Here is a 57,671-nt window from a genome sequence, read left to right as displayed (position 1 = left end):
CTGATATTAAAAAAGTAAAATCATCATATTAATTATAATTTAAACTGTGAGCCAGATGGCTCACCAAATCGTTCTTACACATGTTAAACAGAAGGCACCTAAGGGTAAAAGTATTACAGGCACTGTACGCGTTCCACTCGTCAGATACAAGGGAGATCAATCACCATGAAAAAAACATGTTGCACAGTATCGACCAGGTTTTTGAAATGTATATCTGGATGTTATCATTAATATCCGAAGTGGTTAATTATGCGGCAAACGACAAGGAAGAAAGAGCCAATAAATATTTACCCTCCGCCGAAGACTTGAATGCTGATGTTAAAATACTCAGTAACAGGTTTTTCCTCTCCTTAAATGACAACCGGGACTACCTCATCGCTTTAAAAAAATATAAAGTAGAGTGGCAGTTTGAGCCAGAACTGGCTAAATCGTTATTCACCATTCTTAAAAATTCGCCCGAGTATACTGCTTACCTGGCAAAAACCGACGATACCATCCAAACGGATAAGGACATCATCAAATTCATTTTCAAAAAAGTAATTTTAAAATCATCACTGGCCGAGCAGGTTTTTGAAGATAAATTCATTTTTTGGCCGGTTGATCGTGATGTATTGCAGGCTTTGATTGCCAAAACATTCAAAAACTTTTCAAGCGACGATTACAAACAAAACCACCTGGCCGAAATTACAGGTAACTGGGTAGAAGACCGCGAATTTGTGGTTGATCTGTTTGAAAAAAGCATCCGTTTTGACAGCCCTTACCAGGAACTGATAGCCGCCAAAACTACCAACTGGGAACCAGATCGTATTGCGATGATGGATACCCTGCTGATGAAGATGGCCATTACCGAGTTTATTAACTTTACTTCTATCCCGGTAAAAGTAACTATTAACGAGTACCTTGAAATTTCAAAGGAGTTTAGCACACCTAAGAGTAATTCATTTATAAACGGTATCTTAGACAAGATTTTGATAGACCTTAAGGCCGAAAATAAAGTACGTAAAATAGGCCGGGGATTAATAGAATAACCACATTGCAGAGCATCCAAATGAAGAAATTATTTTTAAGCTTAATAGCCGCAGGTTTGTTATTATCGGCCTGTAATCAATCAAAAGGCAGTGGCCAAACAGCAGCTGCAGACAGCGCGGCAACTACCACCGCCAATGCAGCCAACGCGCCAGTCATGAAATTTGAAAAAGACAGCCATGATTTTGGTAAAATTAAACAGGGGGATAAGGTTAATTACGATTTTAAATTCACCAACACCGGTAAATCGCCATTGATTATTTCAGAAGCGCATGCTACATGTGGATGTACTATACCCCAGTGGCCTAAAACACCCGTTAAACCAGGCGAAAGTGCTTTAATACAAGTAACTTTTAACAGCGCCGGTAAAAGTGGTTTACAAGACAAGCAAATTACAGTTACAGCCAATACAGTGCCGGCCCAAACTATGGTGCACCTTATAGGCGAAGTTTTAACTAAATAATTCAATTAATTTAAACAATGATAGCAACTATTTTATTACAGGCACCGGCAGGTGGTTCAAGTGGTTACGGTATGTTAATACCAATGGTATTAATTATAGTGGTATTTTACTTTTTCATGATCCGCCCACAGGTTAAAAAGCAAAAAGATCAAAAGAAATATGTGGATGAACTAAAAAAAGGCGACAAAGTAGTTACTACAGCCGGCATCCATGGTCGTATCATCGATCTTAATGATACCACATTTTTGGTTGAAGTTGAAAATGGTAAGATCCGTTTTGATAAATCAGCAATATCTTTAGATGCTTCAAAAGCATTAAATACACCTGCAGTAGTAAAAGCTTAAGCTTTTATGAGCAAGGATGTAAGGAGCAAGGAATAAGGACTGAAAGACAAAAGACTAAAAACCTTAAAAGGCGAAAGATGACCGGTAATTTTACCTTAAACTTTCGCCTTTATGCTTTTAAAAAAGTCTTTGACTATTAATCCGTTATCCAAAATCCTTGATCCAAAAATCTTTGATCTTTGATCCAGAAATCCTTGGTCCTTGATCCAAAAATCCTTGATCCAAAAACATGGCTATAGTAAAATTATCCACAACAGAACGGCGACGGCTTTCGGCATTTTTTACCTGCCTGGGGCTGGCTGTTATTGCATGGATATTTACTACGCTATCTAGCCCTTTGCCATATACTGTTGATGAAACTATAGCTTATAAAAACGCTCCTCAAAAACGCGCTTTTCATTCCTTACAGGCCGATACTATTAAAGCTACTATACAGGGTACGGGTTGGCAGATGCTGTTTTCGAGGATGAAACCCGAAAGCAAGCCGATTACGGTGGATCTGGCTTCGCTGGAGACCCGCAATTATGTGGTGTTAAGCACCCAGCTTAAACAGATCAACAACAAGCGGGAGGCCAACCAACAGATCACTATTATTGATCCCGATACCCTATATTTTGATTTCAGCAACCGCTTAACCAGGAAAGTACCTGTACAGGCCATGATGAACATCAAGTACCAAAAACAGTTTGCAGTATCGGGCAATGTAACTATAAAACCGGCTTATATAACCGTAAGCGGCCCGGCAGACCGCCTGCAAAAAATCAGCGCATGGAAAACCGATTCTATACAGGCAGCTGATGTTAATGAAACCATAGCTACCCGTGTAAATTTACAGGCGGTTAATGAAGGCAATTTAAATATCTATCCCAAAACGGTACAGGTAATTATCCCGGTTGATGAGTTCACCGAAAAAACTCTGGATATTCCTGTTAAGCTGATCAATAACCATCATTTTGATAACGTTAAGGTTTTTCCGCAAAAGGTTAAGGTTACTTTTACAACCTCACTGAACCGATATAAGGATATGACCGAAGACCTGTTTGAAGCCACTGCCGATCTGGACCTTTGGCGCGATCATGGCTATTCAACCCTGCCTGTACAGCTAACCCGTTTCCCCCCGTTTTGTAAAATAGTGAAGGTAAACCCGGCTAATATTGATTTTATCATTAAAAAATAATGCTTAAAATAGGTTTAACAGGTAATATAGGCAGCGGTAAAACCACCGTAGCCAAAGTTTTTGAACTTTTAGGGATCCCGGTTTTTTATGCTGATGACGAAGCCAAAAACGTGATGGTTACCGATACCATCCTGGTTGATGCCATCAAACAATCCTTTGGCCCCGAATCTTATTTTGAGGATGGCACACTTAACCGTAAACATATTGCAGACATTGTTTTTAATAACAACATCCAATTGCAAAAATTAAACGCGCTGGTACACCCGGCAGTTTTCAGGGCTTTTGATAACCTGGAAGCAAAGGCCAAAGGCGCACCATATATTATAAGAGAGGCCGCCATACTATTTGAAAGCGGCTCCTATAAAACTTGCCAACGCACCATAGTAGTTACCGCCCCGCTTGATATACGTATTGCGCGTGTAATGCAGCGCGATGGCATTTTACGTACCGAAGTTGAAAGCCGTGAGGCCCGCCAGATCTCGGAAGAAGAAAAGAAAAACATGGCCGATGATATCATTATAAATGATGATCATCAGCTGGTAATTCCGCAGGTGCTTGCGTTGCACAATAAATATTTAGCAATGGCTAAAAGTTTAAACCTGGTACATTAATAATTAAACCAACCGAAAGCTATCCCAATAAACAAATCTTAGCTTTTTGCTTTACGCATTCGGCTTTTAGCCTAAAATATATGATACTTGATGATTTTGTACTGATAGATGAAAAGGGCCTGTACTGCAAATACGGTGATTTTTATCTTGACCCTAAATTACCCGCAAAAACCGCGGTAATAACCCACGCCCATGCAGACCATGCCATAAGCGGCAACAACGAAGTTTTTTGCACAAGGGCTACGGCATCTGTTATGCAGTTACGGTACGACCGCACAGCGGCCAAAGTTTTCAATATTATCCCTTTTAATGAATCGTTTAATGTTGGCAATGTAAAAATAACCTTGATACCTGCCGGCCACATGCTGGGTTCGGCCCAGGTGTTAATGGAATATGATGGGACCCGCTACCTGTACACCGGCGACTATAAACTACAGCCCGATGCCACCTGCGAGCCTATAGAATGGGTAACTACCGATGTACTGATCACCGAAAGCACCTTTGCCGATCCGGCTGTAATTCATCCCGATCCGGTTGAGGAGATCAAAAAAATAAACGCTATTAAAAGCAATATCCTGCTGGGTGCATATGGCCTGGGTAAAAGCCAAAGACTCATCAATTTAATAACCGAGCACGCGCCACAGAAAAAGATCCTGGTGCATCATAAAATTATGCCCATTAATGCCATTTACGAAAAGTTGGGATTTCATCCCGGTAAATATCAGATGTATGGCCGTAAGCTGATGAAGGTACAGGACGAGTTTGTGTACATCGTACCGCCATTTACGTTTGATAGCTACATCAGGGCTACCGGTGTAAAACGCCTGTTTGCCTCGGGCTGGAAAAACCTGCAGGTAAACAACCAGGATACCCTATTCATATCCGACCATGTGGATTGGAATGATATCCTGGAAACCATAGCTCGCACTCAACCCAAACAGGTATGGACCCTGCATGGCGATGGCAAGCATTTAAAAAATCATTTCAATAACCAGATATTTGTAAAAATTCTCAACTAATGTTGCATGAGGGAGTTGATTACTACATAAACGAGGATGGCAACTTTGTTTTCACAAAGCAGTATCACCTTAACCGGGGCTATTGCTGCAAAAACAAATGCCTGCACTGTCCCTGGGATTATGGCAAGCCTAAAATACCTGACAACAAGGTGGATACAAAGAATATAAACTAAGCGAATATCGATAGCTCATTTGAGGTAACAACAATTTAAAAATAAATAAAGATATTTGCACTTTAGTCATTAAAACTATTATGCGGATAGACGACGAAATACAAAGTACAAAGTTTGAGGATAACTATCATAAGGTAGCTATTAATATTGCCTATACTTCGGGTTGGCTAAACAACTTTTTCCGCTGTCATTTTGATAAGCATAACCTTACGCAGCAGCAATTTAATATCCTGCGGATATTAAGGGGTCAATACCCTAAGCCGGCAACAATCAATTTACTGAAGGAGAGGATGATTGATAAAATGTCTGACGCCAGCCGTATTGTTGACAGGTTGATGCAAAAAGAACTGGTTTCGCGCTGCACCAACAATAAAGACCGCCGCGCGGTGGATATCCGTATCAGCGAGCTTGGTTTGGAAACCCTGGCCAAAATGGACGAAGAATTTAAGACCCGTGAAGTACTTAAAGATAATTTGAGCCCCGAAGAAGCAGGCCAACTCAGCGATCTGCTGGATAAGCTGAGGGGATAGAGTGTTGGGCTGAATCTATTTTTTTGTCATCCTTGAGCGTAGCGAAGGATCTGTTATTCGCCATGCTTCTTCGCCCTGTAAAGTTTGTTAATAGATCCTTCGCTACGCTCAAGGATGACAAAAGTTTTTTTTAACTTATTTCGGGAAGGCACACCCCCTCCTAAAAATGCCCCCTTATTTTACCAAAGATCTCTGCATCATACAATTCTCTTAAATGCTGATGCACATCTGCCGACAATGGCGACAAAGCAGATGCCTCTACGTTGCTATTGACCTGCGATACTTTTGATGCACCGGGTATCACCGTGGTCACTTCCGGATGATCCAATATCCAACGGATTGCCCATTGCGGCATGCGGTTATCTGGTAGCAAGCCTTTTATTTTTTGCGATAGCTTCACCCCTTCTTTAAACTCAATGCCCGAGAATGTTTCGCCGGTATTGAAGGCATCGCCATTGGCATTATAATTACGATGGTCATTTGCTGCAAACTGTGTTTGCTCGTTAAACCTGCCCGATAATAAACCGCTGGCTAAAGGCACGCGAACAATAATAGCAACACCTTTTTCTTTTGCCCTGGCAAAAACCTCATCGGCTACGTGCTGCCTAAACAGGTTAAATATGATCTGTAAGGATGCTAATCCCTCCTGCTCCAAGCAAATTAAAGCCTCCTCTGATGTTTCTACACTGGCACCAAAATGGGTTATCAATCCCTCCTGCTGTAAGCCGCGCAAATGATCAAAGACCTTACCAGTCTTCATTTCGTCCGTTGGGATGCAATGCAGTTGTTCTAAAAATAATTGCGGCACATCTAAATGCTTTAGGGAATCTTCTACGTTCCGCTTCATCACATCATAAGTGAAATTTTGTGGCCAGCCATTAGGGGCATCACCTCGACGACCGAGCTTTGTGGCTACAAAAACTTCTTTATCAATAGTTTTTAAAAACTTACCGATAACAGATTCGCTCACGCCCATGCCGTATACGTCGGCAGTATCAATAAAATTACCGCCGGCATCAGTGTAAGCTTTCAATATGTTAAAAGCGTCTTCTTCGTTAACATTCCCCCAATCAGCACTACCTAATTGCCAGGTGCCCAAACCTACTTCGGCTATTGGAGTGTTTTTAAAATTTCTGTAGTTCATTTGAATTTAATTAATCCCGTTATCGCGAAGTAACTTACTGCTACTGTATATTCATCATCTGCACATTTGAAATCTGAAATCTGCACATCTACCCCCTCGTTTCCTCGTGCAGGATATCTAAAATAGACGGGGTTACCCTGCCAAAGAATGAGATCCCGGCAGCACCATTTTTCAACGCATATTGTATGCCGGCCCGCACCTCTTCATCATTTTTAAAATCAGAAATATACAACCCTGCATATAGCGGAAACTTTCCGTCCAGGAAATGAACACCCTCGGCTACCGCGTCGCCTATCCAGCTTACGCCTTCTTTATAAAAACCGTGGTATATCATTGGACACACACCATCCAGGTGAAAGTTTGTCCAATCTTGCCGAACGTTGCGGCGGGCAACCTCAGGGGTTGGGAAAACTGCCGCCGTGATTGTTTTTTTATGTTGTTTGGCTATTGCCGAAATACTGTTAACCACCCTGATGATATTACCATACCTGAACAACCGCCAGGAAAGACTGGCATCAGGGTATTGGATAGCTTTTACATCCTGGCCGTATTGCTCTTTAAATTTAGCCTGGCATACCTCGCAATAGCAATAATCATATTCGGGCAGTTCTTTGGTCTGCTCAATTTTATATTTATCCCAAAGGTTTACCGGTAGCACAACGTCGCAATAACGCACATAATCCAGGTGAATACCATCTACGTAATCCAGCGCCAAGATCTTATCAACCGTACTGGTTAAGTAATCCTGCACCTCGGGGCGCGATGGGCACAGCCAGCGGTAGTATGTTACGTAGGGCGGTTTATCGGCGCATGAATCGCCGTTACGGTTCTTGCTATACCATTCCGGATGCGTGGTAAGCAACTCGGCGCGGTTAAAGGTCCATATCCAACGGTGAGCTTCTATTCCGGCTGCCTTAGCCGCCCGGAAATGCCTTTCACTGTCGTTTTCAAAAAATATCCCGGTTATCCCTTTTGCCTTATAAGTCGCATAGTTGACCTTCAAATCCTCGTCTGCATCTTTCAGGTTCGGGTTTATCCAGATCCAGTTTTTCTTTACTTTTTTCTTTGCAACCGGAGCATTTACCGCAGCTGCATTGCTTAATAAAGGTAATTGGGAAGCAACGCCGGCCAACAAACCGGCTTTTAAAAATTGGCGCTTATTCATGGGTGTATCGGTTTTAATTGTTCTATGAAACCTTCCTGGTTTATGGTATAGGTTATGTTAGTTTTTTTGTCCGTTACAGAAGCATCAAACTGACTTTTGGTAGCTTCTAAACTCAGTTTATTACTAATCCCCGCAATATCATATTTGCCCTTTATACCCAATTTACCAAGCGAGGATGCATATTCATGGTGTTGCTTGTACCATAACTTTTCGCGGTAATACACCAGCCACAGGTATTTCTTCTGTTCCTCGGCATAAGGCATGGTAAATACCACATCATCAGCCTCATGTTTGCTAAACAGCAGGTATCCCCAATGCTCGGGACTATGCATATTAATCTCGCCCTGCGATGACCATACCCAATTATGCTCGGGCTGATCATGGCCGGTAGAATCTTTAAGTTTTACGTTGCGGCCATCAACAATTTTGGTATCATACTCCACCCTCGAAAAATTAACGCGCCATATAGTTCCATGCCCGGGCGGTGTGGATTTAAATCCCATGGTGACAGCACGAAACGGAATAGCCATTTCAACCGTCCAACCCTTATCGGTATCAGTTGTGTTATTTAACGTACCCTGCACCTTTACTGCCGATAGCAGCCCATTTGCATCCCATCCTATAAGTCCGCCTCCGTTGTTACGATAAGGCTTATTTAAAAACAGATCGAAAATAGTGTTCAGCGCATTCACTTCAATTTCATAATAGTTATGAGTGGTAGATGTTGGATCAATAAACAACTCAAAATCATTATCGTGATATACGATATCATCATGATTTTTTAATGTAGCCCAAACCTGCGGATCATTAATACGGGCGGCTATATAAAGATATTGATCGTCCCAAAGCATTTTTACATTGGTTTGCAACGGGGGCCTGGGTTTCAAATCACCCTCAATATCCACAAAGTCGCTGGTCCATTTTGCCTGTTGCCATATTGCATCGTCAATATCCCCGTCAATAACCGGCGGCTTAGCAATGTATTTTACCACATAATTTTGTGGAACGGCAAACAAGTTTTCGAGTCCCGCAAATGGTGATTGAGCCGTTGCCAGCTGCGGTGCAAGCAATACGGCAGTTATTAAAACTGCTTTTATATAACTCTTTATTTTAAATATGGTGGTCATTAACTGCCCAGTTCCAATATACGGTCAAACTCCTCGCGTTTCAGCGCCATCACAGATAGGCGGCCCTGGCGTACCAAGCCAACATCTTTTAGCTGTTCATCAGCTTTTATTACCTCAAGAGTTACCGGTTTTTTAAGCGTTTCAACCGGCGAAAGATCAACTACCACCCAGTTTGGATCTTCGGTAGTAGGATCCTGGTAAAACTCTTTTACTACTTTGGCTATCCCTACCACTTCTTTACCATCATTACTATGGTAAAACAGCACCAGATCGCCTTCCTGCATCAGTTTTAAATTATTGCGGGCCTGGTAGTTACGTACGCCATCCCAAAAGGTACGTCCATCTTTATTAAATTTTTCCCAGCTATATTTTACGGGCTCACTTTTTACTAACCAATGCTGCATCTTACTTTAAATATGTATGCGTAAAGATGTTAAAAAGCTGCGATAAGTTAAGGGGACTTTTGTAAAAAGATGGCGATGTAGAAGATTTGAAGTACAGTCTATTTCCCGAATTTGAGAACCATAATATCCGTTCTGCCTTTTTTAAATTCTACGTAACAAAGAAAGGTTAACAACCATGAATTAGAAATATTACCGCTTGATTTTCGCATGCCAGGGGGCTATTTATATTTACATATATTTCGGCTGTTATATATTTGTATTCATTATTTACGTAATTTTCAGGCAATCTTGTCTTAAGATTAAGGTCGAATTTAAAAAACGAGTAATTAACCCTCTTGATATTAAATATTTAAATCAAACCCCACCTCATATTATGATCTATAAAGTTCTATCAAAAGTCGAACAAATTTGTGCTAAATATCAGGGGAAAGGCTGGGGTGCATCTACAATTACCCAGGAAATTAAAAATGTATCAAAGTTTTTAAACAAGCCAAAACTTGCCATTGATATTGGCGGTAATGTTGGAGAGTATGCGGATCAATTAAGACAAAAGTTCGCCAATCTTGAAATCCATCTGTTTGAACCATCATTAACCAATTACGATAAACTGGCAAACAGGTTTAAAAAGCACGAAAATGTCATCATTAACAGAATGGCCATATCTGATCATAGCGGATCATCAGAGCTTTTCTCAAACGAGGCAGGCTCGGGGTTAGCCAGTTTAACTAAAAGACGGCTTGACCATTTTGGCCTTGATTTTAATATCTCGGAAACGGTTGACACAATTAAATTTGAAGATTACTGGAAATCAAATCTTGCTATGCGGGAAATTGATTTAATTAAAATTGACGTAGAAGGACAGGAACTTAAGGTATTAAATGGTTTAGGAGAATCAATAACTCAAACTAAATTAATTCAGTTTGAGTTTGGAGGCTGCAATATTGACTCCAAAACTTATTTTCAGGATTTTTGGTACTTTTTTAAGGAGCATTCATTCAAAATTTACCGCATCACTCCCATTGGACTCGAGCATATTCGGCAATACAATGAATATGATGAATATTTTATGACCACCAATTTCCTCTGTACAAATAATCAGTAGTGATATAACCCCTTACTGGGGAGAGTACCTGTTTTAGACTATTGCATACTTTGCGTTTTTGAAGCTCCGGGAAACTAAGGATACAGAACTCAAAACTGTTTTTACTACTATTCCAATAACCTATATCGCATATTATGAAAAAGATTATTGCCATACTACTTTTTGTTTTTACCGTAACAACAATAAAAGCTCAACATCATTTTGAAAAGGTGGATGAATGGTTGACAGCTAATGCAGAAAAAATGGGAGGCCGGTGTATCCTGATGGTTTATAAGGATGGGAAACTAATTTACACCGGCGCGAAGGAAGACATGAGCATGAAGCAAAGGTTTGCCACCAAAATGATAGCCCGCAAAATGGGCAAAACACCAAGCCTGGACGGTTTTGTCCCCGCCACCAAAATACCGGTAGCCAGCTGCAGCAAATGGCTTAGCGCCACTTTAGTGATGACCTTTGTAGATGAAGGTAAGTTAAAGCTTACCGACACCGTTGGCAAATACTTGCCCGTACTTTCAAAAAGCGGTAAGGGTAGTATTACTATTAGTGAATGCCTTTCGCACCTCACTGGGATAAAGGCCCCGCCCATAAAGGAAAGTTTGCAGGAAATGAAGAACATCCACAGCATGGATGAGGCCATTCAAAACATAGCCGATATGCCTGTGGAAGGTAAACCCGGAGCCATGTTCAGGTACAGCAATGTAGGTTTGCAGATTGCCGCAGCTGTTATTGAAAAAATAAGCGACAAGAATTTTGAGACTCTGTTTGCCGACCGTATTACCGGCCCATGTGGCATGGTCAATACCGATTTCGGGAAAGGCCCGGTAGCATTTCCGGCAGGAGGAGCATTAAGTACCCCTGCCGATTACCTTAACTTTTTGGTGATGATACTTAATAAAGGATCATTTAATGGAAAACGCATACTGAGTGAAAAAAGCGTAAACGAAATGCAGGTTGACAGGATAACCCCATCGGTAAAAGTCGCCTACACTCCGGAAGAAGCGGGCAATGCCGGATATGGTTTTGGCGAATGGGTTTTAAAAGCATCAGGTCCGCAAAACCCAACCCCCGCTATCAGCAGTCCCGGTTTATTCGGTAGCTTCCCCTGGATAAATAACGACAAGCATTATGCCGCTTTTTTAATGTGTTTTTATATTAAAAATGAGGGCAGGCATGAACGCTATTACGCGTTAAAGCAGCTGGTGGATGAGGCGCTATGAAGATTCAAAATCTTTTTATTCATATATACCACCCGCGAGGTTAGCGAAGCGTAACTCGTGGGTTAAGAAAATATCGTCATTGGGAGGTATAAAATTTTTCCACTCCGAAGGGGAATTAACCTTTTTAAAAGGCTTGTCATCCTGAACGCAGTGAAGGATCTATTCGCAGATTTACAAGGCGAAGAAGCATGGCGAAAAATAGATCCTTCACTCCGTTCAGGATGACAAAAGGTGTTTTTTGTAAACACACCATTGGTAGGTACCTTACAGCAATTGACGCTAATTTATATCTTATTATCTAAGAGCTCTTAATCTCTATCAGGTTTAAAAGCCCCAATACTAATAGTTGTTGGCACTCCCGATATAATCTCCTGGGCTAACAACCCAGTCGCGGCGCCTAAACTCAAACCCATCATTCCATGGCCTGTTGCTATGGTGAGGTTACTGAATTTATTGCTCCTGCCAATGTAAGGCAATCCATCTGCAGATGATGGGCGGAAACCAAACCAGATATCTTTTTCGGCCGGAACCGCGGGTTTTAAATCGGGGAAATATTTGGGTACCGATTCTACAATCCCCTTTACCCGGTTCATGTTGATGCGGCTGTTGATCTTATCCAGCTCCATGGTACCGCCATAGCGCAAACCACCATTCATAGGGGTTATGGCAACACGGGCTTCGGCCAACAGGGCTGGGATCTGCATAGATGGCACAGCCTCGTTTACATTAAACGAGTAGCCTTTGCCCGGCATCATCAGTATTTTTATACCCAACAACTTGCCAATAACCGGCGACCATGAGCCACCTGCAATAATATATTCATCGGCAGTAAACTTTTCATCCAGTGATAAAACTCCGCTTACTTTACCGGCATTAGTTTCAATTTTAGTAACCTCCTTATTGGTAACCAGGTTTACACCCGCGCCTTTAAGGTATTTTACCAAAGCCGCCATTAGCTTATTTGGCGATAGATGCGCATCGCAGCGGTAATGCACCGCGCCCAATACATCAAGCTTAAGATTGGGCTGCAGTTTAACACAATCAGCTGCACTAAGCACGGCCATATCTAAACCTAATTCACGCCCTTTTTGCGCCATGTGGGCTTCTTCTTCTCCTGCTTTTTCTGTTTTATAAAACATCAGGATACCTTTCTCTACCAAATCGAAATTAAAACCTGGCTCTTTGCTTAAATCCTCATAAAGTTTTTTGCTTAACAGGGAAAGCTCTGTTAATGGAACCGCCGACCGCTCCACATGCCCGGCATTGGCTTTCTGTAAAAATTTCAGTCCCCAGGAAATTAATTGAGGATTTAGGGATGGCTTAACATAAAACGGACTCTTGCTGTTAAACATCCAACGGATTCCCTGCGTAACCATACCGGGAGTTGCAAGCGGAATAAAATGACTTGGCACAATCATGCCTGCATTACCGTAAGAGCAGCTATCAGTCATATCGCCTTTATCAAGTACGGTAACCTGGTGGCCTGCCTTATGTAAATAATAAGCCGAACTTAAACCAACTATTCCACCACCAATGATCAGCACTTTTGCCATATTTTTAAGCTTAAAACCCAAAGCACAAAGCTGAAGGGCTTATTTTTTGAATAATTCAATCATTACCGTCATTGCGAGGCACGAAGCAATCCCTAAGCTTTACAGAGCTAATGGGAAAGTGGCGGACCTGCTTATCCGATTTGCTTGTGTAGAGATTGCTTCGTTCCTCGCGATGACGTATTTACTAAAAAAGCTTTTGTCATCCTGAACGATAGTGAAGGATCTATCCTCCGCTATACTTCTTCGACCTGTACAGTCTCCGAATAGATCCTTCGTTCCTCAGGATGACAAACTTTTCAAACGTCATTTTCCTTTCAGTGTCCTCCGGATAGTAAAACTCGCAATGACGATTTAATTGTTTTTTTAACTCATTCTAATTTTACCTATATCACCTGGAAACCATGCGCGTAGGGATCATCATCATCTATCTTGATGGTGTTGTAGCCGTAAACTTTGGCCCAGCCTTCCACACTCGGGATAATGGCATCAATATCATTGATCTTAACCACTTCCTCAACCCTGCCGGTAAATTTACTGCCTATGATACTTTCATGAATGAAAGGCTCACCAACTTTCAGTTTGCCTTTGGCAAACCATTGCGCCATACGTGCAGATGTACCCGTACCGCAAGGCGACCTGTCAATGGCTTTATCGCCATAAAAAACAGCGTTGCGGGCGGTAGCATCGTCGGATAATGTAGCACCGGCCCAAAGGATGTGCGTACAAGTATTGATAGTAGGATCCTGCGGGTGAACAAATTGATATTTCTCGTTGATGCGTTTGCGCAATACCTGGCTCCAGGCGATCAGCTGCCCGGCAGTATAATTTTCAATGCCGGCAAAATTGGGCTGCGGATCAACAATGGCGTAGTAATTGCCGCCGTAGGATACATCAATGGTAAGCGTACCCAGATCCGGGCATTCTACCTCCAAATTTGTGGCGGCAAGGTAAGCAGCCACATTAGTAAGTTTTACTGATGTTACCTTTTTACCTTCCTGCTTATATTCAATTAACACCAGGCCGGCAGGCGCTTCCATACGCACTATACCCGGTACCTTCGGGCTTATCAACCCTTCTTCAATAGCAATGGTGATAGTGCCTATAGTGCCATGCCCGCACATAGGCAGGCAACCGCTTGTTTCTATAAACAATACCGCCACGTCATTTGCAGGGTCATGAGGCGGGTACAATATACTGCCCGACATCATATCATGCCCCCTGGGCTCAAACATTAGCCCGGTGCGTATCCAGTCATACTCTTTTAAAAAGTGCTGGCGCTTTTGACTCATATTATCACCCTTTAGCGTAGGGCCGCCACCAGCCACCAACCTCACCGGGTTGCCGCAGGTATGCGCATCTATACAGAAAAATGTTTTACTACTCATATATAAGCTGAAAGCTTCTATTAATTATTCACAGAAGATTATTAAGCTTCAACTTCAGTTAATTTTCCCCAGCTGCCTTCAGGTAATTCCGGGCGAACAGCTAATGCATCGTTAATGATCTTTAGTACTTTGGCACGCTCATCGCCAATTAGTGGCAAACGCGGGGCACGTACATTCTCGGTACCTATACCGGTAGCCACTTCGGCCAGTTTAATGTATTGTACCAGTTTTGGGTGGATATCCAGCTCAAGCACCGGTAAAAACCAACGGTAAATGGTAAGTGCTTCGGCTATTCTTCCGGCTTTTACCAAACGGTAAATGGCCACTGTTTCTTTGGGGAAGGCATCAACCAAGCCGGCAACCCAGCCATCGGCACCCATCACCAAACTTTCCATAGCCAATGGATCAACACCTGTAAACACCGCAAAACGATTACCAAAACGGTTAAACATGCGGGTGATGTTGGATACATCGCGGGTAGATTCTTTTACCGCCTGGATGTTTTCATAAGCAGCCAGCTGCTCAAACATATTCAGGGTAACTTTAACCTTATAATCAACGGGGTTATTGTAGATCATGATTGGCAGCGTTGTACTTTTGGCAACCGCGCCAATATAGGCAAGTGTTTCACGCTCTTCGCTGTTGTAACGCATTGGCGGTAGCAGCATCAGGCCATCGGCACCGGTATCAAAAGCTCTTTGGGCACAGGCTACAGCGGCTTTGGTAGTTTGCTCGGCAATGTTTAAAATCACCGGCACCTTACCGTCCACATAAGCTATGGTATGTTTTAATAACGCAAACTTTTCATCATCGCTAAGCACACTGGCTTCGCCCAATGATCCGCCTAAAATAAAGCCGTCAACGCCGGCTTCAAGCTGTGCATTTAAGTTGATGTCAAAAGCATCAAAATCAATTTCGTCACTATCGGTAAACTTGGTTGTTACCGCAGGGAATACGCCTTTCCAGTCAAAAGTTATCATTCTTAAATATTTTTATCAAAAGTAATACAGTATCATATGTTATTGAACTAACAATTTAGCAATCATTAGCCATATTTTAGCAAGAATGACCTCTTTTTGCATAAGAAATAATGGAGGAGCGATATTTTGGGTTAAGATATGGCTAAGCCATCCCCAAAAAGGGAAACCATTAAAACCCGTGTCAAAATAAAAACTTCGTCTGCAGGGGATAATTAACGGAGCTTTCTTATCGATGAATTTCTGATCTGCAAATCCGTTTTTAAAATAATAGCCTGTGATTTTTCTGGTATAGATAACGCGCTAAGTTTTTTTAATAAAACGGTTATCACATTATCTGCAATTGCCTCAACAGGCTGGGCTATGGCCGATATGGACGGTGAGTGCAATTCAAACACATCATGATCATCAAAAGATATTAATGCGATATCGCTATGCACTTGTATATTGAGTTCTTTCATAATTTTAAGGCAACAGATACCAAGGTGATTGTTCCCCGAAAGTATAGCATCAATATCCTGATGTGTTTTTAAAAAATCACGCAGTGGCTCCAGGATCAATTCGTCGTTTTGGTTAAAGGCTATCTCTTTTACTACAGCCTCCAAATTTTCGCTCTTTATAGCTTCCTCATACCCTTTTACACGATCAACCATTTGTGTTTGCGATGATAAAAAGGTAACAAAAGCTATCTTCTTAAACCCCTGTTCAATAAAATGTTTTGTTGCATTGTAAGCGCCGAAGTAATTATCCACCTCTACAAAATCTGTATTCACTTTTGGCAAGTGCCTGTCAAATAATACCACAGGCATTCCATCGTTTATCAGGGATTGTATATCCTCCTCTATCCCCTCGGGCGGGGCCATGATATAACCATCCACATGCCTGTCCCTAAACATATCTATCAGCTCCCGGGTTTTGTGGGTATCATTATCGGTACTGCAATAAATAATTTTATACCCATTTTTGTAGGCGCGGTCTTCAATCAGCCTTGCTATACTTGCAAAAAACGGGTTTGATATATCCTCCACCATTAAACCGATGGTATTGGATTTACCTGTACGTAAACTTTTAGCAAGGGAATTGGGCTTGTACCCCACTTCGGCAACATACTTCATTACCCGCTCAATCAATTCGCTACTGATCCGCTTTTCCTGTGCACGCCCGTTCAAAATAAATGAAATGGTAGTTTTTGATACGTTTAGCGCGTTAGCAATATCAACAATTGATAATTTCTTTTTCACCCGTTTATATTAGTTATTTTAAATATAGGTTAATATATCAAATTGAATTTATAACGCGAAACCTTCAACCGATTTATTTTAATTACAATTCGGTTTACTTATTTTAACTAATAATACCTTGCCAAACAGGGACTTTTAGTTCGATAAAATTCAACAAAAAAATGGCCCCTCACAATTTGCAGGAGCCATTTTAAAAATTAAAACTTATAAAACTTTAAGGCTTTGTTTTACTTAAAACCGAGATACCGGCATCAATATACTGCCCTCCTACTGTTTGGTGGCAATAAATAGCGATCACATTTTTACCATTGAGGTTTAACGCGGCCTTGCTTTCTTTACTCATGGGTGCAACGGCATAGCCAGATGTAGCGCCATCAATAGTTGCAGCTTTAACGCCGTTGATATACACCTCGCAATTTTCATCATGGTGAATATATAAAACAAGGTTGTCTCTGTCTATATTTTTCTTTTCGTTTAAGGTGAATTCCTGCCTAATCCAGATATCATTGGTATTCCACACCGTTTTAACGTTAACGCCCGGTGTAAAGCTTGTGCCAAAACCACCTAAGCCGGTTTTCCACGCGGCATTATTAAACTTACCCGCAAACCAGCTTTCACCTGGTTTATCAAAGGTGTATTTCCAGGTGCGGCTATCAGTTTGGGATGATGGCAAAACATCGTTGATGTACAACTTATCATTAATTACTTTGGTGTTTGATGCTTTGATTTTTGCTACGCCGCCTTTATCAATAGCCCTGTCATAAGTAAGCAGGCCATTCAATTCTACTTCCACATCGGTAATCTCGGTGTATACTGCCGCGCTTAAACCTTTATTGGTTTTGTATAGCACCAGGTCGTTGGCATAGGTATCGTACAAGTTGGTATAATCTTTTTGGTTATCAATCATGATATACGTAGGACCCGATTTCCAGATATGGCCCGGTATAATATAGCCAATACCACCATACTCGCCACAGGCCAAAACCTGTGTAGTGCTTGCCGGCGCGGCCGGTGGCGGGTAGCTATGAATATCCATATAATCGCCCACGCCAAAATGGCCGCCGCCACTGGCCTGGTTAATTAAGCGGGAATCATCAAGCTTGCGCACCATATTTACCAATTCCGGTGTATTATGCTGCCCCTGGCCTTCGTTAAATACCACCCAGGTAACAATACTTGGCGAGTTCCAGTGTGTTTTTACCATACGGGTAAGCTCAGATGCATAGGCGACAGTATCAACAGGCGGGGTATGCTCGGTATAGGAGTTTGCTGATGGCATATCCTGCCAAACCATTAAACCCAGCTTATCGGCCCAATAATACCAGCGGTACGGCTCCACCTTGATGTGTTTACGCACCATATTGAAACCGTAGTTTTTAATCATTTGCAGATCGTTTTTTATAGCCGCGTCAGTCGGCGCGGTATAAATTCCATCGGGCCAGAAACCCTGGTCAAGCGGACCGATCTGGAACAGGAACTTATTATTCAGGAACAGTTTTTTGTAGCCGTCCTCTACCCCTACAGAGATTTTGCGCATCCCGAAATAGCTGGAAACAGCATCTACCGTTTTACCATCTTTTTGCAGGCTGATATCCATATTATACAGGAAAGGTGAATCTGGCGACCATAGCTTTGCATTTTTTACGGGCACACTAATTTCTTCATCCGCATTGCCTGTAATGGTTTGCACCACGTTTAGCCCATCTTTTACTTTGATGGCAACGCTATAACCAGCGCCACTGCCCCCGGTATTTACTGTAAGCTTAACCACCGATTTATCGATATCGGGCGTGATCCTGATATCATTGATATTGGTTACCGGCACAGGTTCAAGCCAAACTGTCTGCCAGATGCCCGTAGTGGGCGTATACATAATACCCTGCGGATGCAGACTTTGCTTCCCTCTTGGAAAACCGCCATCATCGGTAGGGTCAAAAACCCTTACGGTTATTTCCTGCGGACCAGCACCTTTGAGGGCCGAAGTAATATCATAGCTAAAAGGATCATATCCGCCGGTATGCACCCCAAAACTTTTACCATTAACAAAAACTTCTGATTCATAATCAACAGCGCCAAAATGCAGCAGGATATGCTCGCCCTTCCAGGTGCTTGGCACAACAAATTTACGGCGGTACCAAAGCCTGTCATGATGCTCCATTACGCCCGAAAGCGCGGACTCAACCGGGAAAGGCACCAGTATTGATTTTGATAATTTACCATCAGGTACAGCATCACCGGCGACACCGGGTTGATATTGCCACAGCCCGTTAAGGTTAAGCCATTTTTCGCGGGTCATTTGTGGCCTTGGGTACTCGGGCAATACACTATCCGGATTTACATCTTTGGCGAAGCGGGTCATCAACACCGCTTTTTTAGGCTGCCATTGCTGGGCAAACAAAAGGGAAGGCATAGCTATAATAGCTATGGATAAAAGTTTTTTAATGTTCATAATTTAAGGTCGATGCAGGTTGTTAGTCCAACTCCTTATTCCTTTAAAAAAAGTCACAGGGGTATGGTTCAGGTTACTTTTCGCTAAAATTATATTAAAAAATGAACCAGCTTTAGTATGGATGAACGATTGATTTGTTTTGAAGAAAAGTTGATACGATTTGTAGGACGCCTGCACTTCCGGCAAAAGATAAATTAAAAAGTCAATTCAAAAACCACAGCATTTCACTATAAAAAACGAAGCCCGGCATTACACCAGGGCTTCTGTTCATAAGGGTATCAATAGTTAATTAAAGTGCGGCATGTTGTGCTGTGAAGTATGTTTATACCCCTGGTACAGGTATTTGATTTGATATTGCCTGTTTGCCCTGTCAAAGGTGATCAGGTCGGCATCCTGGTGAAAGTTACTTTCTATATTGTACCGAAAACCGCGTTCGGCAGCGAAGCTTTTATAAATATTTTCAAGCGTTAAGCTTAAAACAGGTTTTGTTGTACTTACACTGTAAAAATACGTTTCGATCGGTTTTGGACCCTTCCCTTGTTGAATTAACTGATCCTTGCTGTAAAGCAGAAAACCGGCTGTATCCAATACACGGTAAGCCTCGTTCTGGCAAAACCTAAAATCATGGTTATCCTGGCGGTAGCCGAATATTTCATTTTTAGATAGTTTGATTTTTTTGCCCTGAACGGTAAGGCTTACATTTTTGCCCTCTAAAAAACCATTCAAGTGCATTTTATCATTTGCACCTAAAACATAGCTCAGTTTACCGGTATTATAGTCTTGCTCTGTTAAATAAATGCCGGTACTATTTATTTTGCCTTGAGCATATAGCAAGTTGACCTGCACGCTGATCACCATTATGGCGACAAGCATTTTAATTGATTTTTTCATTTCATTCTGAATTTATTGTTATGATATACTATTTGTAGATAGTAGCTTATTAAAAAGCCGGGCGGCAAAACCCGGCCTCCAACCTTTACTAAACTTAGCCAAACAATCAAGCGTAAGTTATTGCCGGTTTTTATAATGTTTTTGGCGAATTAAAATCTTACCAGTAACGCTGCGATGAACCTTGTCTCTGAATTAACCAGGTCTGGGACAAAATTCCCTACCGGGGTAGTATTATAACCATCCGGCGAAGTAACACCACCATGGCCTGCAAAATATGGCACATTAGCATGACGGTGCACAACCTCCATTCTAAAAGTGAGGTAATCGTTTGGCATTAAATCAACTGTGGTTGAATAATCATAAGCCTTAAATTTATCGCCGGGATTGGCAGAGAACGGATGGGTACCTATAGCACCGGTACCAATAGCCGGGATTGGATTTGCATCGCCTGTTGGATATAATACCAGGTAACGGCCGGGGTTATTCATAAAACCACCGCCAACTGTCCAGCCTAAATGGCCTTTTGCCATTACCATTCTGTGATAAAGCATAGCGCTGGCAAAATACTGTGCAGGGCCTTTAACCGGATCGGATGTGAAGCCGTTAACGCCATCGCCTTTTTCATCGCCAAGGTCGCCGGTTACAGAGAAGGCAGCGCTGTTTACAAACGAGTTTTTATTATTGCTTTTGAAATAACGAACCTCGATACTGTTATCTGTGTGGAAACGTTTACGGCCGGGCTTGTCCTGTGTATCGGCACCATAATAGTTGTTTGTTAAAACCTGCAACCACTCTTTTGGGCGCCATAGTATTTGGCCGCCTATACCTGGCCTGCTATTAAACATGCCGTATGACTGCCAACCGTTAATAAGCCAAGGCTCAATCTTTAACTTATCTGATACAAAGATCTGGACACGTACACCGTTAAAGAACCACGGTGTATTATCTGATGTAAATGATGGTTGGTAGGCCCAGTTCTCGGCATTGTAATAGGAGAATAAGCCAACGTATGACATGAATATACCTGCATCAACGTTGATACCGTTCAGCACGTTAAAATGATAACCGGCATTGGCCTCGCTCAAATAACGATAGGCTGTTGAAAGATCAAACTGGCCACGGGTAACGCTAAAATCATTACGGGGCACTACAGTGGACCGTGTACCAAATTGGGTAAGTAAACTTGCGCGTACATTATCGTAATGGAAATCGCCACCAAACGCTACGGTTGAGATTTCAAACTCATGGTCGCGGGCTAAAGCGGTTGAACCAACTACGGTATGGTCAACGGGGTTATTGTTTGATGCGGTGTAATTGAAATCTAACAAAAAACGGCCGGTAAAATATTTGGTATCCAGCAGGGCTTTGTGCCTGCGGTCGTTACCATTTAGCCAGGTAAAATCGCCAAAGGCAAATGGCTCGGCTTTGGTTTTTACAGTATCTTTAACGGAGGTGCTATCCTTTTTGAGGGATACTGCCTGGTCCTGGGAATAGGCAGTAGTTAATAAAGTGCCTAAGAAAATTGATAAGAAAAATTTTTTCATTTTAAATATGGATATTACTTGTGAGCATAAAGGGCAAAGCGCTTTTGCTTTTTAATGCTCTGCCCTTTTTTGCTGTGTTAATTGTGGCATGGCTGCCAATTGCTATTCCAGATTTTGAGACTGGTTTGTTTTAATTTGATTATCAGGGAGATAATTATTCAATTACGATTCTTCGTTTGCGGATACTGCTAAAATCTTCTCATTTTGTGATGGTAGCTTTCTCATCCTGATCAGTTCATGAGTATCTGGTACTCCTCTATTTTGCGGTAAAGGGTGGCAAGCCCTATCCCCAGCACGCGGGCTGCTTCGGTTTTATTGCCTTTAACATACTTCAATATTCTGCGGATATGGTGTTTTTCCACGCTGTTGAGGTCGAGCGCTACCAGGTCATAGTAGCCACCATTATGAAATTCATTGGGTAATAATTTAGGGGTAAGCATTGGCTCATCCATCAGGATAATTACCCGCTCAATCACATTTTTTAGTTCCCTGATGTTACCATTCCACTTATGCTGGTTAAGCAGCTTAAAAAAGCGCTCATCTACACCCGGCTGTTTTTTCTTAACCTTGGCCGAGTATAGTTTTATAAAATGCCGGGCAAGTACCTCTATATCACCTACCCGTTCGCGCAGTGGTGGCAAAACAATAGAAAACCCCGACAGGCGGTAAAACAGATCCAGCCTGAAATGGCCTTCCTCCGATTCCTTTTGCAGATCGCGGTTCGTAGCGGCAATCAGCCTTACATTTACTTTGGTAGTTTTGGTTTCGCCAATTTTTATGAACGTGCCGTTTTCCAATACCCTTAACAGTTTAGCCTGCAGGTCGTGGCTCATTTCGCCCAGTTCATCTAAAAAAATGGTGCCGCCGCTGGCTTCTTCAAACAATCCCTTTTTATCTTTTATGGCCCCGGTAAATGCGCCGGCCTTATAGCCAAACAGCTCACTCTCCAGCAACTCTTTACTAAAAGCGCTGCAGTTTACAGCTACAAAGGGTTTATCTTTTCTTAAACTTTCTGTATGAATGGCTTCAGCAAAAACCTCTTTGCCGGTACCGGTTTCGCCGAGCAGCAACACCGTAGCATCTGTTTGGGCTACCTTTTTGGCCAGGTCCACGGCTTCCAATATCGCGGGCGACTGCCCCAAAACTATCGGGAAGCCATGTTGTACTTCGCTCTGTTTTTGTAATTCACTCACCTGGTATTGCAGGTTGGCTTTATCAATGGCTTTACTTACCAGGGGAATGATCTTATCATTGTCATCACCTTTGGTAAGGTAATCAAAGGCCCCGTTCTTGATGGCCAAAACCCCATCACTTATGGAACCAAAGGCCGTAAGATTGATGACTTCTATATAAGGCTTTATCTTTTTTATTCGCTCTACCAGGTCGACCCCATTAGCATCGGGCAATTTTACATCGCTTAATACTACCCTTATATCTTCACGCTCAACCAGGCGGATCCCTGCTTTGGCGCTGGAGGCCTGCATTACGTTATAACCTTCCAGCACCAGGATCCTGGCCATCAATTCGCTGAGCTTTACCTCATCATCAATTATTAATATGTTTGATTTCATTTTTGTATTTGTTGGGATTATTGATCAGCATCAGCGGCAAAGTATCCAGTAACCTGATGTATAAGCTGATCCCTTTTTTGATCTCTTCGAGGTAAATAAATTCATCCGAAGAGTGCGACCGTGCCGAATCGCCCGGGCCTATCTTAACCGAGGGCACCGATAGCCAGGCCTGATCAGAAGTAGTTGGCGAGTTATAGGTTTTGCATCCTATGGCTATGCCTGTTTTTACGATAGGATGATCCATCGGAACAGAAGACGCGCCCAATGAGCCCGGGCGCACTTTTACCTGGCATGACACATTCTTTCTAATCACATCCAGGATTTGCTGTTGCGTATAGGTATCATCATTGCGGATATCCACCGTAAACTCACAGCGGGCCGGTACAATATTATGCTGCAAGCCCGCTTTTATGGTGGTAACCGTCATTTTAACCGGCACCAATCCTTTTAACTGCTGCGGAAACTGGTAGCTGCGGAACCACTCCAGATCTTTAAGGCATTTATGAATAGCATTATCGCCCTCTTCCCTTGCTGCATGCCCCGAGCGCCCGTTGCTGATACAATCAATAACCAGGTTGCCTTTTTCGGCAACAGCCATTTGTAATAGCGTAGGTTCACCAACTATGGCCAGCTCCAGGTTGCCTAACAGGGGCAGAATACATTTTATACCGTTTTCCCCGGAATTTTCTTCTTCGGCAGTTATAGCCAGGCATAAGTTAAATCCCAGGCCGTGGTAACTGTAAAAATGCAGAAAGGTAGCTACCAGCGATACCAGGCATCCCCCGGCATCATTACTGCCCAGGCCATAAAGTTTCCCTTCGGCTATTTCCGGGCAAAACGGATCTTTGGTATACCCCTCGTTTGGCATAACCGTATCCAAATGAGAGTTAAGCAGTATTGTCGGTTTGGTTTCATCATAAAACTTATTATAACACCATAAATTATTTCCTTTACGCTTTACTTTAACTGAATAGCCATACAAATATTGATGTACAATATCGGCCACATCACTTTCATCCCCGCTAAACGACCGGGTTTTGATCAATTGCTGCAATAAGGCAACAGATTCGCTAAAAAAATGAGGGTTTAAGGGCATGCCTTCTCCAACTCTTGAAAGGCTCCGCTGGTTTAAATCATTTATCATAACCATGTTCAATTAGTTTAATTGAGGATCATACAACATTGCGGTACAAAGGCAGTTGCACCTGTTTTTACTTTGCAGCACATCATAGTTCACACAGCTTTTGCAGCTATCCCAAAAACGGGGCTCTTGTGCAACTTGCGCATAGGTAACCGGCTCAAAACCCAGTTTGGTGTTCATTTTCATGATAGCCAGGCCCGATGTAATGCTGAATACCTTTGCGGCAGGATACCAGGAGCGGGATAATTCAAAAATTTTGGTTTTAATTTGAGAGGCTACACCATTGTTACGGTGCTTGGGGGATACAATAAGGCCACTGTTGGATACAAATTGCTCATTATCCCAGGCTTCAATGTAGGAGAAACCTACCCATTCGCCATTTTCGGTTACGGCAACGATGGCTTTGCCGTTATCGATCTTTTCTATTACAGAGGCTGCAGACCTTTTGGAGATCCCGGAACCCCTCGCTATCGCAGAACTTTCCATTTCACTAATAATCTGATCGGCGAAGATCACATCAGCGGGAATGGCTGACCTTACAATAATTCGTTCATCTTCCATTGCTTTTGTTTTTAGTTTCAGTTACCAACACTATAATGTTTAATAACTGCGGATACCCTAATGCCAAAAGAATGCCTGTTATGCCAGTCTATCCCTAATTATAGGTTTAGCCTGTGTAAATGAATAATTTATATTTTGAGGCCAGTTAAGCGCACAAAAAAAGCCTATCAAAATGAAAGGCTTTTATTTTCAATTTAAGCGGTTTTAATAATTATAGTACCGGGTGATGATTTGCCGGGCTCAAAGAAACAGCCTCCAGGTAGCCTTCTCCGTTAACTGCAAGTTTGCCTATATCCCCCTTGGTGGCGCTCTTCTTTTTTTTAGGACCGGATAGTGGAACAACAATAATGGCGATAAAAGCTATTACTTTAAGCACGATATAAAATGATGTCATGACGCAATTTTTTAATATAATAAATCAATTGCATCCCACTTAACTATATGCATGCCAAAAATAAATCAGCAGATGTTAATTAGGCCTAACCTATTAAAAAGGGGCAAAAATGTTAAAAAACAGGCCATTGCTTTTTTTAACCCTATCATTTTGAGAGGAGTGCATTATCAAAATGAAAACCAAGGAGATGGGTAGAATATCCTTTGAAGATACAATTGCACATCACACCTCAGCAAGCCTGAATGTGCTGTGAGAGACGCAATTATGCGTCTCTACAGTGCCTCATTAAAATTTAACTCATTGATGGGAACGAGATCCCCTTGATCTTCCTGAATAACTCCACAGCATACAGGTCTGTCATACCTGATACAAAATCCAACACGGTTTGGATTTTTGAATAATCATCCTGTTGTTTGGTCAGGAATTGTTTGGGAATCAATTCTACCAGTTTTTGGTGATACTTGGAACTATTTTGCAAATAGGCCGGAATAAACTCCTCCAAAATACCGCCCATTACCTTATAACCGGCAACCTCTATCTGTACTACCGACGAATAATTATAGATCCTTTTTACAGATAGCTTTGTGATATCTTTCATGATAGAGCGAAAAGGCTCCTCTATCATATCAATCAGCGAATGATTAAAATCACCATCCAAAATGGTTTGTTGTTCCTGGTAAAACAACCTGGAGCAGGCTTGTATCAGCGTATTGATAGACCGGGCACGTAAATAAGCAACTTTAGCATCGGTATCATCAATCTCTTCCAGCCTTACCTTCATTTTAGGATCGTTACATAACGGAAGCATGATATCTTCTACTTCCTGGTATGATAATATTTTTAGGCGATGAGCATCTTCCAGGTCGATAATGTTGTAGCAAATATCATCGGCAGCCTCTACCAGGTACACTAAGGGGTGGCGTTTATAGATCAACGGAGACTCCTGCACCTTGCTCAACTGAAGCTCTGCCGCTATCTTTTCAAAACCGGTTTGCTCCGACTGGAAAAAGCCGTACTTTTTGGTATAAATATTTGTTTTATCGTTACCGGCTACAGAAGCACAGGGGTATTTAGCAATAGCCGCAATAGTAGTATAAGTGAGCGCAAAACTTCCGTATCCTTTGCCAGCATAGGGGTGGGTTAAAATACGCAGCGCATTAGCATTACCTTCAAAATTAACAAGATCGCTCCATTGTTCATCGGTAACACTTTTTTGATAACCCATACCATCGCCATCGGTAAAGTAATGAGATATGGCCGATTCGCCCGAATGCCCAAATGCGGGATTACCGAGATCATGGGCTAAACAAGCCGCAGATACGATGTTACCGATCTCGCTGATGAGTGGCAGGCGGGTATCCAGGTCGGGTTCTTCCTCCTTTAATTTATTATAATATATGCGACCCAATGATTTACCAACGCTGGCTACTTCCAGGCTATGTGTAAGGCGGTTATGAACAAAAATACTCCCCGGCAAAGGGAATACCTGGGTTTTATTTTGCAGCCTCCTGAATGGGGAAGAAAATATAATGCGGTCATAATCTCTTTGAAATTCGGACCTCGCATCAGCCTGGCTCGCTATATATTTATCCTCATATCCCCACCTTTTAGCTGATAATAATGTTTCCCAATTCATAATATGCGATGTATAAAAATCTTCCTTTTTATTGACCGGCAATATTATTCTATAAATTTCAATAAACTAAACAGTATTGAACATTTTATAGTCATAAGTAACAAGGAGTTGTCTTTTGACTTTTAGAGCAAGGAACAAGGATTAACCTCGTTGAGGACTTAGGCCATTCTTGGACAAAAGATGAAGGATACATTTTTCCTCTTTTTGTCTTTTATCTAAAAATCTTTGCTCCTTGCTCCAATCTCCCTTACTCCCTATCCAAAACTATCTTCACTTCCGTCCGCCTGTTTAACTGATGATCAGTCTCGGTGCATTTTACCTGGTTAGCGCATTTATTTACCAGGTTGGTTTCACTATATCCCCTGGCCGTCATCCTTACCGGGGTTATGCCTTTTTTTATAAGATAGGCAAGAGCTGATTTTGCCCTCCGTTGCGATAAGGCAAGGTTATATTGATAAGATGCTCTTGAATCGCAATAAGAGGCTAAGGTTATTTTTAATGCCGGGTATTGCTTTAAAACATCTGCAAGCTTGTCCAATTCCGCTGCAGCATCTGGTCTGATGAATGATTTGTCAAGATCATAGTAGATCATTCTTACAGAAAAATCGGGGCTTGTTGCCGTAGGTACTGGCTTTGGCAGCTCGGTTACAGGCGTTGTGATTACCGTATCCTTTAATCGGGTAAACGCGTAAATATCATCACTACCCTGCCCCTTATCCCGGTTTGATGACAGGTAACCGCTTTGGCCGTCCCGGGTTATAAAATTAAAATCATCGCTTGTGCTGTTGATGGGATATTCTAGGTTTTTGGGAGTATCCCAATCAGCCTTTTGGCCACGGGCCGCATAAATTTCATAGCCCCCCATGCCTGGTAAACCCTTAGAGGCATAATATAAAACGCCAGTTTCATCTATATAAGGAAAACTTTCCTCCTCTTTACTGTTGATGTTTTTACCACAATTCACAGGTTTATCCCATGACCCATCTGCGTTTTTTTCACAATACCACAGGTCTGTTTTACCCACACTTCCGGGCATATCTGAGCTGAAATAGATCAGCTTACCATCCCCGGATAATGCCGCATTACCTATAGAATATTGTTGCACATTATTGTACGGGAGGCTACCCGAAATAACCCAACGGTCATTCTTTTTAACGGCCATCACCAATTGTAGGCGGCGCGTGTAAAGCCTTTGCCCGGTTTTACCTTTCCGCTTATCTATGGGTAAACTTTTGGCCGCTACTTCGGTAGTAAGTGTAATGTAAGCCGTATCGCCTGTATGGTTCAACACCATCGGACCAACATGATAAGCATCCTTAAACTCAGCGCTGTTCCCGGCATCTAATGCCATCTGCCTGGTCTCCTTACTGCTTAAATCGTAGGTGTATAATTTAAACCAGCCATTACCTGTACGGTTATCTGTTTTGTCATCGCCAGTCCCCCGGTCGGATGTAAATATGATACCGTTTTTGCCATCATAGCTGGCTCCCCAGTCAGAAAATGGCGTATTTACATTCCCGGCATTGTTCACCTTGTAAATGGATGCTTTTTTCATCCATACCACAGCCGAATCGCAATCCGCCATTTTTAGGGCCAGCGCGCCGGCATCATCCGTAAAATAAAGTTGGTATTGCTGTTTGGCCTTTTCAAACTGCTGGTTCCTGAGTAATACTTCGGCATAAAAATAATGACTGAGTTTTTCGGCTTTTGGATCAGTTAGGGCCTTAGCGTACCATTCTTCGGCTTCCGGATAATGGTTTATGTAGCGATAACAAGTGGCAATGCGTTCTAATAGTTTCACATCGGGGTTCTTTTTGCCGGCCAATTTCAGGTAAAATTTCAGGCTTTTAAAATACTCATAACGATCAAAAAGCCTATCGGCCTGTTGTTTTATAGATAGTTGCTCTTGCCCGCAAGCTACCTTCGCCAGCAAAACCATAAACATCCCGATCAATATAAACTTCTTCATCTGCTTAAAAATATCGTGGACTAACAACCCTTTGACTCTTACCCGGAAAGCTGATACTCAGCGACAACTCATGCGACCCGCTTTGCGAACCGGCCAGTTTACTCGTAGTAAAATCATAAGAATAACCTACCCTGAAATGATCATTTACATAAAACTGCGCTATAGCAGCCACTGCGTCGGTTTTATTAAGTCCACTTTGCAGGTTGCTTTTATTCCATAAGTTAACCCCGGTACGGTAGGATGCACCCAGCCATACCGCTTTGTTCATTACTACGTAATTGCTTACATCAAGATTGGTAGGGCCTTTAAAATCCTCCTTGACCATGATTGAGGGTTTAAGATCGATAAATTCGTTCAGCGGAATCATGGTGCCGCCGGTTAAATAAACTGTACGCGCTTGTTTATACTGCTGTAAATGATCAACCGCATTGCCCAGTCCCGATAATAAATTAAACACCGATGCACCAAAATAAACCTTTGGCGAATAATAGTATATGCCGAACCGAAAATCGGGCGTTATGTTACTTTGAATACCTGCGGGTACATTGGCATCACCTTCGTCGGCTGCATTAAATTTAGTGCCATCTAAACGGTATTGTATGGCGCCAAAGCCAATACCAAAGCTTAATCGTTTGGTGTCGTCTTCATCAAGCCGTAACCTGTAGGCATAATTTAAATATACCGATGATGTGCTTTCGGGGCCCAACCTGTCAAAAGTTGCTATCAGCCCTAATCCTATATTTTGATTAGTACTGTTTGTTAAACCATCAACCGATACTGTACCCGTTTTGGGCGCATCATTAATACCCACCCATTGTATGCGGCTGCTTAAATTAACCGTCCAATCTTCTTTATACCCTGCATAGGCCGGGTTTACCGCCAAACCATTAAATACATACTGGCTAAACTGTATACTTTGCTGGGCCTGCAATTTTACCGTGAGTAAAACCAAACCGGCTATCAGCATATATAATTTACAGCAGCGCATCATTTAGTAAGTTTTAAAAATACCCAGCCTTTAAGAGGGGTAATTTCGCCAGTATGTTCTTTTCTGTTCAGGATATAATAATAGGTTGCTTGTGCCAGGCCGCTTCCGTTCCAGTCGTTCTTATAATTATCGGCCCGGTAAACTTCATTACCCCAGCGGTTAAAGATGAGCAATTGTGAACCGGGATAACTTTCAAGGCCCCCAATTTTAAAAACATCGTTTTTGCCATCGTTATTTGGGGTGATGATGTTAGGTATATCCAGATCTGAGGAGATAACCTTTAGTACCACCGTATCGGCGCAGCCGCTGGCATTGGTATAAATAAAATGGTACAAGCCTAATTTATTTAAGCCTGTTATGGTACTGGTGGCGTTTGCCGGGTTGGTAATACTGGCAACAAGTGCATCACTACCGGCCTGTGTCCAGCTACCTGTTCCTGTTGCGGCCATTGTAGCCTGGGCGTATTGAAATATGGTTTGATCGGGACCGGCATCAGGGCCAACAACAATATTCACCGTATTAGTTTTAATGTTGTTACACCCTGTACCAGATGGCGATGCATCGCACTCCATAGCCGCATCGGCAGGCGGCGAGGCATCGGGATTGGTAGCGTCAGGATCGGTTACATCTGCCGGGCGTAAAATTGCCGCCGAAACGGTAAGATCACCGCTTGCCATTAACGCCACTTTGCCGGTGATGGTAAATGTACGTACTGCCCCATTTGCCAAATTCACGCTGGCATGATACGCGTTTGATGTGATTACACCACCCGATGTTGCAGAACTACCAGTAGTCGCCACGCTGGTAACTGATAGCCCACTAATATCAGCAGGAAAATTGAAGCTGAACTGCGCGGCGCTAACATCAGATGGCCCGTTATTTTTTACGATTACCTTGTATGTAACCGGCTGGCCCGAGCAAGCGGCTACGGCGGTAATATTTTCAACAGAAAGATCGGCCTCCTGCATCACAAAACTAACCGAAGTATTCACCGGGTTACTTTTGATATAACTCCAGGTATCAATGCATTTGTTATTGCCAAAATCGGCATCATTAAGGGGATTACTGGTAGTGCTACCCCATTTATGGCCGTTTATGGCGCTGCTTAAGCCGGTAAGGTTTTTAATAGGATTTGATGACGTACCCACAACCGTTATAGGCGTATCGTCCCAATAAAGCGAATCATCGGGTGCAAAAGTGCCGTTGGTACGGGTAAGCAGCAGCCCGTTCACATTTCGCTCCACATCAAAAAACGGAAAATGCACTTCCCCGGCCGTGGTAGCAATAGTTATGTTAGCATTATAAGTTGTTGCGCCATTACCTGTTACCTTATTGCCCAATCCATCCAAACCATCCCAATGTACCCGGTTAGTGCCTGTATTAGCCTGGCCGGTTAGTTTCCGGTCGATAGCATCAGTATACAGGCCATTACGGTTAACATCAACAGCAATTGTATAGGTGCCATTGCCGGTGATGTTAAAATTAAAATCGGCCCCTAAAGGGTTGGTACCGGCTTTGCCTATTGTCCCTTCGGCCCCGGTAAAAGTTACATTACTAATTGCCGGCACAGCCGCAGTACGTAAAAGCCAGGTTGTGCCCGCTGCCGGGGTATTGGCCGAAGCCGGCATATCAGCTGCCGGGGTGTTAAAAAATATTTTCTGGGTTATATCTGTTTCCGTATCTGCCGCCCGCGGGTCCTGCACGTTAATGCTGGAACTTAGGCCATTGATACTTTTGTAGGATGCCAAACCGCCGGCATTCCTAAAGCCTTTATTGTTTACAAAAAAGGTAAAACCGTTACCCGCCTGCCCGTTATTGTTAAGTACGTATTGGTAGCCATCCTTGGTAAGCACATGAAATATGCCATTGAACCCTACATTGAATGTACCCAATATGCCCGAAAAAACCTGGGTATAAACCCGACCGCTTATAAAGCCGGTGTTAGCAGCGTTACGTACCGATACATCAAAAGCGGTTATGTACTCGGCAGTAGGCTGCGTCCAATTGGCACTGGCGGGTATAGTGGGCGGGTTACCGGCGAGATCAAAACCAGGGTTTTCGGCGATAAAGTCAATTTCCCAGATTCCCTCCTGCCCTGCCAATGCTGTTTTAATAAACGGTGTATAGCCCCCCGCGTTGGGCAGCGGCCCGGCCACTTCCTGGGCTCGATTTTGGATAAGACCATTGTTTCCTGCTGCCTCACTGGTATATGTTGCACCATCCGGCGCCCTAAGATTGATGGAACCTGAATTAATACCCTGTGTACTTGAACCTGCATAAATACTTTCGCCAACCTTTACATATACCTTCATGGTACCCAAAGTTGGAAAAGGAAAAGAAGCATTGTTTGTTGTATTGCTCGAAAACAGGTAAGCCCGGCTGCCCCCGTTTGAATTGAGCTCTTTACTACCCTCGGCCAGCAAGCCAGTGGGTAATAATAAAAAACCAAGCAAAACTGTAATCACTGTAAAGAAACTACTCATTACAGGTAATCCATAATAATGAAAAGGCTTATAGCTGGTGAGGGGTACGCTTTTCAGCATGCACATTTTTATAAAGCCGTAAGTTATAAAAAGCAGGCGAAATGACGGTAAAAATTTAGGAATGCTCGTTACAAGCAAAAAAAGGTTTTACTGTCCTTAATGACATGCCCTTATTTCCCTTTCAAATCTACTTTCTATATTCCCACATTTGTTAACAATTCATCAAGCCTGAAGCAAACGCTGCTATCTAAATCAAAAAATACGGCCTGTTTCCTTGCCTTTTTCCTAATATTTACTTACCTATTACCTAAAAAACCGTAATTTTATACCATCTTATCACTTCCCGATTTTGGTGGTATTAATTAACAAGTAAAACGTGCATGAATAGTATTCATAATAAAGATATAGGGACAAAACAAAAAGCGCTCGCCATTAACCTTGACCCTAAAATTTATGGCTCATTTGCAGAAATAGGCGCCGGTCAGGATGTGGCTGCCAATTTTTTCAAAGCCGGTGCATCATCAGGCACTATTGCCAAAACCATGTCGGCTTATGATATGACCTTTTCTGATGCTATTTACGGGGTACAACAGGTGCGCCGTTATGTAAGTGAATCGCGCCTGATCTCCATGCTTGACCATGAGTATGGCCTGTTAATTGAACGCCTGGCCGAGCAGCGCGGAGATTCGACAACCTTTTTTGCTTTTTCAGATACGGTTTCGGCACTTAACTACAACAAAACAAATGATGGGCATGGCTGGATGGGTGTACGTTTTCAACTGGAGCCAAACGGACCATTTAATGATGTAGTACTGCACGTAAAATTATTAGATAACGACAATAACCTGCAGCAGCAGGCAGTAGGAATTTTAGGCGTAAACCTCATGTATGCCTGTTTTTACTATAACGATATTCCCCCGGTATTTTTACTTTCATTAATGGATAACCTATCCCGGGATAGGATTCAGATTGATATGATCCGTTTTGAAGGGCCCGACTTTACCAAGGTAGATAACCGCCTGATGAGTTTACACCTGGTAAAATATGGTTTCTCTGATGCGGCTGTATTTGGTCCCAACGGTAAAAACCAGCAACCTTCTGACGTTTTATATAAAAAGCATATTGTGGTAATACGCGGACGTTTCCGCCCTATTATTAACGTCCATTTAGATATGCTTAACACGGGTGTTAAGCAATTTATGCAAGAGCCCGATGTTGATAAGACAAACGTTATGGTAATTACCGAACTAACGTTGCAGTCATTAAAAGAAAGAAACGCCGATTTAACTGCCGAAATTGATGAAAAAGATTTCCTCGACCGTGTAGATATTCTTTGTTCACTTGGGCAAACGGTGTTGATCTCTAATTTCCATGAGTATTATAAACTGGTGGCTTACCTGTCAAAGATCACTAAATTAAAGCTGGGTGTGGTTTTGGGTTATCCAAACCTGGAGTACATTTTTGCGGAAGAGCATTACCAGGATCTTCCGGGTGGTATTTTGGAGTCGTTCGCTACATTGTTCAGTCGCAAAGTAAAACTGTTTATTTATCCTACTTTACGCAATGGGGTGATTTGGAATTGCCTGAAATTTTCGCCGCCACCACATTTAATCGACTTGTACCGTTACCTGATTGCCAATAATAAAATAGAAGATATCAGGCATTACAATGAGAACAACCTGCATGCAGAAACTGATAAAATATTACAACTCATAAAACAAGGTGCAACCGGCTGGGAAGAATTTGTTCCGCCAGAGGTAGCTGCCATGATAAAGGACAAGCGTTTATTTGGTTATGCATCAGAGCCCGAAATTATTAAGGAAGATGTTACGACCAACAATAATGACCCCGAAATTGCCTTAGGTAGCATTTAAATTCAGCTCCAATATTTGATCGATTTACTTATTTAACTTAATAGCTTTTATGCCTGCATATGCAGGCATAACTTGTTTAATAGTACCGTTACTATTAAACAGTTTATCAATGAACACCTCGCAGTTATGACCGTCGGCATCGCCCATGCGTTTTAAAGATTTTTTTAAAAGAACGGGGAAATAAATAATAAGAGGATAACCATTCATGAATAATATGACGGTTATCCTCTTTTATTTCGACCAATCCTACCTCAGGATATTTTACTTTAATAGCGATTTAATTTTATTAAAGATCTCAGTATTATTAAAAGCTCCCCTAAAATCAAGCGAATGCGGGCCATAGGTAAATATAGGTACAGGCGTGCCTGTATGATCGTTAGTACTAAAATCGCCCCAAACGTATCCATTTTTAATGCTGCCATCCAATAGTGTTAAGCCGCCTGTTTCATGATCGGCGGTAACAATAACCAGTGTTTCGCCATCCTCATCGGCAAAACGCAGGGCATCGCCAACTACACGGTCAAAATCACTATTTTCGGTAATTACCTGCTCCAGGTTATTGTTGTGGCCGCCATGGTCAATTTGCGATCCTTCTATCATCATAAAAAAACCATTGGGCGCGTTTTTAAAGGTTTGAGTTACTTTATTAAATGCCAGTGGCAGATAGTTACCTCTGCCCGCCATTTTAGGCTTGGTTACACTATCATCCATCAAAGCGAGAATCTTTGTTGAGGGCGTGGCTAAAAAATCATCAAAATTACGGATGATGGTATAGCCCCTTTGTTTCATTTTATCTATCGGGGTTTCGCCATTTACCTGCTGAGTAAAATCTTTATAGGCCGAACCTAAAAAAATATCAACCGGCGATGAAACTATTTGATTTGCAATAACAGTGGCATTGCTCCTTTCATACTCATGCGCATAAAAGGCAGCAGGAGTTGCATCTGTTAACTCACAAACCACTATATCTGCCGTTTTTTTACCAGCTTCTGCGCTATAATCTGCCAGTGATTTTAATGGCTTGCCGGATGGATCAACGCCAATTGCCCTATCGTTTGTTTTTTGGCCAGAAGCAAAAGCAGTTGCGCCAGCTGCAGAATCTGTTATATAAGCATCGGCCGAATAGGTAATGGAAAAACCAACGTTTAACATCTGGAATATATTCAATTGCCCCCGGTTGGCGGTGTAGGTAGCATATATTTGCGACAGACCCATGCCATCACCTATACATAAGATGATATTTTTAACTTTTTTTACTGCCCCATCTGATTTATAGGTAGGGTGATATATGGCATAGGGTTTAGGAGCAGTATATTCAGATCGTTCTTTTTTATTTAAAAAATCGCCAAGCTCTTCAATCTTATCGGCCCCAATAACATCAACGCCTAAACGCATCATAGCCAGCCAGCTGCTTTTAGTATCGGGCGTTTCATAAAAACGCACCATTTTACCTGCACGGTGTACGCTGTCAATTCCACCCTTTACCCTGCTGATCTCCTCTGGATTTAATACGCCTTTACCGTTCCAGTGCACATACTTGCTCATAGGAAAACTTACCAATCCTATTTTTTTCCACTCATCGGGTGTAAACCCGTCTAAATGGTCAACATCAAATGAAATCCAGGCCGGATAGCCGGGCATTGATGCGGCAGGCGGCACAGCGCCCGTCATCACAATTGAGAGCCGCCCAGGGTGCCCGTCATATGAAAAATACTTTTCGAGCGGTTTAAGCTCTTTGATTACCAGGGGCAATACGGCTTTGTAGTCTTCTTTTATTTCGATAAGTAACCTTAAATGCCTTTGCGCGTCGCGGTTAAGTTTTTCAATTAAGGGATTGATATATAAGATCTTTAAAGAGCGGTTAGCACTGATATCCTTTTTATCATGCGCTACCATCAACTGCCCGTTAACCGCGTAAACATCTGCTTCTATCGAGCCAAAGCCTTTTTCATAAGCCCTGTAAAAAGGGATATTATTTTTGTAATCGTTATGGGAGTGCGCGTCTGCTACGGTATATGCTTTAATTTGAGCGTCGGCCCCCATGCTGATATTCAGCAATAATAATACTGTAAGTGTGAGGATTGTAGTACTGTTTTTCATTTCGGTTTTAAATATAAAAAACCGGGCGATGCCCGGTTTTAGGATTTCAATTCAAATTACCAACCTGCATTTTGTTTCAGCTGGCCCTGGCTTATCTGGATATCTTTAGGCGGAATTGGCCATACATTATCCCTTGACGGGTCAAAGTTTCGCGCTTTCCACACCACCGATCCATTGGCACCGTGTAAGGGTTTTGCGTAAGTTGCCTGCGCATCGCCCCAGCGTACAAGGTCAAAATTACGATCGCTCCACTCACCGGCTAATTCAACACGGCGTTCATGTTTCAAATTTGCCAATGTTGCGCCCGATATGGGCTTTAAACCTGCCCTGGTGCGTACCTGGTTTATGGCGGCATCGGCATTTTTACCCTGCATAATTTGTGCTTCGGCTTTGATCAGTAAAATCTCGGCGTAGCGTAATAAAGGTACATTCAAATCTGTTGATGGCTCATCTCCATTAGGGCTTACATGTATACCACCTGCATAGCTAAAAGGTTCCATGTATTTGTTAAACTGGTAACCGGTTAAGCTATTGCTTTTGCCGCCAATAGGGTAAGTATATGTTTGACCGAAATATTGAAAACTATCGCCATTTTGAAGGATAGTTGCTGGCAACCTTTTATCGCCGGTTTCAAATTCATCAACCAGTTCTTTAGTCGGCTGATAATAACCAAAGCCATTGTATAAACCCCAGCCTTTATTTTCAAGCATGGCTCCCGGTAAAATGCTCTGTCCGTTTAAATTACTGGCTACAGACCATATATATTCTGAACTATAGTTATTAGCTATTTTAAATACATCGGCATAGTTGGCTAACAGGGCATGTTTGCCACTTAAAATAACCGAATCGGCATATTTTTCGGCATTGGGATAATCCTTTGCATGCAGGTATGTTTTGGCAAGATATGCCCAGGCAGCAGTTTTATGGGCCCGGCCATAATCTGATGTGGCAAGCTTATCAAAATAAGGCAATAATGAAGCTGCCTTTTTTAAATCAGCCGCGATATAAGCGTAATTATCCTTAACTGATGCCAGTTGCGCCGGGAATGCAATTGGATTCGCACGGTTTTGAACCGGTGCACCTTGCTTATCAGTACCATATAAATCGGCAATTTCCAGGTGCATTAAGGCGTGTACAAAGTAAGCCTGGCCTAAAATAAAGTTTTTGGCGGCCTGATCCATGGTAATGGCAGGCACATTTGCAATAACATCATTAGCCCTTTTCATTACTACAAAGTGTAATGACCATGGAGCATAAATACTATTTTCATTCCCGGTACAAACAAAGTTTTTAATATTTTCCCTATCGGCAGATGTACGGCCAACTACCATATCATCGCTGGCGTTTATAAACCAGAAGAAACCCCTGCCGTAAAGATCCTCGCTGTTACTTTGTTTTTCATATAAACCGTTTGCTGCCTGCTGTGCATCATTAGCAGTTTTCCAAAAATTGGTACTGGTTGGCGTACCGGTAGGTTTAATATTATCTAAAGTACCTTTTTTACAACTTTGCGCAAGCATAATGACCATTATACCCAGCAAGCTATTTTTAATTATATTTTTAAATTTCATCTCAATTATCTCCTTAAATTCTGATTGAATTACTACTTATAAGCCTACGTTAACACCTACTAAAATGATTCTTGATTGCGGATAAAGACCTAAATCGACACCGTTTTGATTGATGCCAACTTCTGGATCAAGACCTGTGTATTTGGTAAACGTGGCCAGGTTTTGCGCATTGGCAAAAATTCTTGCGCTGCGTATTCCAATTTTGGTGATGAATGCTTTTGGCAAAGTATAACCAAGGGTTACGTTTTTGATACGCATATAAGAGCCATTTTCTACGTAAAAATCAGATACATTACCAAAGTTTCCGTTATTATCGCTTGCAGAAAGTCTTGGTATATTGGTGTTGGTATGTGCTGGGCTCCAGGCGTTCTTAGCATCGGCCAGGAGGTTATAGTTTTGGATAGATGCATTTAAACCGGTGTATTTAACGGCATTAAAAATTTTGTTGCCTAAAATACCTTGTAAAAATATGCTCATATCAAACGGACCATAGTTAAGGTTAGCAGTAAACCCATATGTAAATTTAGGGAACGGGGTACCAAGTATGGTTTTATCGTTTACATTAAGCTTACCATCGTTGTTCAAATCCACAAATTTGATGTCGCCTGGTTTAGCGTTAGGCTGAATAAGTGTACCATCGGCTGCTTTATAGTTATTAACCTCATCCTGGCTTTGAAACAAACCTGCAGTGCGATATCCGTAAAAGGAATATAATGGCGAACCTTTCTGTAAAAGAATAGGCACAAGGTTATCTCGCACTGTTGGATTGCCGGGTATTGTTTGTACGCCAGGTAATATATCAATAATGGTGTTTTTAATGTATGAACCGTTTAGCGCTAAGTTATAATGGAACAGCCCGGCGCTGTTTTGGTATTTAAGACCTAACTCAACCCCTTTATTCTGAATTTTTCCACCGTTTAAAAATGGTGGATTTGATACACCATATACGGCTGCTACCGGTGGCGCAAATAAAAATCTCGTATTGTTTTTTACAAACACATCTCCTGTGATGCTCAACTTATCATTCATCAAACCTAAATCAAACCCAATATCTGTTTGCGTAGCTATTTCCCATTTTAAATTTGGGTTGGCTAAACCATCAATGCCGTAACCGGAAGCAATTGCAGCAGGGCTGCTCAGGTAACCCGACGTTTTGGTTAACGATACGGATGTTGGAAAATCGGGCAAACCGGCGAGATTACCTGATTGACCATAACTTGCCCTTAATTTGGCAAATGACAATAATCCATCAACTGGAAAAAATGATTCTTTACTAACTATCCATCCCGCGGAAATTCCAGGGTAAGTTTCTGAGCGGTATTTTCTGCTTAATTTTGATGTAGCATCCCGGCGGAGAATTCCATTAACAAAATATTTCCCTTTATAATCATAACCTATCCTACCTAAGTAAGAAATAAGCGCCGACTCGGTTAGGTTGCCAATCAATGGAGTGCCTGAGGGACTCAACGTTCCGTTAATAAGATAACGATAAGCGTCATCCTCACTTAAGTAATTATCAGTGTTTACGCCAAAATTGCTGAACTTATCATCCTGGTACGTATACCCTGCCAAAGCCGAAATGTGGTGATTTGTACCAAACGTCCTGTCATAAGTTAAGGTTTGCTCGGCAAGGAGGGTAGTTGCCGTATAACTTTCCTGGTACAGGAAGTTATCAAAAAACTTTTTCCCCGGCTCTAAAACCCTTGTACTAAAATTTTTAACAGTTCCCAGATTTTTGGTAATACCCAGGTTTGAGCGGAATTTTAACCCTTTAAATAAGCTTACTTCAACATACGGGTTGATGGTAAAGCTGTTTATGGCCGTGCTGTTATCCAAACGTTTTAAATAAGCTACAGGATTTATAACATCGCCGTATGAACCGGCATAGGCAACCGGTACGCCACCAAAACTTCCGTCGGCATTATAAATTGAGGCGTTGGGCGGATAAAATATAGCTGTTAAAATTGCACCTGTATAAGCGCTTGACGTATTAGCTCCCTGGCCATTACTGTAAGAGTAAGTCATGCTTTCGCCCATTTTTAACCAGTCTTTTATCTGATGATCAGAATTAACCCTGAAGTTGTAACGAACCGAATTTGTATTTAAAAGGATAGCATCATTTTTACGATAACTACCTGATACGTAAAATGTTGATTTTTCATTTCCTCCGCTTACGTTCAGGCTGTAATCCTGTACATAACCTGTTCTGAAAAGAGCCACAGGCCAGTTAGTTCTTGTTACGCGCGAATCTGGATTAACCGTAGCGTCAAAAGCCGGGAGGCGGGTTTTACCGGCATTATCATATGCCGTATTGATAGCATCTGCATACTCCGCCGCATTTAAAGCCTGCAATATTTTTAGTGAATTTTGCGTACCTCCTTTAACAGAAACATCCAGGTTGGTTTTACCTTGTTTGCCGCGCTTTGTAGTAATTAATACCACACCACCCGCTGCCCTTGCACCGTAAATGGCCGCATATGAATCTTTCAACACATCAATCGACTCAATATCATTAGGATCAATTGGCCCGCCATTATAAACGGTACCATCAACTACGGTTAAAGGCCCTTCACTGTTGAAAGAGCTTTGTCCGCGTAATCGTATGCTTGGCGTCGCGGTGGGATCGCCGCTTTCGTTGATGACTGTAACACCTGCAATTTGCCCCTGCAGCATTTCAGTTACCGAGCCAACAGAACGATCTTTAACGTTTGATACTTTTAGTGAACCTACAGAACCGGTTACATCTGATTTTTTTTGAGTTCCGTAACCTACAACCACTACCGCGTTTAAGCCTGTTACATCGGCAGTTAATGTTACATTAAGCGGGGAATGATCGGCAACAATTTCCTGGCTTTTGTAACCAATAAAAGAAAACACCAGTACCTCGTTGTGCTCAACCGATAATTTAAAATTACCATTTATATCAGTTGAAGTAAAAACCGGTGAATTTTTGCTGCGGATGGCTACACCTGCAAGGGGGCCATCTTTATCAGATACAGTACCGGTTATTACAATCTTATCCGGCGCACGCACAACTTTTTTACGTGATATAATAATGGTAGCGTACTTTTCCCTGTACTCCAATTGGGTGTTGGCTATTAAAGCATTAAGTACCTCTTTTAATGGCTTATTGATAAATGTGCCCGCCTTTACTTTTACTAAGGTTACATCATCTAATTTGTAATTAAAGGCAACGGTGGCTAATGCCTTTTTTAATTTTTCAAGTGAAGCATCCATTGTTTCATCGGCAAACTTTACGGTTACCGGCTGATCAACCAGGGATGCTTTACGCTCGGCCAGGGCTTGCCCTGGCAGCAATGAAGTGAAAATTGTTAAGAGCAATAAAATTGCGGTCATTAACTTTCTTGAAATCCGGGTTAAAGTTTTTTCCATACATTTGTTTTTAAAGTGATTAGTAACGGCCGACTTGCTTTTAATTTTGGCAGTTACACTTAATTAGCCAGTGCTTGTTAGTAGCAGGCATTGGTTTCTCTTTTATATATTATTTTATATTTACTATATCGCCCCGCAGCCTGTATTTTCTGCCATCAATTAGCTGCAGTATATCCAGCACCTGGTTTATACTTAATTTATTTGAAAACCTTACCGAATAATGTTGCTTGCTTAGCTTTTTGCCGGTGTATTTAAAATTCACATTGTACCTGTTTTGCAGGTAAACAACTACCTCTTTAAATTCCACATTATCTAAAATAAGTTCGTCATGCATCCAGCTAAGCGAATGATCGCCGGTAATTAATTGTCTTGAAAAGCTTTGATTTTGTTTATTATAGGTTACCTGTTGCTGTGAGGTGTACATACCAAAAGTATGCTGCTGATCATGCACCTCAACTTTACCACTTTTAACAAATACCTTTATATCGGGTAGTTCGCTGTAAAATTCAATATTGAATGAAGTACCCAAAACCTGGGTAATAACTTTGCCTGTATGTACCAGGAAAGGTTTTAAGGCATCATGTTTTACTTCAAAAAAAGCCTCGCCATTTAGTAGTGTTACATCTCTCCTGGTTTCGCTGAATTTAACCGGGCACCTGATGGAGCTACCTGCGTTTAATTGAACAAGGGTATTATCGGGCAATAAAACCTGTTTCATTTGCCCTTTGGGTGCGGTAATAACCTGGTACGCTATAACATCATTGGCTTTGTGGTTAATAAATATCCTGGAACCGAAAATACCTGCGAAAAGAGCGATCAATACAACTGCCGCAACTTTTAACCAGGTAGTGTTTAATTTTTTAACTGTGCCTTTGGCAATGGTTTGTCTTTCTATTTTATTCCAAAGGGATTGTTTTAACTCAGTTACAGGTGACTCTATTTGTGTATCCTGGTTAAACTCCTGCATCAGCGTTTGTAGTAACGCTAATTCTTCAGCCGAGCATTTGCCTGCATTAAATTTATCAAGTAGTTGTTTTATTTCCTTTTCTTTCACTTAAAAGCCTTTATACTTATCAAGTGACAGGTAAAGGCAATGTGTACTATAAGAAATTAAAAAAAAATATCAGGAGCAAAAATTCGCGGAAGTTATCGAGAGGAATAACGTTATAATAATGATGTACTATTTTTTTAAGCCGCCCCAATGCACTGCTGATCTGGTTGCGGACCGTTTGATGAGAAATACCTAACTCTGTTGCTATTTGCTGCCCGTTCATGTCCCGCTCCCGACTGCACAAATAAACCTGCCTCATCTTTTCGGGCATATCGGCAATTTCACGGTTTATTAAAAAACTCAGTTCGGCAAAGGATAGTTTTTGAGCCGTGCTATCTTCAGCTATCCCGGGTAATTCAATAATATCATTTAAAGATTGTGGCTGCAAGCTCTGCTTTTTATACCATTTATAAGTCATGTAATTAATAGAAACCATTAGGTAGGCTTCCAATGCTCCATTAACCTGTATGGTATAGCGGTTCTTCCAAACAGAAAGAAATAGTTCCTGTACCATATCCATAGCCTCATCCTCGTTTTGAATTTTTTTGAGGGCAAAAGCTATTAATTTATCGGCATAACGTTCATAAATTTCTTTGAATGCGCGGTGATCGCCACTTTGTAATTCCAATAAAAGCTGATCATCGGGGTATTGCTTCACAAAACTTATTTTATAGGGCCAAAGTAACGGTATAGATGTTAAGGTAAATTTAAGTAGGTATTAATGCTTCAGAAAATATGAAAAAAACTTTTTTTTATAAACAAACCGCACAGGTTAACAAAAATGATACAATTCATTTCAGGTTCATTTTCTGTACTGGTTTATTTTATAAGGCTATAATTGCCGGGCAAATTATTAAAAATAAATGAATCGGCTGCAACTGTTCAATCAAGATTATATATTTCACAAAACTCCTTATCCGAAGCATCAATATACATATATAAACAATAGCAAATCAATAACTTACAAATACAACATATTTAAAAAATGCTAAAAAGTTTATTGCTTTTTAAAGGTTTTTATATGTGAAAAGCTTAAGGCTAAAATGCAAAATCAATATCAAAAAACAATATAATTTTTTAACACTTCTGTACTATCAATCTGTTTTCTGCCGGGTTACTTTATAAGCGTTGCGGCACAGCCTAATACTTTAACCATTTTTAACTATTATAAGTTTGGTGTTTTGAGTTTGCTTTCTTTACTTTATAAACGTAATGTTAGCATTGTTATTCACATCCAAAACATATAAGCTATCGCTTATATGCCTTTTTATTTTCTTTTTACCTGCGGCGCTTTCCGCACAAAATCTTTTTCTGGAAAAAATAGATTTATGCAGTGCCGAAAACTATTGTATGGATTGCGGCAGCCCGAGAGCAACCTGTTCGCAGTTTACACTTAATCAACTATGCGATAGAATAAACCGCAAATACCAGTTTAAGGATGCCGCCGGTTCAATCACGTTCCAGGTTTTGGTTGAGCCTTCGGGTTTTAGCTGCGTATTGAGCCATACTGATGTTACCAACAGCCCCTTAACTGCTGATTTGATCAGGGCGCTGAATGGTAGTATATGGAAACCAGCTATCGAAAACGGCCAACGTGTTTCTGCATCGGTGAATGTGATTTTCCGGATAGCTAATGGCAGAATATCCAGCCAGATGCTAAGAATGGACCTTGCCCAGTTAAAGCCCCCCGGCGACCCGGTGATTTATAATAAAAGTACTGTTTACGATAATCCATCTTTAAAAAACTATGAATTTACAACGTGGACAAAGTATAATTCGCCACTGCCGGATAACATAGGTCAATCTTGCGCGATTGATGCCACTGATGTTTTGTGGTATGCCACAGCCCACGGGCTAACCCGCTTTGATGGAACAACCTTTAACCCGGTTAGTGAATATAACTCGCCGTTTACCTCTGAAACTGCCGTGCAGGATGTTACGGTAGACAAAGACGACAACAAATGGGTTTATATTGCCAATGGGATATACAAGTATACCGACGCCGGCTGGCAGGTTTATGATTTTAAAAAGTTTATAAAATCAAACGTTACCCACATTTTAAAAAGCCGCAATGGCGAACTTCTATTCACCACCAAAGATGGTATGGTAGTGGTAAGGAAAGATAAGGTTGTGGTATTGAATAAAAAAACCATACCGCTGCTGCCCTCAAGCAATGTTTATTACGCCTATGTTGATAGCCGGAAACGTTTATGGATAGGTACTTCAAAAGGTAGTATCATGATTGAGAATGACCGTTTGCCAAATACATTTAACACATCAGATACTCCGTTGAAAAACGCATGCATTTCTGGTGTAACAGAAGATGAAAAGGGTAATCTTTATTTCTCCCTTATCGATGATAATAAAACGACCGACGACGATGATAATGAAGGCATAGCTGTACTGAAAGCCGATGGCACCTGGCTGCATTATAATGATAAAAACTCGGGCATGCCATCAAACCATGTTACAAATTTACTGTATGATAAGTTTGAACATGTTTTGTGGATAGGTACAGATCAGTCTGGCCTGGTAAGGTTTGATTTAAATACCGGCTGGGAAAACTATCACAACAACAATTCATCGGCACCCGGTCATACAATTTACCAATTGGTACAGGATTCAAAAGGCGTTATTTATGCAACCACAGCCAACGGTCTGCTAAGAATCAGGAAGAAATAGAGAATTTAATTAAATTTTGAAGTTGATATGGAACTCTGCCAATAATTAAAAACAATAAATAGCCAAAAAGCATCTATCTTTGGGCTCAAATTTTTATAATTATATTTCCATGGCAAAGGCATCTGAAATTAAAGTAGGAAACATTTTACGTTACAACGGCGAACTGGTAACAGTTACGGAAGTTCTGCACCGGACCCCAGGTAAAGGTGGAGCTTTCTATTTAGATAAATTTCGGAACATTAAAACCGGGAAAATTGTGGAAGCCCGCTTAGCTACTGACGAGCAGGTTGAAATTTGCCGTGTGGAAACTAATGATTTCCAATACCTGTATGAAGAAGGCGATTTTATGGTGATCATGGATAATGTTACCTATGATCAATTCAATATACCTAAAGCACTATTTGGTCCGGCGGTGAAATTCCTAAAAGAAGGAATGAACGTGATAGTTTCTTTTGAAAGTGAAGAACCTATTATGGCCCAGGCACCTAACAATGTTGAATTAGAAATTACCTATGCCGAGCCGGCTGTTAAAGGCGACACCTCTTCTGGCGCTATGAAATATGCTACTACAGAAAATGGTGTTGAAATAAAAGTTCCACTTTTTGTGAATCAGGGAGATAAAGTAAAAGTAGATACCCGTACAGGTGAATACCTTGAGCGTGTTAAATAAGTTTACATAAACGATATACCGAGCGGCTTATAGCAATATAAGCCGCTTTTTTATTGAAGTCTTTCTTTAAAGGTTACTATCAACGGTTAATCGATCCGTCAACCAAATTTCAACAGGGCTTTAACGACACTTTTTGCCCATTGGACGATTTATAGCTATGATTATTATAAAGGCGCGATAATTTTACATCATCAAATTCAGAGAACAAATTAAAACTCAGAAAAGATGGAAACACAAAAACCTATATCAGCAATTCCGGCTTCGTTGAAAAGCTTTGCGTTGAGCAAAGACCTATACTCGTCAATTCACGAAACAACCGGAGATCTCCATATTGTCAATAAGCAATCTTTAAAAACAGGATGGGTTGCTGTTCACGGGCTGCTGCTTTCAGCTTATATCAATTCCATATATCTGCTGCACCTATTTTACAGGTAAAACATCATCAATACCATCGTTAAAAGTAAACCCTTCGCCAATCAATGATATATCGTGAGGGCTTAAAGCAACGATACACAAGTAAAAAACTAAATATCAGTCGGTTAACTAATTGGCCCTTTTATTGAAATCTCAGCCACATCAATTAATCATAAAAAAACATATCATGGAAGACAACCAAGTTTTATCCCACATCAAAAACCTAACGGTAACCGAAGAAGAACTTTACGGGAAAGAAAACCTGACGGACGAAGACATCAAACAACTGCACAAAATACAGCTCGACCTGGAACAATGCTGGGATTTTTTGAGACAGCGCCGTGCACTGCGCAATGCAGGTGATAATCCTGACGATGCGGAAATAAGGGATGCGGAAACTATTAAAAATTACAAGCGTTAAGCGCCGCAATTTGCTTTTTCACTAAATGCCAATATGAGGCCCAACCTGCCTGTTAATAATTATTCGGTGTTTGGGGTACTATTAGAGTGTTTCTGTTTTGCTTTTTAAACTCTAATTTAGATATCGTGAATGAAGCCATCAACAACATCCTTTTCGCGGCATCGGCAGCACGTTAAATCATACCATCATTTACTTATTGAATTTTTTAATTAATCAACATAAAACTAAAATTAAAATGGAACCAAAAATCGGAATATCTAAGGACAATTTAGCTAAAGTAGCGCATGCCTTAAACGTTATCCTGGCGGATGAGTACTTACTGTATACAAAAACAAGAAATGCACATTGGAATGTTGAAGGTCCGGATTTCCATAGCAAACACCTGTTTTTTGAAGCTCAGTATGAGCAACTGGACGAAATTATGGATGGTGTTGCAGAACGGATCAGATCGCTTGGTCATTACGCACCGGCCACGCTTAAACTCTTTTTAGAGCTGACTCATATTTCAGAAACTTTGCACGAAAAAAATGATGGCACCGGTTTTATTACAGAGCTTTTAACCGACCATGAAAGTTTGATCATCCACCTGCGTGAAAACATCAACTACTTTGCCAATGAACTAAAAGACCTTGGAACCAGCGATTATGTAACCGGCCTAATGGAAACTCATGAAAAAATGGCCTGGATGCTGAGGTCGCATTTAAGATAACCTTATGGAGACTCAAAAGAGTATATGGTTTGTTACCTTGTTACTCGCAGCAGTGGCCGGTTATTGTGATACCGTTACATTTGTTGCAGCCGATTCCATATTCTCTGCCCACGTAACCGGAAACTTTATCGTTTTTGCCTACCAGATCATTAAAGGGTCAGATTCGCAGGTATGGATCAAGCTTTTAACATTCCCTGTATTTATCATAGCCGTCATAATAGGTGGCCAGATAGCATCCCGGGCATTAAACAGGCACAAGATCCTATTGCTGGAAGGGATAGTATTATTAATAAGTGGCGCGGCGGCAATTGCCTTCGTCCACGTTCCTAGACTGGATTGGGTGGGCTATTCGGTTGTAATGCTGGTTGTACTTGCAATGGGCCTGCAAAATGCATTTGGTAAACTATTTGCCAAAGAAACATACGGCCCTACCACCATGATGACGGGTAATGTAACCCAGGCATCACTTGATCTGGGCAGCATCATTACATCTGGGTTTAAAGATATTTTAACCTGGGAAAGTCTCAAAAAACAAAGCATCACTATCGGGGGCTTCCTGATTGGTTGTCTCCTTGGCGCATTGATGGCCAAAAACTTCGGTTTAGGAGTAATTATTTTACCCGGCATAGCTATGATCATTTGCTATTGGATCACCAATAAAACCGCCGCTGTGCAATCAGTATAATTTAAATTATACTGAAAAATAATATCATGAAGAAGGCCTGTTTAAATGCAGGCCTTCTTGCGTTATCGGGAATAATAGCCGTCACGATTCAATTACAAATCGACCAGAAAAAGTTCAGATTTTTCTTTTGCGTTAACTAACACTAACTCCTCCTTTTTTTCTTTTTTTCCGATATTCATCAACACTACCGCAAACAGGATAAGAATAACACCCACCCATTGTAGAAGGCTGACAGGTTCTTTTAACATTATGTTTGCCATTAATACAGATACCGGTATTTCTACAGTTGCAATAATGGCTCCCAGCCCCATGCCTGTTAGCGGCATTCCCCTGGTAAACAGCAAGGGCGGAAGGATTGTTCCAAACAATGAAAGCAGGACACCCCAGCGCAAAAAAATGGCATATGAAAACTGCTGATTCAAAGATGAATGAAAAATAAAAGCAATAATGATCAATCCGCCGAGGATCATGTAAAGGCTTCTTTTTAGCGGAGGAAAATGCAGTTCGATGTTGTTTGATGAGTACATAGTAGCTGTGTAGGAAAGGGCGGCCATTATTCCCCAGCCAAATCCAGCCCAGCTGATACTAACGGATTGTTTAAGCAAACTGGTGGCCAGTATTGTTCCGGCTATAATAATAAAAACTGACGCTATCTTACGTAATCCAGGTGCCTTTTTATGCAAAATCATCTCCAGGATAACGCCCATCCACACCGTTTGCATTAACAACACAATTGCAACACTTACCGGTACATACTGAACCGCCATATAGTAGAAAACGCTGGTTAACCCCATAGATGTTCCCGCAACTATTAACTTAAATATACTTTTAGTGCCTGATGCTTTTGCTTCTGGCACCGCCCCCCGTTTACGGAACAAGGTTAAAATAAAGAGCCCTGCAAATCCCAAACCGAACTGCGAAAGCGTTACTTCTGCTGTGCTGAATCCTTCATGATAAGCCATTTTTACAAAGGTTGCCAGCATTCCATAGCTCGACGCGCCCAGCGCAACCAAAATGCTTCCTTTAAGTGCATTGTTTTTCATAGATGTGTTTTTATGTCACCTAACATTACAGACTTAGTTTTCTGTTGCTAAAAGTTTCATTTGATACAGCCGGCCCCCAAAAACGACCGACGATTCAAAGGTATCTGTAGAAAACTCTTTATTTGTATTGAAAGCAGGAGTTAGCAAAAAAAGGGCTTTTCTGTGACGATGATAACTTTGTTCAATTTTTGAGCACGATGTGCGCCATAAAATAGATACACCGCCTTATACCAATTCCATCTCAATCAAATCTTTGATATTTTGGTGCGATGTATCTATCGACTTTTTAAAATCCTCCGGCGCAAATGATTCTCCGTTAATAGCGATCACATGAATATTGCTGATGCCTATAATATTAAATACTGTTTTTAAATAGGCGCTTTGGAAGTTCATATGCTCGTTATATTCTCCTTTTTCATATCCCTGGGCACCTCTTGAAAGTAAAAGAAATAATGTTTTATTTTCAAGCAGACCTATATACGGGTTCTGCATGTTGGCTGGGTTAAACTTCCAGGTTTCATTAACCCTCAGAACCTGATCAATATAGGCCTTAAGCGCACTGGGAATTGACCAGTTGTACATAGGAGAAGCAAGAACAATAACATCAGCTTCCCGGAGTTCGGAAATATAAGTATCGCTTGTTTTTAAAGCTTCTATTTCCTCTTCTGATCTTGCTGCGGCAGGTTTGAAAGCTGCGGCAATCCAATTTTCGTTAATGTGGGGCACATCGGTACTTCCCAATTCCCGAAAATTGATAATTGGATCGGTATGGATAGTTTTCCAGTGATCTATAAATACTTCGGTGAGTTTTCTGCTATGAGATCTAAGCGCTCTTGCGCTTGAATTAATGACCAATACTTTTTTCATTTCGATAATTTTATATACAAAAGTATAGCGATGCTGGATTATATTTGCATACCAGTTTCTATAAAAACCACAGCCCAGATGTTACCCTACAAATCATTAATCCAAGTTGATAGAAATGCAGCTGTATCACTATACATCCAGGTGTGCAATAGTTTTATATCATTAATCACCAGTGGTACGCTACAGCCATCTGATATATTGCCAAGCTCCCGTATACTGGCAGATTTGATTGGCATTAACAGAAACACCGTAAAACTGGCATATGAAGAATTGATTAGCCAGGGCTGGGCTGAATCTATTGAGCGCAAGGGCGTCTTTGTACTTTCCAGACTACCGGTACGTTCCAAACGGATACTACCTGAAGCTAACAAAAACGACAGTGCTCAAGAGGCTTTTATATGGACAAATAATTTTGCAAATGCCATACCCACCAAAAATTTACAGAAAACTACGCTCGCTATTGATGATGGCTTTCCCGATGTGCGCCTGGCGCCGGTAGATCTGCTCATGCGCGAATATCGAAGTCTTTCCAGAAGATTTCATGGGAAAAACATTTTGAAATATGGTAGTTCCAAAGGGTCAGAACATCTTCGCGTAGCTATTTGCAAGTATCTTTCCAATACCAGGGGCTTAATTGTTTCTTCTGAAAATATACTGATTACAAAAGGCAGCCAGATGGGAATCTATTTAGCGGCGCAACTGCTGCTCCAACCTTCAGATAATATAGCCGTTGGAATTTCAAACTATACTTCTGCAGATGATGTTTTCAAACATGCTGGTGCAAACCTTCTGCGGATTCCGATTGATCACAACGGAATGGATGTTGATTATCTTGAAGAGATTTTACAACATAAGAAAATAAAGGCTGTATATGTGATACCGCATCATCATTTTCCAACGGCGGTAACCATGAGTACCGAGCGGAGGTTAAAACTATTAAATCTTGCTAAAGAACACCGTTTTGCCATTATCGAAGACGATTATGATTTTGATTTTCATTATGATAACAAACCCTACCTGCCTTTGGCAAGTATCGATCATAATCAAAATGTAATTTATATTGGTTCGATTTCGAAAACTTTTGCCCCTGCCCTGCGCATTGGGTTTATGGCAGGACCATCAGCATTTATTGATGCCGCATCCTCATTAAGAGAGCTGATAGACCGACAGGGAGACACCCTTTTGGAAGAAGCATTTGCCGTGATGTTTGACGATGGTGAGATGGAAAGGCATTTTAGGAAGTCATTAAAAATTTACAAGCAGCGCAGGAACCTTTTTTGTGAGATCCTTAAGTCCGACTTTAAGGACGAGATAGAATTCAGAATTCCGGAGGGAGGACTTGCGGTGTGGTCTACTTTTGATAAAAAGATCGATCTGATCAAAATGTCTGAAGACGCATCAAAAAAAGGACTTTATATCGACAATGGGAATTTTTATAAGAACGAATCCTTTGTTACCAATGCGCTGAGGATGGGCTTTGCTTCACTTGAGGAAAATGAAATAGTGGAAGCACTCGGGATTCTGAAAAAGGTAGTGCATTAAGTTCGCTGGGCCATCCTTTATCTCATAATTGGCATATTTAACATCCCTGTTATTGCTCTAATTTTGTTTCAAACAAATAAATTTTTAAGCAATGAAAACACGAATTAACATTGAAAAAACTGAGCCGGCAGGATACAGAGCAATTCTTGGACTGGAAAAATTCATTGAAAGCACACCACTGACAAGAAAACATAAAGACCTGATTAAAATCAGATCTTCGCAAATAAACGGATGTGCTTTTTGTATTGATATGCACACTAAAGATGCCCGTAAAGCCGGCGAAACAGAACAACGCATTTATGCGCTCAACGCCTGGCGCGACACTCCGTTTTTTTCGGAAGAAGAACGTGCAATATTAGCCCTGACCGAGGAAGTTACTTTAATTAGCAATCATGTAAAAGATGAAACGTATGAGCAGGCAGCTAAAGTACTGGAGGCAACTTACCTGGCACAAGTAATATTAGCCATTATTACTATTAATGCATGGAACAGGATTGGCATCACAACCAACCTAATACCAGCATAACGTTGATGCTGGATATCGATAATGAAAGCCCTCTAACCGAGGGCTTTGCTTTTATATTTAAGTTCGCTGGGCCACCCTTTATTTTGTATTTGGCATATTTAGCATCCACGTTGGTGGCCTAATTTTGTGGCAAACAAACAATTATGGATAATACATATCAGGTTAAAATAATCAAGACCGATTTTGAAATTGAACAATGCTGGGAAGTCGCATTTTTGTTAAGGCCGCATCTGAATAAAAATAACTGGTCTTCCATTATTTCAGAGATGATGCAAAATGAAAAGTACAGCATCGCCGGGATTATGGATAATGACAAGGTTGTCGCATTTGCAGGATACCGCATCATGACTTCCCTGCACAGTGGTAATATAATTTATATTGATGATCTCTGCACTTTGGAATCTTACAGGGGAAAAGGCCTGGCCTCTCAACTATTAAAACACGTGAAAGCTATTGCCATATCAAATAATAAAGATGCCGTAGTGCTTGATACAAATTTCAATAATAATACAGCACAAAAGTTGTATCTGAACAATGGTTTCCAACTCACCGCGCTCCATCTCTCCTGTGATTTAAGAAAGTAGCACTAATATTGGGAATTTGAAGGGTTTGATTTTAAAAGAGGGGTGTTTGAAAGGTACCCTCTTTTGTCTTCCATGGATTATTGTTTTTTATATCCTGATAGCGATAAGATACGGAGTTTTATTTCTAATGAGATTTTTCGTCTTTGACGAATCATCTACCCATCCGCTTAAACAAAAATTCCGTATGCCGTTACCGGCATACGGATCAAATAAAGCTACAAAAATGTAAATTAAACTGCTGATGCTTTTTCAGCGGCTTCGATAATGACGCCTGCAACAATCTCAGGCTGCGACATGAAGATCACGTGACTGCCTTTAACTTCGGTTACCTGTGTATTCGACCTGCTGTACATATTTCTTTGTATCTCAGGGTTAATGCTTTTATCTTCGGTAGCAATCAGGCCATAAGTTGGCTTATGCCTCCAGGCTGCGTCAGTAATCGGGCTTACAAAGCCTTTGGCATAAAATGCTCCCTGTGAGGCATACATAAACGCCGCTTCATCCGCATCAATATCAGCACAAAAGCCTGCGTGGTATTTATCTTTGTCATAATAAACAATACCTTTTTCATCCGGAGGAAGTACGCCGTTCTCAGGTGCAGGTGGCGCTGTTTGTAGCCATTGCAGGGCAGATTCGCCGTTGTCTGGCTGGAATGCCGCGATATAAACCAGGGCAGCAACATTAGGGTGGTTGCCCGCTTCGGTGATCACGGCACCGCCCCACGAGTGACCGGCAAGAATTGCAGGGCCGCCAATCCTGTCTAAAGCAACATGCGTTGCCAAAACATCGTCTTCAAGTGAGGTTAAAGGATTTTGTACAACGGATACGTTATACCCTTTTTTAGTTAATTCGTTGTAAAGTGCTTTAAAGCCGGAACCGTCAGCGAATGCACCGTGAACAAGCACTACATTCTTTACATTTGAGTTTTTCATTGTTTTGTGAGTTATGATTGTTTGAATGATTTAACAATACAAAGATGCCGCTTAAGCCAATGATGGGGAATGCAAGAACTTCCCGAAGAATTGTAATTATTTCCCATGATGCTCTTTTTGCGGCCAATACTAAATAAGATGATAGCTATTCGCTTGCTTTAGTAAAAATTTTCATTTGATGGTTGTTTAATCTATTATTTATTGCCTCTGGCTAATGATCATTGCTTGGCAGTACAAAGCAACAAAGAGTACCGCGCCCAAACAATGCAGGAAAGAAAGAAACCTTTGGACAATTAGCGGTTTTTGTTCCTGAATACCTGGGGTGAGATTTTTTCGGCCTTGGTAAACATCCTGGTAAAATAAGCCTGATCACTGTAACCGAGTTCGTAAGCTATAATTTTTATAGTTTTATCAGTATAAAATAATAAACGCTTGGCCTCTATGATAATCATGTGTTGAATCCAATAGCTTACAGTCCGACCAGATGTTAATTTTATCGCTTCATTTAAATAAGGGGTGGAAACCTTCAATTCCTGTGCATATTCAGACGGACTTTTTAAGCGTTTATAGTTAAGAAACAACAAGCTTTTAAATTCATTGGTCAGGGCAACAGCTCTCGAGTCTTTTTTATCATTCTTCTGTAAAACTGCAAACTCTTCTGTAAACATACCTGCAACTGCATCAATGAAGCCGCGCTTGATATGTTGTTTAAATAAGTTATTACAGAAATCCTGTAAAATATCTGCAAACAAGGTAAGACAAGATCTCATTCGCTCTGCTTTAGTAATGCTTATAGATGCCGGAACCTGAGCAAAACAGCTTTCATTTAATACTGACTTAAACACATCGCTAATTAAAAAAGCATCAACCGCGATAAGCCATATGTCCCCTTCTGAATCCACGTGCTGATGAATCTGTCCGGGGAGGATAAAATAGATTGATTTTCTCGGAATGAAGATCTCCTGGAAGTCAACGATTAGTTTTAAGAATCCTTGGTATGCAAAAGTAAAAAGGTAGTCGGTATCTCTATGAGGCTCCCTGACAAAATGATCGGTGTCAATTTTGCTGTAATTTACTATTTGCACTCCATGGGCTTTTACCTCATCAAGGACGACCGTGGGAACATGCATTTTATCTCTATTCATCGCAACAATTTCGAATAAAGTTCAATTCAGGATCAGCGATGAGCCGTTGGCAGCTAACAATTTAGACCTGACGGGCCCACCTTTTGAAAACTCAGATCTAATTTACAATTTATCGGCATTATTGACTAACGAAGGTATTGCAGACTGTTATTTGCCATAACATAATAACCAGTCGCAGGGCCTTTCACTAATTTAGTACCGAAGAAACAGATAGCCATGCCCGGAGACGAAACGTATCCATCCGTCTCGCTAAGCGAATCCCATCATTAACTGACAATAGGCGTAAAGAAATGGTCGTCAGATAGTCTAGCCTTTTATAGCTAAATAGCCTATAGCCGACTTTTTAATTTTAGCGGGGTAGATATCTATTTTGCCAATTCCAATAAAACTTTTTCCCGCATTTTACTTAATGCGATATTCACACTTTCAATTGTAGCTTTGCATTGATTAGCTTCAACGAGCACTTTCTTTTTGTCGATAAGTTGTTTATTCAATTCATTATCAATGTTGCTAAGATCAACCATTGAATAGCCTACTAACTGGTTTCTTACTCCATTTACATTAAAATCAATACTGGTTTGATTTAGTATGGCGGCCAGGCTATTTAACTCAGTCGTCAGTTTCGAATTGTCTTTCGTGATCTGTGTCAGTTGAGATTTTAAGTCCTCTTGATCGATTTTGGCCTTATTTAGACTAATGGCGAATATATAATTCTCTCCCTGCAGATTATCAAGATCAAGATTGATGTACCCAACTAACCTATAAACTTTGCGTAATTTCTCCTTGTCGTTTATTGAATTAATTGCACTATCAAGATTTTTTATCCATGATAAGAAATTATTAATACTGCTCAAAAAGCTTGGTTGTTCTTTATCCTGAGCAAAAGATGGCATTACTATCGAAATACACAGAAGTGCGGCAAGAATTAGCTTTTTCATTTGAGTTTTGGTTTAGTTTTGTAGAATATTAAAAAAAGCCCAATAACAAATAAAAGTAAGGGAAGTATCAGCAATCCCAATTCGGCATATTTTACGCCCCTGCTAAAAATCGTAGTCACGACATCTTCCCTTGTATAAAAGAAATAAACCGACATTATTAAAGATATAATGCCAATTATTAGTTTCGTTTCTTTCATAAAAACGGATTGTTTTTTGGTTTTCAAGCATCAAAAAAACAGCTATCAGTAACAAAAATACACCAACGGAATTAATTTTCAATTGCTTGAAAATCTGTTATTTATAAATATAAAACAAGATTTTTATTCTTGCAAATAAATCATAAATATTAAAAAATCAATTAGTTATTCCGACTTTTTGCCGATACAGAAAATATCTGTACAATGATTATCGGTAAGTTATGAGTTTGATTATTTGAAAACACAAAACACACCGTAAAGAAGGTAAAATTCCTAACGCAGAATACTGGTATAGCAGCACGAAAAATCCGCCCCAACTTAATAATAAATCAGGCCCGCCCTTTATGCATCTTTTTTTACTATCAATTAAACATCTATAAAACAGTATTTTAACTAACTTTATCATAAAAATCTAAAACCCTTCTACAATCATACGAGGAGGATTTTGTCTTATAGAAGATCCAAAGCTGAATCATTGTAAACCCTGCAAAAACAATTCAAATGAAATTAAGATATACGTTCATAATAACCTTTGCATTAGTCGCAGTTTTTTTTGTTGCACAATCTTTTTATTACAATTATCTGAAGGAAGTTGCGCCATCAAAACAGTTTTCGTTTAAGGATTCCGGCAGGCGTGTTGCCGTATGTGGTTCAGCTTATAACGCTGCAGACACGGGTTCAGCTATTCCGGCATTAAAAGGCTGGGGTAACTATCAATGGAAAATTACAACAGCGTCTGACAGTGCTCAATTTTACTTCAACCAGGGAATAAGCATGTATTATGCTTTTCATTCGATAGAGGCAATCGCATCATTTACCAAAGCAATCCGTTTTGACCCAAAGTGTGCAATGGCCTGGTATGGCAAATCACTGGCTATGGGCCCCACTATTAATTATCCTAATGGCTATACTCCTCCCTCCGGTGCTTATGAAGCCTCTGTTCGGGCAAATACTTTCAGCCTTTCTTGTTCTCCACTGGAAAAAGAACTCATTAAAGCGATGCAGCAGCGTTACAGTATGGACAGTACCATCAGCGTAAAGAAGCTGAGAACCAGCTATGCTAAGGCTATGCAACTGGTTTATGCCAAATACCCCAAAAACGCCGATATAGTAACGCTTTATGCAGATGCTTTACTATTATTACACCCTTGGGATCTGTATGGAGCTAATTTTATACCCAGGCCATGGACACCGCGGATACGCATCCTGTTAGAAAAAGCACTCGCTATTAACCCAAAAAATCCCGGCGCAAATCATTACTATATCCATACCATGGAGGCATCCGCTACGCCGCAAATGGCTTTAAAAAGCGCCTATCTACTGGATACACTAATGCCACAGGTATCGCATATCACTCATATGCCCTCGCACATCTATATCCGCACGGGCGATTATCAGCGGGGAATAAAGGATAATGAGGCAGCAATCCGGGGATATGATCTTTATCTGAAACAATATGCCCCAGTGGTAAACGGGGCTGTATTATACCAGATCCACAACCTGCATTTAAAAATTAACTGCGCGCAAATGGGGGGTAATTATAAAACAGCTATTAATACTTCCGATTCCCTTAAAGCGATCATACCTTCCGCTTATTTATCTTTCCAAGGCGGGGACGGCAATTATTTTCAATACATTTATATGCAGCCCGCATTAACATTAGTTCGTTTTGGTAAATGGGATGATATCCTGAAAATCAAACCTATCGATACCGTTGCCTATGCCTCCATTCTATTACATTTTTCAAAAGGCTTAGCCTGGTGTGCCAAAAACAATTCGACCAGGGCCGAACAGGAATTGCAACTACTAAATGCTAACATGCACGACGCCTCCTTACAGATACCTATTGATAATTTCAGTTCTGCTTACCAAGCCGCAGGGGTAGCTAAGCTTATCCTGCAAGGTGTTATAGCAAAAACGCAAAAACGTTATGCTTCTGCTGCTGATATCTTAAAAAAGGCGGTAACTGCTGAAGATAAACTCATTTATAACGAGCCCCGTGACTGGCCTATACCTGCAAGGCAATATTTGGGAGACCTGTT

General features: G+C 41.2%; 52 protein-coding genes (2 of these 52 cut by a window edge). 22 read left to right on the top strand and 30 right to left on the bottom strand.

Annotation, left to right across the window (positions count from 1 at the left end; translation table 11 throughout):
* The 9 genes from AC1DYB_RS13160 to AC1DYB_RS13120 form a co-directional block, all read left to right on the top strand.
* Positions 1 to 32, top strand: the end of a protein-coding gene (locus AC1DYB_RS13160) for a Glu/Leu/Phe/Val family dehydrogenase (RefSeq protein ID WP_295712151.1). Its footprint begins 1,054 nt before the window's first position; the window shows 32 of its 1,086 coding nt (coding positions 1,055-1,086); its start codon lies beyond the left edge, outside the window; the stop codon is at positions 30 to 32.
* Between the two features lie 48 nt (positions 33 to 80).
* Positions 81 to 1,028, top strand: coding sequence for a transcription antitermination protein NusB (locus AC1DYB_RS13155; protein WP_477435510.1), 948 nt, complete (start codon positions 81 to 83; stop codon positions 1,026 to 1,028).
* Positions 1,029 to 1,048: 20 nt separating this feature from the next.
* The gene (locus AC1DYB_RS13150) at positions 1,049 to 1,489 is read left to right on the top strand and encodes a DUF1573 domain-containing protein (protein WP_295712145.1); all 441 of its coding nucleotides are present in this window, start codon (positions 1,049 to 1,051) and stop codon (positions 1,487 to 1,489) included.
* Positions 1,490 to 1,506: 17 nt separating this feature from the next.
* Complete coding sequence (gene yajC / locus AC1DYB_RS13145) at positions 1,507 to 1,833, top strand: preprotein translocase subunit YajC (protein WP_295712144.1); 327 nt, start codon at positions 1,507 to 1,509, stop codon at positions 1,831 to 1,833.
* A 229-nt stretch (positions 1,834 to 2,062) separates the two neighbouring features.
* Complete coding sequence (locus AC1DYB_RS13140) at positions 2,063 to 3,010, top strand: CdaR family protein (RefSeq protein ID WP_295712141.1); 948 nt, start codon at positions 2,063 to 2,065, stop codon at positions 3,008 to 3,010.
* Positions 3,010 to 3,621 carry a dephospho-CoA kinase gene (coaE, locus tag AC1DYB_RS13135; protein ID WP_477435507.1) on the top strand — a complete coding sequence of 204 codons (612 nt, stop codon included), beginning with the start codon at positions 3,010 to 3,012 and terminating at the stop codon, positions 3,619 to 3,621. Before AC1DYB_RS13140 ends, coaE begins: the two co-directional genes overlap by 1 nt.
* Before the next feature lie 80 nt (positions 3,622 to 3,701).
* A complete protein-coding gene (locus AC1DYB_RS13130) occupies positions 3,702 to 4,640 on the top strand; it encodes an MBL fold metallo-hydrolase (protein ID WP_477435505.1) in 939 nt (312 codons plus the stop codon).
* Complete coding sequence (locus tag AC1DYB_RS13125) at positions 4,640 to 4,813, top strand: DUF5522 domain-containing protein (RefSeq protein WP_477435503.1); 174 nt, start codon at positions 4,640 to 4,642, stop codon at positions 4,811 to 4,813. Before AC1DYB_RS13130 ends, AC1DYB_RS13125 begins: the two co-directional genes overlap by 1 nt.
* Before the next feature lie 80 nt (positions 4,814 to 4,893).
* The gene (locus AC1DYB_RS13120) at positions 4,894 to 5,343 is read left to right on the top strand and encodes a MarR family winged helix-turn-helix transcriptional regulator (RefSeq protein ID WP_295712130.1); all 450 of its coding nucleotides are present in this window, start codon (positions 4,894 to 4,896) and stop codon (positions 5,341 to 5,343) included.
* 160 nt (positions 5,344 to 5,503) lie between these two features.
* Here the strand turns inward: AC1DYB_RS13120 and AC1DYB_RS13115 are convergent, their stop codons facing one another.
* The 4 genes from AC1DYB_RS13115 to AC1DYB_RS13100 form a co-directional block, all read right to left on the bottom strand.
* On the bottom strand, positions 5,504 to 6,487 hold the full coding sequence (locus AC1DYB_RS13115) for an aldo/keto reductase (protein WP_477435500.1): 984 nt from the start codon (positions 6,485 to 6,487) through the stop codon (positions 5,504 to 5,506).
* A gap of 88 nt (positions 6,488 to 6,575) precedes the next feature.
* Positions 6,576 to 7,652 (bottom strand): family 10 glycosylhydrolase, encoded by a 1,077-nt coding sequence (locus tag AC1DYB_RS13110; RefSeq protein WP_477435498.1) that lies wholly within the window; start codon positions 7,650 to 7,652, stop codon positions 6,576 to 6,578.
* On the bottom strand, positions 7,649 to 8,779 hold the full coding sequence (locus tag AC1DYB_RS13105) for a carbohydrate-binding family 9-like protein (protein ID WP_477435496.1): 1,131 nt from the start codon (positions 8,777 to 8,779) through the stop codon (positions 7,649 to 7,651). Before AC1DYB_RS13105 ends, AC1DYB_RS13110 begins: the two co-directional genes overlap by 4 nt.
* Complete coding sequence (locus AC1DYB_RS13100) at positions 8,779 to 9,183, bottom strand: EVE domain-containing protein (RefSeq protein WP_477435493.1); 405 nt, start codon at positions 9,181 to 9,183, stop codon at positions 8,779 to 8,781. The genes AC1DYB_RS13105 and AC1DYB_RS13100 overlap by 1 nt, the downstream gene beginning before the upstream one ends.
* A 373-nt stretch (positions 9,184 to 9,556) precedes the next feature.
* On the opposite strand from AC1DYB_RS13100, the gene AC1DYB_RS13095 reads away from it, so the two are divergent.
* Together AC1DYB_RS13095 and AC1DYB_RS13090 are read left to right on the top strand one after the other, a co-directional pair.
* Complete coding sequence (locus AC1DYB_RS13095; protein WP_477435491.1) at positions 9,557 to 10,285, top strand: FkbM family methyltransferase; 729 nt, start codon at positions 9,557 to 9,559, stop codon at positions 10,283 to 10,285.
* Between the two features lie 134 nt (positions 10,286 to 10,419).
* The gene (locus tag AC1DYB_RS13090) at positions 10,420 to 11,502 is read left to right on the top strand and encodes a serine hydrolase domain-containing protein (RefSeq protein ID WP_477435489.1); all 1,083 of its coding nucleotides are present in this window, start codon (positions 10,420 to 10,422) and stop codon (positions 11,500 to 11,502) included.
* Positions 11,503 to 11,810: 308 nt separating this feature from the next.
* Here AC1DYB_RS13090 and AC1DYB_RS13085 read toward each other — a convergent pair whose 3' ends face one another.
* The 15 genes from AC1DYB_RS13085 to AC1DYB_RS13015 form a co-directional block, all read right to left on the bottom strand.
* A complete protein-coding gene (locus AC1DYB_RS13085; protein WP_477435487.1) occupies positions 11,811 to 13,055 on the bottom strand; it encodes an NAD(P)/FAD-dependent oxidoreductase in 1,245 nt (414 codons plus the stop codon).
* Between the two features lie 383 nt (positions 13,056 to 13,438).
* A complete protein-coding gene (locus AC1DYB_RS13080) occupies positions 13,439 to 14,440 on the bottom strand; it encodes a 4-hydroxyproline epimerase (RefSeq protein ID WP_477399831.1) in 1,002 nt (333 codons plus the stop codon).
* 41 nt (positions 14,441 to 14,481) lie between these two features.
* Entirely contained in the window at positions 14,482 to 15,420 is a 939-nt protein-coding gene (locus tag AC1DYB_RS13075; RefSeq protein ID WP_477435485.1) for a dihydrodipicolinate synthase family protein, read from the bottom strand.
* Between the two features lie 212 nt (positions 15,421 to 15,632).
* Entirely contained in the window at positions 15,633 to 16,658 is a 1,026-nt protein-coding gene (locus AC1DYB_RS13070) for a LacI family DNA-binding transcriptional regulator (protein ID WP_477397965.1), read from the bottom strand.
* Positions 16,659 to 16,872: 214 nt separating this feature from the next.
* Positions 16,873 to 19,107 (bottom strand): glycoside hydrolase family 2 protein, encoded by a 2,235-nt coding sequence (locus AC1DYB_RS13065; protein ID WP_477435483.1) that lies wholly within the window; start codon positions 19,105 to 19,107, stop codon positions 16,873 to 16,875.
* A gap of 285 nt (positions 19,108 to 19,392) precedes the next feature.
* Entirely contained in the window at positions 19,393 to 19,998 is a 606-nt protein-coding gene (locus AC1DYB_RS13060) for a hypothetical protein (protein WP_477435481.1), read from the bottom strand.
* Positions 19,999 to 20,147: 149 nt separating this feature from the next.
* Positions 20,148 to 21,542: an outer membrane beta-barrel protein gene (locus AC1DYB_RS13055; protein ID WP_477435479.1), complete on the bottom strand. Its 1,395-nt coding sequence runs from the start codon at positions 21,540 to 21,542 to the stop codon at positions 20,148 to 20,150.
* Between the two features lie 230 nt (positions 21,543 to 21,772).
* Positions 21,773 to 23,113 (bottom strand): sigma-54-dependent transcriptional regulator, encoded by a 1,341-nt coding sequence (locus tag AC1DYB_RS13050; RefSeq protein WP_477435477.1) that lies wholly within the window; start codon positions 23,111 to 23,113, stop codon positions 21,773 to 21,775.
* Positions 23,088 to 24,257: a M20 family metallo-hydrolase gene (locus AC1DYB_RS13045; protein WP_477435475.1), complete on the bottom strand. Its 1,170-nt coding sequence runs from the start codon at positions 24,255 to 24,257 to the stop codon at positions 23,088 to 23,090. The genes AC1DYB_RS13050 and AC1DYB_RS13045 overlap by 26 nt, the downstream gene beginning before the upstream one ends.
* Positions 24,258 to 24,269: 12 nt before the next feature.
* Positions 24,270 to 24,815, bottom strand: a complete 546-nt coding sequence (locus AC1DYB_RS13040; RefSeq protein ID WP_477435473.1) for a GNAT family N-acetyltransferase — start codon at positions 24,813 to 24,815, stop codon at positions 24,270 to 24,272.
* Between the two features lie 211 nt (positions 24,816 to 25,026).
* A complete protein-coding gene (locus AC1DYB_RS13035; protein ID WP_477435471.1) occupies positions 25,027 to 25,209 on the bottom strand; it encodes a hypothetical protein in 183 nt (60 codons plus the stop codon).
* 292 nt (positions 25,210 to 25,501) lie between these two features.
* Complete coding sequence (locus tag AC1DYB_RS13030; RefSeq protein WP_477435469.1) at positions 25,502 to 26,845, bottom strand: deoxyguanosinetriphosphate triphosphohydrolase; 1,344 nt, start codon at positions 26,843 to 26,845, stop codon at positions 25,502 to 25,504.
* Between the two features lie 247 nt (positions 26,846 to 27,092).
* Positions 27,093 to 28,814: an OmpA family protein gene (locus AC1DYB_RS13025; protein WP_477435467.1), complete on the bottom strand. Its 1,722-nt coding sequence runs from the start codon at positions 28,812 to 28,814 to the stop codon at positions 27,093 to 27,095.
* 4 nt (positions 28,815 to 28,818) lie between these two features.
* On the bottom strand, positions 28,819 to 29,805 hold the full coding sequence (locus AC1DYB_RS13020) for a PorP/SprF family type IX secretion system membrane protein (RefSeq protein ID WP_477435465.1): 987 nt from the start codon (positions 29,803 to 29,805) through the stop codon (positions 28,819 to 28,821).
* Positions 29,802 to 32,345: a T9SS type B sorting domain-containing protein gene (locus AC1DYB_RS13015; protein WP_477435463.1), complete on the bottom strand. Its 2,544-nt coding sequence runs from the start codon at positions 32,343 to 32,345 to the stop codon at positions 29,802 to 29,804. Before AC1DYB_RS13015 ends, AC1DYB_RS13020 begins: the two co-directional genes overlap by 4 nt.
* Positions 32,346 to 32,665: 320 nt before the next feature.
* Between AC1DYB_RS13015 and AC1DYB_RS13010 the strand changes: the two genes are divergently transcribed.
* Complete coding sequence (locus AC1DYB_RS13010) at positions 32,666 to 34,159, top strand: TonB-dependent receptor (protein ID WP_477435461.1); 1,494 nt, start codon at positions 32,666 to 32,668, stop codon at positions 34,157 to 34,159.
* 24 nt (positions 34,160 to 34,183) lie between these two features.
* Here the strand turns inward: AC1DYB_RS13010 and AC1DYB_RS13005 are convergent, their stop codons facing one another.
* From AC1DYB_RS13005 to AC1DYB_RS12980, 6 genes are all read right to left on the bottom strand, one after another.
* Positions 34,184 to 34,366 (bottom strand): hypothetical protein, encoded by a 183-nt coding sequence (locus tag AC1DYB_RS13005; protein WP_477435458.1) that lies wholly within the window; start codon positions 34,364 to 34,366, stop codon positions 34,184 to 34,186.
* A 54-nt stretch (positions 34,367 to 34,420) separates the two neighbouring features.
* Positions 34,421 to 36,259 carry an alkaline phosphatase gene (locus AC1DYB_RS13000; RefSeq protein WP_477435456.1) on the bottom strand — a complete coding sequence of 613 codons (1,839 nt, stop codon included), beginning with the start codon at positions 36,257 to 36,259 and terminating at the stop codon, positions 34,421 to 34,423.
* Positions 36,260 to 36,315: 56 nt separating this feature from the next.
* Positions 36,316 to 37,830: a RagB/SusD family nutrient uptake outer membrane protein gene (locus AC1DYB_RS12995; RefSeq protein ID WP_477435454.1), complete on the bottom strand. Its 1,515-nt coding sequence runs from the start codon at positions 37,828 to 37,830 to the stop codon at positions 36,316 to 36,318.
* Between the two features lie 36 nt (positions 37,831 to 37,866).
* Positions 37,867 to 41,223 carry a SusC/RagA family TonB-linked outer membrane protein gene (locus AC1DYB_RS12990; RefSeq protein ID WP_477435452.1) on the bottom strand — a complete coding sequence of 1,119 codons (3,357 nt, stop codon included), beginning with the start codon at positions 41,221 to 41,223 and terminating at the stop codon, positions 37,867 to 37,869.
* Positions 41,224 to 41,332: 109 nt separating this feature from the next.
* Positions 41,333 to 42,277 (bottom strand): FecR family protein, encoded by a 945-nt coding sequence (locus tag AC1DYB_RS12985; protein ID WP_477435449.1) that lies wholly within the window; start codon positions 42,275 to 42,277, stop codon positions 41,333 to 41,335.
* Positions 42,278 to 42,323: 46 nt separating this feature from the next.
* Positions 42,324 to 42,932 carry an RNA polymerase sigma factor gene (locus tag AC1DYB_RS12980; RefSeq protein WP_477435447.1) on the bottom strand — a complete coding sequence of 203 codons (609 nt, stop codon included), beginning with the start codon at positions 42,930 to 42,932 and terminating at the stop codon, positions 42,324 to 42,326.
* Between the two features lie 554 nt (positions 42,933 to 43,486).
* On the opposite strand from AC1DYB_RS12980, the gene AC1DYB_RS12975 reads away from it, so the two are divergent.
* The 6 genes from AC1DYB_RS12975 (at position 43,487) to AC1DYB_RS12950 (ending at position 47,855) form a co-directional block, all read left to right on the top strand.
* Positions 43,487 to 44,956 (top strand): ligand-binding sensor domain-containing protein, encoded by a 1,470-nt coding sequence (locus tag AC1DYB_RS12975; RefSeq protein ID WP_477394096.1) that lies wholly within the window; start codon positions 43,487 to 43,489, stop codon positions 44,954 to 44,956.
* Positions 44,957 to 45,065: 109 nt separating this feature from the next.
* A complete protein-coding gene (gene efp, locus AC1DYB_RS12970; RefSeq protein ID WP_295721565.1) occupies positions 45,066 to 45,626 on the top strand; it encodes an elongation factor P in 561 nt (186 codons plus the stop codon).
* Between the two features lie 225 nt (positions 45,627 to 45,851).
* A complete protein-coding gene (locus tag AC1DYB_RS12965) occupies positions 45,852 to 46,061 on the top strand; it encodes a hypothetical protein (protein ID WP_477435445.1) in 210 nt (69 codons plus the stop codon).
* A 166-nt stretch (positions 46,062 to 46,227) separates the two neighbouring features.
* The gene (locus AC1DYB_RS12960; protein WP_295721561.1) at positions 46,228 to 46,461 is read left to right on the top strand and encodes a DUF2630 family protein; all 234 of its coding nucleotides are present in this window, start codon (positions 46,228 to 46,230) and stop codon (positions 46,459 to 46,461) included.
* 235 nt (positions 46,462 to 46,696) lie between these two features.
* Positions 46,697 to 47,170: a Dps family protein gene (locus tag AC1DYB_RS12955; RefSeq protein WP_477394090.1), complete on the top strand. Its 474-nt coding sequence runs from the start codon at positions 46,697 to 46,699 to the stop codon at positions 47,168 to 47,170.
* Positions 47,171 to 47,174: 4 nt separating this feature from the next.
* On the top strand, positions 47,175 to 47,855 hold the full coding sequence (locus AC1DYB_RS12950; protein ID WP_477435442.1) for a YoaK family protein: 681 nt from the start codon (positions 47,175 to 47,177) through the stop codon (positions 47,853 to 47,855).
* 92 nt (positions 47,856 to 47,947) lie between these two features.
* On the opposite strand, the gene AC1DYB_RS12945 is transcribed toward AC1DYB_RS12950, so the two are convergent.
* A complete protein-coding gene (locus AC1DYB_RS12945) occupies positions 47,948 to 48,898 on the bottom strand; it encodes a DMT family transporter (RefSeq protein ID WP_477435440.1) in 951 nt (316 codons plus the stop codon).
* Positions 48,899 to 49,123: 225 nt separating this feature from the next.
* Complete coding sequence (locus tag AC1DYB_RS12940) at positions 49,124 to 49,765, bottom strand: FMN-dependent NADH-azoreductase (RefSeq protein WP_477435438.1); 642 nt, start codon at positions 49,763 to 49,765, stop codon at positions 49,124 to 49,126.
* Positions 49,766 to 49,843: 78 nt separating this feature from the next.
* Between AC1DYB_RS12940 and pdxR the strand changes: the two genes are divergently transcribed.
* The 3 genes from pdxR (at position 49,844) to AC1DYB_RS12925 (ending at position 52,417) form a co-directional block, all read left to right on the top strand.
* Entirely contained in the window at positions 49,844 to 51,307 is a 1,464-nt protein-coding gene (pdxR, locus tag AC1DYB_RS12935; protein WP_477435436.1) for a MocR-like pyridoxine biosynthesis transcription factor PdxR, read from the top strand.
* Between the two features lie 91 nt (positions 51,308 to 51,398).
* Complete coding sequence (locus tag AC1DYB_RS12930; protein WP_295721549.1) at positions 51,399 to 51,833, top strand: carboxymuconolactone decarboxylase family protein; 435 nt, start codon at positions 51,399 to 51,401, stop codon at positions 51,831 to 51,833.
* 143 nt (positions 51,834 to 51,976) lie between these two features.
* Complete coding sequence (locus AC1DYB_RS12925) at positions 51,977 to 52,417, top strand: GNAT family N-acetyltransferase (RefSeq protein WP_477435434.1); 441 nt, start codon at positions 51,977 to 51,979, stop codon at positions 52,415 to 52,417.
* A 230-nt stretch (positions 52,418 to 52,647) separates the two neighbouring features.
* Here AC1DYB_RS12925 and AC1DYB_RS12920 read toward each other — a convergent pair whose 3' ends face one another.
* The 3 genes from AC1DYB_RS12920 to AC1DYB_RS12910 all read right to left on the bottom strand — a co-directional run bounded on the left by AC1DYB_RS12920 (position 52,648) and on the right by AC1DYB_RS12910 (position 55,432).
* Entirely contained in the window at positions 52,648 to 53,349 is a 702-nt protein-coding gene (locus AC1DYB_RS12920) for an alpha/beta hydrolase (protein ID WP_477435432.1), read from the bottom strand.
* Between the two features lie 293 nt (positions 53,350 to 53,642).
* Complete coding sequence (locus tag AC1DYB_RS12915; protein WP_477435430.1) at positions 53,643 to 54,494, bottom strand: helix-turn-helix domain-containing protein; 852 nt, start codon at positions 54,492 to 54,494, stop codon at positions 53,643 to 53,645.
* Between the two features lie 365 nt (positions 54,495 to 54,859).
* Complete coding sequence (locus tag AC1DYB_RS12910; RefSeq protein ID WP_477435428.1) at positions 54,860 to 55,432, bottom strand: hypothetical protein; 573 nt, start codon at positions 55,430 to 55,432, stop codon at positions 54,860 to 54,862.
* 698 nt (positions 55,433 to 56,130) lie between these two features.
* On the opposite strand from AC1DYB_RS12910, the gene AC1DYB_RS12905 reads away from it, so the two are divergent.
* Positions 56,131 to 57,671, top strand: partial view of a tetratricopeptide repeat protein gene (locus tag AC1DYB_RS12905; RefSeq protein WP_477435426.1) — the 5' portion only. Its footprint extends 202 nt past the window's final position; 1,541 of the gene's 1,743 nt are visible here — the first part of the coding sequence; it begins with the start codon at positions 56,131 to 56,133; its stop codon lies beyond the right edge, outside the window.

The organism is Mucilaginibacter sp. P2_A4 (assembly GCF_056405015.1).
Note: the sequence above shows the minus strand (reverse complement) of the source record. Positions and strands in the feature narration are given on the sequence as shown.

What these genes read in the sequence shown, in the direction of transcription:
- AC1DYB_RS13155 (WP_477435510.1), top strand. Translation starts at nt 81, where the DNA reads ATGTTAAACAGAAGGCACCTAAGGGTAAAAGTATTACAGGCACTGTAC.
- AC1DYB_RS13150 (WP_295712145.1), top strand. Translation starts at nt 1,049, where the DNA reads ATGAAGAAATTATTTTTAAGCTTAATAGCCGCAGGTTTGTTATTATCG.
- yajC (WP_295712144.1), top strand. Translation starts at nt 1,507, where the DNA reads ATGATAGCAACTATTTTATTACAGGCACCGGCAGGTGGTTCAAGTGGT.
- AC1DYB_RS13140 (WP_295712141.1), top strand. Translation starts at nt 2,063, where the DNA reads ATGGCTATAGTAAAATTATCCACAACAGAACGGCGACGGCTTTCGGCA.
- coaE (WP_477435507.1), top strand. Translation starts at nt 3,010, where the DNA reads ATGCTTAAAATAGGTTTAACAGGTAATATAGGCAGCGGTAAAACCACC.
- AC1DYB_RS13130 (WP_477435505.1), top strand. Translation starts at nt 3,702, where the DNA reads ATGATACTTGATGATTTTGTACTGATAGATGAAAAGGGCCTGTACTGC.
- AC1DYB_RS13125 (WP_477435503.1), top strand. Translation starts at nt 4,640, where the DNA reads ATGTTGCATGAGGGAGTTGATTACTACATAAACGAGGATGGCAACTTT.
- AC1DYB_RS13120 (WP_295712130.1), top strand. Translation starts at nt 4,894, where the DNA reads ATGCGGATAGACGACGAAATACAAAGTACAAAGTTTGAGGATAACTAT.
- AC1DYB_RS13115 (WP_477435500.1), bottom strand. Translation starts at nt 6,487, where the DNA reads ATGAACTACAGAAATTTTAAAAACACTCCAATAGCCGAAGTAGGTTTG.
- AC1DYB_RS13110 (WP_477435498.1), bottom strand. Translation starts at nt 7,652, where the DNA reads ATGAATAAGCGCCAATTTTTAAAAGCCGGTTTGTTGGCCGGCGTTGCT.
- AC1DYB_RS13105 (WP_477435496.1), bottom strand. Translation starts at nt 8,779, where the DNA reads ATGACCACCATATTTAAAATAAAGAGTTATATAAAAGCAGTTTTAATA.
- AC1DYB_RS13100 (WP_477435493.1), bottom strand. Translation starts at nt 9,183, where the DNA reads ATGCAGCATTGGTTAGTAAAAAGTGAGCCCGTAAAATATAGCTGGGAA.
- AC1DYB_RS13095 (WP_477435491.1), top strand. Translation starts at nt 9,557, where the DNA reads ATGATCTATAAAGTTCTATCAAAAGTCGAACAAATTTGTGCTAAATAT.
- AC1DYB_RS13090 (WP_477435489.1), top strand. Translation starts at nt 10,420, where the DNA reads ATGAAAAAGATTATTGCCATACTACTTTTTGTTTTTACCGTAACAACA.
- AC1DYB_RS13085 (WP_477435487.1), bottom strand. Translation starts at nt 13,055, where the DNA reads ATGGCAAAAGTGCTGATCATTGGTGGTGGAATAGTTGGTTTAAGTTCG.
- AC1DYB_RS13080 (WP_477399831.1), bottom strand. Translation starts at nt 14,440, where the DNA reads ATGAGTAGTAAAACATTTTTCTGTATAGATGCGCATACCTGCGGCAAC.
- AC1DYB_RS13075 (WP_477435485.1), bottom strand. Translation starts at nt 15,420, where the DNA reads ATGATAACTTTTGACTGGAAAGGCGTATTCCCTGCGGTAACAACCAAG.
- AC1DYB_RS13065 (WP_477435483.1), bottom strand. Translation starts at nt 19,107, where the DNA reads ATGAACATTAAAAAACTTTTATCCATAGCTATTATAGCTATGCCTTCC.
- AC1DYB_RS13060 (WP_477435481.1), bottom strand. Translation starts at nt 19,998, where the DNA reads ATGAAAAAATCAATTAAAATGCTTGTCGCCATAATGGTGATCAGCGTG.
- AC1DYB_RS13055 (WP_477435479.1), bottom strand. Translation starts at nt 21,542, where the DNA reads ATGAAAAAATTTTTCTTATCAATTTTCTTAGGCACTTTATTAACTACT.
- AC1DYB_RS13050 (WP_477435477.1), bottom strand. Translation starts at nt 23,113, where the DNA reads ATGAAATCAAACATATTAATAATTGATGATGAGGTAAAGCTCAGCGAA.
- AC1DYB_RS13045 (WP_477435475.1), bottom strand. Translation starts at nt 24,257, where the DNA reads ATGATAAATGATTTAAACCAGCGGAGCCTTTCAAGAGTTGGAGAAGGC.
- AC1DYB_RS13040 (WP_477435473.1), bottom strand. Translation starts at nt 24,815, where the DNA reads ATGGAAGATGAACGAATTATTGTAAGGTCAGCCATTCCCGCTGATGTG.
- AC1DYB_RS13035 (WP_477435471.1), bottom strand. Translation starts at nt 25,209, where the DNA reads ATGACATCATTTTATATCGTGCTTAAAGTAATAGCTTTTATCGCCATT.
- AC1DYB_RS13030 (WP_477435469.1), bottom strand. Translation starts at nt 26,845, where the DNA reads ATGAATTGGGAAACATTATTATCAGCTAAAAGGTGGGGATATGAGGAT.
- AC1DYB_RS13025 (WP_477435467.1), bottom strand. Translation starts at nt 28,814, where the DNA reads ATGAAGAAGTTTATATTGATCGGGATGTTTATGGTTTTGCTGGCGAAG.
- AC1DYB_RS13020 (WP_477435465.1), bottom strand. Translation starts at nt 29,805, where the DNA reads ATGATGCGCTGCTGTAAATTATATATGCTGATAGCCGGTTTGGTTTTA.
- AC1DYB_RS13015 (WP_477435463.1), bottom strand. Translation starts at nt 32,345, where the DNA reads ATGCTGAAAAGCGTACCCCTCACCAGCTATAAGCCTTTTCATTATTAT.
- AC1DYB_RS13010 (WP_477435461.1), top strand. Translation starts at nt 32,666, where the DNA reads ATGAATAGTATTCATAATAAAGATATAGGGACAAAACAAAAAGCGCTC.
- AC1DYB_RS13005 (WP_477435458.1), bottom strand. Translation starts at nt 34,366, where the DNA reads ATGAATGGTTATCCTCTTATTATTTATTTCCCCGTTCTTTTAAAAAAA.
- AC1DYB_RS13000 (WP_477435456.1), bottom strand. Translation starts at nt 36,259, where the DNA reads ATGAAAAACAGTACTACAATCCTCACACTTACAGTATTATTATTGCTG.
- AC1DYB_RS12995 (WP_477435454.1), bottom strand. Translation starts at nt 37,830, where the DNA reads ATGAAATTTAAAAATATAATTAAAAATAGCTTGCTGGGTATAATGGTC.
- AC1DYB_RS12990 (WP_477435452.1), bottom strand. Translation starts at nt 41,223, where the DNA reads ATGGAAAAAACTTTAACCCGGATTTCAAGAAAGTTAATGACCGCAATT.
- AC1DYB_RS12975 (WP_477394096.1), top strand. Translation starts at nt 43,487, where the DNA reads ATGTTAGCATTGTTATTCACATCCAAAACATATAAGCTATCGCTTATA.
- efp (WP_295721565.1), top strand. Translation starts at nt 45,066, where the DNA reads ATGGCAAAGGCATCTGAAATTAAAGTAGGAAACATTTTACGTTACAAC.
- AC1DYB_RS12965 (WP_477435445.1), top strand. Translation starts at nt 45,852, where the DNA reads ATGGAAACACAAAAACCTATATCAGCAATTCCGGCTTCGTTGAAAAGC.
- AC1DYB_RS12960 (WP_295721561.1), top strand. Translation starts at nt 46,228, where the DNA reads ATGGAAGACAACCAAGTTTTATCCCACATCAAAAACCTAACGGTAACC.
- AC1DYB_RS12955 (WP_477394090.1), top strand. Translation starts at nt 46,697, where the DNA reads ATGGAACCAAAAATCGGAATATCTAAGGACAATTTAGCTAAAGTAGCG.
- AC1DYB_RS12950 (WP_477435442.1), top strand. Translation starts at nt 47,175, where the DNA reads ATGGAGACTCAAAAGAGTATATGGTTTGTTACCTTGTTACTCGCAGCA.
- AC1DYB_RS12945 (WP_477435440.1), bottom strand. Translation starts at nt 48,898, where the DNA reads ATGAAAAACAATGCACTTAAAGGAAGCATTTTGGTTGCGCTGGGCGCG.
- AC1DYB_RS12940 (WP_477435438.1), bottom strand. Translation starts at nt 49,765, where the DNA reads ATGAAAAAAGTATTGGTCATTAATTCAAGCGCAAGAGCGCTTAGATCT.
- pdxR (WP_477435436.1), top strand. Translation starts at nt 49,844, where the DNA reads ATGTTACCCTACAAATCATTAATCCAAGTTGATAGAAATGCAGCTGTA.
- AC1DYB_RS12930 (WP_295721549.1), top strand. Translation starts at nt 51,399, where the DNA reads ATGAAAACACGAATTAACATTGAAAAAACTGAGCCGGCAGGATACAGA.
- AC1DYB_RS12925 (WP_477435434.1), top strand. Translation starts at nt 51,977, where the DNA reads ATGGATAATACATATCAGGTTAAAATAATCAAGACCGATTTTGAAATT.
- AC1DYB_RS12920 (WP_477435432.1), bottom strand. Translation starts at nt 53,349, where the DNA reads ATGAAAAACTCAAATGTAAAGAATGTAGTGCTTGTTCACGGTGCATTC.
- AC1DYB_RS12915 (WP_477435430.1), bottom strand. Translation starts at nt 54,494, where the DNA reads ATGAATAGAGATAAAATGCATGTTCCCACGGTCGTCCTTGATGAGGTA.
- AC1DYB_RS12910 (WP_477435428.1), bottom strand. Translation starts at nt 55,432, where the DNA reads ATGAAAAAGCTAATTCTTGCCGCACTTCTGTGTATTTCGATAGTAATG.